Source organism: Pseudomonas monteilii (genome assembly GCA_001534745.1).
GTDB classification, from domain to species: Bacteria; Pseudomonadota; Gammaproteobacteria; order Pseudomonadales; family Pseudomonadaceae; genus Aquipseudomonas; species Aquipseudomonas alabamensis.
On sequence record CP013997.1, the window covers coordinates 4,031,143 to 4,088,813 of the forward strand.

Annotated in this window: 41 protein-coding genes, 2 tRNA genes, 3 rRNA genes and 4 pseudogenes (2 of these 50 only partly in view); 26 read left to right on the plus strand and 24 right to left on the minus strand. The window is 64.8% G+C overall.

What is annotated here, in order from left to right; genetic code table 11:
• From APT63_17255 to APT63_17265, 3 genes are all read right to left on the minus strand, one after another.
• On the minus strand, positions 1–874 hold the beginning of the coding sequence (locus tag APT63_17255; protein ID AMA47226.1) for an isoleucine--tRNA ligase. The gene continues 1,958 nt to the left of window position 1, outside the view; the window shows 874 of its 2,832 coding nt (coding positions 1–874); it begins with the start codon at positions 872–874; its stop codon lies beyond the left edge, outside the window.
• On the minus strand, positions 871–1,821 hold the full coding sequence (locus tag APT63_17260) for a bifunctional riboflavin kinase/FMN adenylyltransferase (GenBank protein ID AMA47227.1): 951 nt from the start codon (positions 1,819–1,821) through the stop codon (positions 871–873). Before APT63_17260 ends, APT63_17255 begins: the two co-directional genes overlap by 4 nt.
• 117 nt (positions 1,822–1,938) lie before the next feature.
• Entirely contained in the window at positions 1,939–3,477 is a 1,539-nt protein-coding gene (locus tag APT63_17265; GenBank protein AMA47228.1) for a murein biosynthesis protein MurJ, read from the minus strand.
• A gap of 251 nt (positions 3,478–3,728) precedes the next feature.
• On the opposite strand from APT63_17265, the gene APT63_17270 reads away from it, so the two are divergent.
• Positions 3,729–4,001 (plus strand): 30S ribosomal protein S20, encoded by a 273-nt coding sequence (locus tag APT63_17270; GenBank protein AMA47229.1) that lies wholly within the window; start codon positions 3,729–3,731, stop codon positions 3,999–4,001.
• 165 nt (positions 4,002–4,166) lie between these two features.
• Here the strand turns inward: APT63_17270 and APT63_17275 are convergent, their stop codons facing one another.
• The 8 genes from APT63_17275 to APT63_17310 all read right to left on the minus strand — a co-directional run bounded on the left by APT63_17275 (position 4,167) and on the right by APT63_17310 (position 13,025).
• Complete coding sequence (locus APT63_17275; GenBank protein ID AMA47230.1) at positions 4,167–6,467, minus strand: mammalian cell entry protein; 2,301 nt, start codon at positions 6,465–6,467, stop codon at positions 4,167–4,169.
• Positions 6,460–7,083, minus strand: coding sequence for a paraquat-inducible protein A (locus APT63_17280; GenBank protein ID AMA47231.1), 624 nt, complete (start codon positions 7,081–7,083; stop codon positions 6,460–6,462). Before APT63_17280 ends, APT63_17275 begins: the two co-directional genes overlap by 8 nt.
• Positions 7,070–7,729, minus strand: a complete 660-nt coding sequence (locus APT63_17285; GenBank protein AMA47232.1) for a paraquat-inducible protein A — start codon at positions 7,727–7,729, stop codon at positions 7,070–7,072. Before APT63_17285 ends, APT63_17280 begins: the two co-directional genes overlap by 14 nt.
• Positions 7,730–7,832: 103 nt before the next feature.
• Positions 7,833–7,948 (minus strand): 5S ribosomal RNA (gene rrf, locus APT63_17290).
• Between the two features lie 115 nt (positions 7,949–8,063).
• Positions 8,064–10,976 (minus strand): 23S ribosomal RNA (locus APT63_17295).
• A gap of 242 nt (positions 10,977–11,218) precedes the next feature.
• Positions 11,219–11,294, minus strand: a tRNA-Ala gene (locus tag APT63_17300).
• Positions 11,295–11,325: 31 nt separating this feature from the next.
• A tRNA-Ile gene (locus APT63_17305) sits at positions 11,326–11,402 on the minus strand.
• Between the two features lie 76 nt (positions 11,403–11,478).
• Positions 11,479–13,025 (minus strand): 16S ribosomal RNA (locus APT63_17310).
• The 16S, 23S and 5S rRNA genes sit together here with 2 tRNA genes alongside, the layout of an rRNA operon.
• Before the next feature lie 83 nt (positions 13,026–13,108).
• Between APT63_17310 and APT63_17315 the strand changes: the two are divergent.
• A pseudogene (locus APT63_17315) lies at positions 13,109–13,537 on the plus strand (hypothetical protein).
• Positions 13,538–13,579: 42 nt separating this feature from the next.
• Here the strand turns inward: APT63_17315 and APT63_17320 are convergent.
• Both APT63_17320 and APT63_17325 read right to left on the minus strand, forming a co-directional pair.
• A complete protein-coding gene (locus APT63_17320) occupies positions 13,580–15,073 on the minus strand; it encodes a methylmalonate-semialdehyde dehydrogenase (protein ID AMA47233.1) in 1,494 nt (497 codons plus the stop codon).
• A gap of 66 nt (positions 15,074–15,139) precedes the next feature.
• Entirely contained in the window at positions 15,140–16,486 is a 1,347-nt protein-coding gene (locus APT63_17325; GenBank protein ID AMA47234.1) for an omega amino acid--pyruvate aminotransferase, read from the minus strand.
• Between the two features lie 115 nt (positions 16,487–16,601).
• Here APT63_17325 and APT63_17330 point away from each other — a divergent pair, with 115 nt between their 5' ends.
• From APT63_17330 to APT63_17350, 5 genes are all read left to right on the plus strand, one after another.
• Entirely contained in the window at positions 16,602–17,519 is a 918-nt protein-coding gene (locus APT63_17330; GenBank protein AMA47235.1) for a LysR family transcriptional regulator, read from the plus strand.
• A 70-nt stretch (positions 17,520–17,589) separates the two neighbouring features.
• Entirely contained in the window at positions 17,590–18,252 is a 663-nt protein-coding gene (locus tag APT63_17335) for a TetR family transcriptional regulator (protein ID AMA47236.1), read from the plus strand.
• Positions 18,253–18,261: 9 nt separating this feature from the next.
• The gene (locus APT63_17340) at positions 18,262–18,849 is read left to right on the plus strand and encodes a thymidylate synthase (GenBank protein AMA47237.1); all 588 of its coding nucleotides are present in this window, start codon (positions 18,262–18,264) and stop codon (positions 18,847–18,849) included.
• A 357-nt stretch (positions 18,850–19,206) separates the two neighbouring features.
• Positions 19,207–19,893: a short-chain dehydrogenase gene (locus tag APT63_17345; GenBank protein AMA47238.1), complete on the plus strand. Its 687-nt coding sequence runs from the start codon at positions 19,207–19,209 to the stop codon at positions 19,891–19,893.
• A gap of 121 nt (positions 19,894–20,014) precedes the next feature.
• Positions 20,015–20,965, plus strand: coding sequence for an adenosine deaminase (locus APT63_17350; GenBank protein AMA47936.1), 951 nt, complete (start codon positions 20,015–20,017; stop codon positions 20,963–20,965).
• Positions 20,966–21,049: 84 nt separating this feature from the next.
• On the opposite strand, the gene APT63_17355 is transcribed toward APT63_17350, so the two are convergent.
• From APT63_17355 to APT63_17365, 3 genes are all read right to left on the minus strand, one after another.
• Positions 21,050–21,763, minus strand: coding sequence for an ArsR family transcriptional regulator (locus tag APT63_17355; GenBank protein ID AMA47239.1), 714 nt, complete (start codon positions 21,761–21,763; stop codon positions 21,050–21,052).
• 497 nt (positions 21,764–22,260) lie between these two features.
• Entirely contained in the window at positions 22,261–23,436 is a 1,176-nt protein-coding gene (locus tag APT63_17360) for an MFS transporter (GenBank protein AMA47240.1), read from the minus strand.
• Between the two features lie 98 nt (positions 23,437–23,534).
• Positions 23,535–23,732 carry a copper resistance protein CopZ gene (locus APT63_17365; GenBank protein AMA47241.1) on the minus strand — a complete coding sequence of 66 codons (198 nt, stop codon included), beginning with the start codon at positions 23,730–23,732 and terminating at the stop codon, positions 23,535–23,537.
• A 142-nt stretch (positions 23,733–23,874) separates the two neighbouring features.
• Between APT63_17365 and APT63_17370 the strand changes: the two are divergent.
• The 4 genes and pseudogenes from APT63_17370 (at position 23,875) to APT63_17385 (ending at position 29,209) form a co-directional block, all read left to right on the plus strand.
• Positions 23,875–24,257 (plus strand): annotated as a pseudogene (locus APT63_17370) (hypothetical protein).
• Between the two features lie 54 nt (positions 24,258–24,311).
• On the plus strand, positions 24,312–26,708 hold the full coding sequence (locus APT63_17375) for a copper-transporting ATPase (GenBank protein ID AMA47242.1): 2,397 nt from the start codon (positions 24,312–24,314) through the stop codon (positions 26,706–26,708).
• Positions 26,705–27,091, plus strand: a pseudogene (locus APT63_17380) (Cu(I)-responsive transcriptional regulator). The gene APT63_17375 and the pseudogene APT63_17380 overlap by 4 nt, the downstream one beginning before the upstream one ends.
• Positions 27,092–27,265: 174 nt before the next feature.
• Positions 27,266–29,209, plus strand: coding sequence for a chemotaxis protein (locus tag APT63_17385; protein ID AMA47243.1), 1,944 nt, complete (start codon positions 27,266–27,268; stop codon positions 29,207–29,209).
• A gap of 3 nt (positions 29,210–29,212) precedes the next feature.
• Here the strand turns inward: APT63_17385 and APT63_17390 are convergent, their stop codons facing one another.
• Both APT63_17390 and APT63_17395 read right to left on the minus strand, forming a co-directional pair.
• Complete coding sequence (locus APT63_17390) at positions 29,213–30,001, minus strand: AraC family transcriptional regulator (protein ID AMA47244.1); 789 nt, start codon at positions 29,999–30,001, stop codon at positions 29,213–29,215.
• Between the two features lie 397 nt (positions 30,002–30,398).
• Complete coding sequence (locus APT63_17395) at positions 30,399–31,676, minus strand: acetyl-CoA acetyltransferase (protein ID AMA47937.1); 1,278 nt, start codon at positions 31,674–31,676, stop codon at positions 30,399–30,401.
• 116 nt (positions 31,677–31,792) lie between these two features.
• Here APT63_17395 and fabG point away from each other — a divergent pair, with 116 nt between their 5' ends.
• From fabG to APT63_17435, 8 genes are all read left to right on the plus strand, one after another.
• Entirely contained in the window at positions 31,793–33,145 is a 1,353-nt protein-coding gene (gene fabG, locus APT63_17400; GenBank protein AMA47245.1) for a 3-ketoacyl-ACP reductase, read from the plus strand.
• Between the two features lie 2 nt (positions 33,146–33,147).
• A complete protein-coding gene (locus APT63_17405) occupies positions 33,148–34,011 on the plus strand; it encodes an acyl dehydratase (protein ID AMA47246.1) in 864 nt (287 codons plus the stop codon).
• A 111-nt stretch (positions 34,012–34,122) separates the two neighbouring features.
• Complete coding sequence (locus APT63_17410) at positions 34,123–34,428, plus strand: pyrophosphatase (protein ID AMA47247.1); 306 nt, start codon at positions 34,123–34,125, stop codon at positions 34,426–34,428.
• Positions 34,425–35,174, plus strand: a complete 750-nt coding sequence (locus APT63_17415; protein ID AMA47248.1) for an SAM-dependent methyltransferase — start codon at positions 34,425–34,427, stop codon at positions 35,172–35,174. Before APT63_17410 ends, APT63_17415 begins: the two co-directional genes overlap by 4 nt.
• Before the next feature lie 23 nt (positions 35,175–35,197).
• Positions 35,198–35,827: a hypothetical protein gene (locus tag APT63_17420; GenBank protein ID AMA47249.1), complete on the plus strand. Its 630-nt coding sequence runs from the start codon at positions 35,198–35,200 to the stop codon at positions 35,825–35,827.
• Positions 35,828–35,849: 22 nt separating this feature from the next.
• Positions 35,850–36,410: a hypothetical protein gene (locus APT63_17425; GenBank protein ID AMA47250.1), complete on the plus strand. Its 561-nt coding sequence runs from the start codon at positions 35,850–35,852 to the stop codon at positions 36,408–36,410.
• Between the two features lie 140 nt (positions 36,411–36,550).
• Positions 36,551–37,021 carry a peptidase A24 gene (locus tag APT63_17430; GenBank protein AMA47938.1) on the plus strand — a complete coding sequence of 157 codons (471 nt, stop codon included), beginning with the start codon at positions 36,551–36,553 and terminating at the stop codon, positions 37,019–37,021.
• Between the two features lie 82 nt (positions 37,022–37,103).
• Entirely contained in the window at positions 37,104–37,892 is a 789-nt protein-coding gene (locus APT63_17435) for a LuxR family transcriptional regulator (protein AMA47939.1), read from the plus strand.
• A 471-nt stretch (positions 37,893–38,363) separates the two neighbouring features.
• Here the strand turns inward: APT63_17435 and APT63_17440 are convergent, their stop codons facing one another.
• Positions 38,364–40,706 carry a penicillin-binding protein 1C gene (locus APT63_17440; protein ID AMA47251.1) on the minus strand — a complete coding sequence of 781 codons (2,343 nt, stop codon included), beginning with the start codon at positions 40,704–40,706 and terminating at the stop codon, positions 38,364–38,366.
• 92 nt (positions 40,707–40,798) lie between these two features.
• On the opposite strand from APT63_17440, the gene APT63_17445 reads away from it, so the two are divergent.
• Entirely contained in the window at positions 40,799–41,092 is a 294-nt protein-coding gene (locus tag APT63_17445) for an MFS transporter (protein AMA47252.1), read from the plus strand.
• Positions 41,093–41,147: 55 nt separating this feature from the next.
• Here the strand turns inward: APT63_17445 and APT63_17450 are convergent, their stop codons facing one another.
• On the minus strand, positions 41,148–46,049 hold the full coding sequence (locus tag APT63_17450) for a hypothetical protein (GenBank protein ID AMA47253.1): 4,902 nt from the start codon (positions 46,047–46,049) through the stop codon (positions 41,148–41,150).
• A 156-nt stretch (positions 46,050–46,205) separates the two neighbouring features.
• On the opposite strand from APT63_17450, the gene APT63_17455 reads away from it, so the two are divergent.
• A complete protein-coding gene (locus APT63_17455; protein AMA47254.1) occupies positions 46,206–47,543 on the plus strand; it encodes an MATE family efflux transporter in 1,338 nt (445 codons plus the stop codon).
• A gap of 211 nt (positions 47,544–47,754) precedes the next feature.
• On the opposite strand, the gene APT63_17460 is transcribed toward APT63_17455, so the two are convergent.
• From APT63_17460 to APT63_17475, 4 genes are all read right to left on the minus strand, one after another.
• Positions 47,755–49,668, minus strand: a complete 1,914-nt coding sequence (locus APT63_17460) for an arginine decarboxylase (protein AMA47255.1) — start codon at positions 49,666–49,668, stop codon at positions 47,755–47,757.
• Positions 49,669–49,819: 151 nt separating this feature from the next.
• The gene (locus APT63_17465) at positions 49,820–50,191 is read right to left on the minus strand and encodes a translation initiation factor Sui1 (GenBank protein ID AMA47256.1); all 372 of its coding nucleotides are present in this window, start codon (positions 50,189–50,191) and stop codon (positions 49,820–49,822) included.
• A gap of 189 nt (positions 50,192–50,380) precedes the next feature.
• A complete protein-coding gene (locus APT63_17470) occupies positions 50,381–50,917 on the minus strand; it encodes an NUDIX hydrolase (GenBank protein AMA47257.1) in 537 nt (178 codons plus the stop codon).
• A complete protein-coding gene (locus tag APT63_17475) occupies positions 50,917–51,984 on the minus strand; it encodes a hypothetical protein (GenBank protein ID AMA47258.1) in 1,068 nt (355 codons plus the stop codon). Before APT63_17475 ends, APT63_17470 begins: the two co-directional genes overlap by 1 nt.
• A 314-nt stretch (positions 51,985–52,298) precedes the next feature.
• On the opposite strand from APT63_17475, the pseudogene APT63_17480 reads away from it, so the two are divergent.
• From APT63_17480 to APT63_17500, 5 genes and pseudogenes are all read left to right on the plus strand, one after another.
• A pseudogene (locus tag APT63_17480) lies at positions 52,299–54,256 on the plus strand (chemotaxis protein).
• 174 nt (positions 54,257–54,430) lie between these two features.
• Positions 54,431–56,215, plus strand: coding sequence for a protein-disulfide reductase DsbD (locus APT63_17485; protein AMA47259.1), 1,785 nt, complete (start codon positions 54,431–54,433; stop codon positions 56,213–56,215).
• A gap of 176 nt (positions 56,216–56,391) precedes the next feature.
• The gene (locus APT63_17490) at positions 56,392–56,844 is read left to right on the plus strand and encodes a 3-dehydroquinate dehydratase (GenBank protein ID AMA47260.1); all 453 of its coding nucleotides are present in this window, start codon (positions 56,392–56,394) and stop codon (positions 56,842–56,844) included.
• 96 nt (positions 56,845–56,940) lie between these two features.
• Complete coding sequence (locus APT63_17495) at positions 56,941–57,402, plus strand: acetyl-CoA carboxylase biotin carboxyl carrier protein subunit (protein ID AMA47261.1); 462 nt, start codon at positions 56,941–56,943, stop codon at positions 57,400–57,402.
• Between the two features lie 17 nt (positions 57,403–57,419).
• On the plus strand, positions 57,420–57,671 hold the beginning of the coding sequence (locus APT63_17500) for an acetyl-CoA carboxylase biotin carboxylase subunit (protein AMA47262.1). It continues 1,095 nt past the right edge of the window; only the first 252 of its 1,347 coding nucleotides appear in the window; the start codon lies at positions 57,420–57,422; its stop codon lies beyond the right edge, outside the window.

The following is a 57,671-nucleotide window of genomic DNA, read 5'->3' on the forward strand; positions in this document are numbered from 1 at the left end:
CGGTCGCCAGCACGGTGCCTTCCAGGCCCCAGCGCTTGAGGCAGGTCTCGACCAGCTCTTCGGCCAGCACCAGCAGGCGCTCACCGGTATCGACCAGCGCGTAGCTGAATTCCGGATGCACGTTCAGCGCCTGGTTGGCCGGGATGGTCCAGGGGGTGGTGGTCCAGATCACGATGGCGGCCGGCTTGGCCAGGCTGGCCTGCCCGAACGCGGCGGCCAGCTTGTCGGCATCGGCGATCGGGAACGCCACGTCGATGGTCTGCGACTTCTTGTCGGCGTACTCGACTTCGGCCTCAGCCAGCGCCGAACCGCAGTCGAAGCACCAGTTCACCGGCTTGAGGCCCTTGAACACGAAGCCATGCCTGACCATTTCGGCCAACGCGCGGATCTCGCCGGCTTCGTTGGCGAAGTCCATGGTCTTGTAGGGGTTGTCCCAATCGCCCAGTACGCCCAGGCGAATGAACTCGGTCTTCTGCCCTTCGATCTGCTCGGCGGCGTAGGCGCGGCACAGCTCGCGGGTCTGGTCCGGGCTCAGGTGCTTGCCGTGGGTGACCTCGACCTTGTGCTCGATCGGCAGGCCGTGGCAGTCCCAGCCAGGCACGTAGGGTGCGTCGAAGCCCGACAGGGTCTTGGAGCGCACGATCATGTCCTTGAGGATCTTGTTCAGCGCATGACCGATGTGGATCTTGCCGTTGGCATAGGGCGGACCGTCGTGCAGGACGAACGTGGGACGGTCCTTGCCAATTTCGCGCAGCTTCCGGTACAGGCCAATGCTGTCCCAGCGCTGCAGGATCTGCGGTTCGCGCTGGGGCAGGCCGGCCTTCATGGGGAAGGCGGAGTCCGGAAGGTTTAGCGTGGCTTTGTAGTCGGTCATTTCAGGCTCTTGGTTAGCGGTTGAGCGTGCCAGTGGGCACGTGCGGCGGCGACATCCGCATCGATCGCCGACTTGAGCGCCTCCAGGGAGGCGAAACGCTGCTCTTCACGCAGCTTGTGGTGGAATTCCACCGTCAGGCGCCGGCCATAGAGATCGCCGGCATAGTCGAGCAAGTGAATTTCCAGGTGAGGACGACCGTCACCGGCGACGGAGGGGCGCACCCCGATGTTGGCGACCCCGGGCCAGGCCTTGCCATCGATCATCGCGCTGGTCAGGTAGACCCCGACGAGCGGGACGCGACGACGCTTGAGCTGGACGTTGGCGGTGGGCCAGCCCAGCTGGCGCGCCAGCTTCTGGCCATGCAACACGCGCCCGCTGATCTGGTAGGGGCGCCCGAGCATGCGCGCGGCCAGCTCGAAGTCCCCGGCGGCCAGCGCCTTGCGCACCTGCGTGCTGCTGACCCGCACGCCATCCTGTTCGATGGTCTCGGCGGCCTCGACGCTGAACCCGTGACGCCGCCCGGCCTCGACCAGGAAATCGAAGTCACCGGCCCGGTCGCAGCCGAAGCGGAAATCGTCCCCGACTTCCACGTGCCGTGCGCCGAGCCCGTCGACCAGAATGGCCTCGACGAACTGGCGGGCATCGAGCTGGCTGAGCCGGCGATTGAAGGGCAGGCACAGCACGCGGTCGATGCCCGCCTCGGTCAGCAGCGCGAGCTTGTCGCGCAACCGCGACAGCCGGGGCGGCGCGCTGTCCGGCGCGAAGTATTCGCGTGGCTGCGGCTCGAAGACCACCACGCACGTCGGCAGGCCCATGGCCTGGCCGCGCTCGCGCAGACGCGCCAGGATCGCCTGGTGGCCGCGGTGAACGCCATCGAAGTTGCCAATGGTGGCGACGCAGCCCCGATGCTCGGGGCGTAGGTTGTAAAGACCTCGAACCAGCTGCATAGCGCGCTTCTTGCTCATAAAGTGGTCGATTATAACCACACCCGGGCGTCGGTGACAGGCAACAGCGCAACGCCAGGGCGGGGATCGGGAAAAACCGACGTTTGACCGTCGGCGGCCTCAGTGCAAGGCCTTGCGGACGAACTGACGCGGGCGCAGACCACACAGGTAGAGGCAACCGAAATAGGTCACCATGCCCGCGAAGATCAACGCACCCAGTCGCAGCAGCCGCATGGCCATGTTGCCCTCTTCCCACGCCGGCATCCAGTGCAGGCCGGCCATCAGCACCGCGGCCATCAACCCGACGGCCAGGACCAGCTTGAGCAGGAACGTCGTCCAGCCGGGCTGCGGCTGGAACAGCTGCTGGCTGCGCAGCTTCCAGTACAGCAGACCGGCATTGAGGCAGGCGCCCAGGCTGATGGCCAGCGCCAGGCCCGCATGCTGCAACGGACCGATCAGGATCAGGTTGAACACTTGCGTGGCGACCAGCGTGAAGAGGGCGATCTTCACCGGCGTGCGAATGTTCTGCTGGGCATAGAAGCCGGGCGCCAGCACCTTGATCAGGATGATCGCCAGCAGACCGACCGAGTAGGCGATCAGTGCCTGCTGGGTCATGGCAGCGTCATGGGCGCCGAACTTGCCGTACTGGAACAGCGCCACGGTCAGGGGCTCGGCCAGCAGCGCCAGGCCCAGCGTGCAGGGCAGCACCAGCAGGAAGCACAGCCGCAGGCCCCAGTCGAGGATGCGCGAATACTCGTGACGGTCACGGTTGGCGTAGGTGCGGGCCAGAGTGGGCAGCAGGATGGTGCCCAGTGCCACGCCGAGCACCCCCGATGGCAGCTCCATCAGCCGGTCGGCGTAGTACATCCATGACACCGAACCGGCCACCAGGAACGAGGCGAAGATGGTGTTGATGATCAGCGACACCTGGCTGACCGACACCCCGAGTATCGCCGGCAGCATCTGCTTGAGCACCCGCCAGACGCCGGCGTCGCGCACGTTCAGGCGCGGCAGCACCAGCATGCCGATCTTCTTCAGGGCGGGAAGCTGGTACAGCAACTGCGCCAGACCGCCAGCCAGTACTCCCCAGGCCAGGGCCATGATGGGTGGATCGAAGTAAGGGGTGAGGAACAGGGCGAAGCCGATCATGGCGACGTTGAGCAGCGTCGGCGTGAAGGCCGGCACCGAGAAGCGGTTCCAGGTATTGAGGATGGCACCGACCAGAGAGGACAGCGAGATCAACAATATATAAGGAAAGGTCACACGCAGCAGGTCGGTAGTCAGCTGGTACTTCTCGGCATTGTCGACGAACCCGGGTGCGGTGATCCAGACCACGAACGGCGCGGCCAGGATGCCCACGGCCGTGACCAGGGCCAGCACCAGAGTGAGCAGGCCGCTGACGTAGGCCACAAAGGTCCGCGTGGCCTCCTCGCCCTGCTGGGTCTTGTACTCGGCGAGGATCGGCACGAAGGCTTGGGAGAAGGCGCCTTCGGCAAAGATCCGGCGCAGCAGGTTGGGCAGCTTGAAGGCGATGAAGAACGCATCGGTGGCCACGCCCGCACCAAAGATACGGGCCAGGATGGTGTCGCGGACGAAGCCCAGCACCCGTGAAATCATGGTGATGGAGCTGACGGCCGCCAGGGATTTGAGCAGATTCATCGAAAATATTTCACGCCAGGGGCAAGGGGCGCTGCCAGTCAACGCCTGGATGTGCGATACTCCCGCGCGCTTTTGCAGGGGAATCAAAGCCACCGAGTTTACAGATCGCGGCGTAGAAAGGAATCTTCCTCCTACATGCCGTGCCATTCGGCGGAACCCTGCAGTCGGCCTTGACATCCGTTCTACTGATCGGCATGATTCGCGGCCTTATTTGTTTGCTATTTACCTAAAGTCTTTCGAGGAGCTCGACGGTGGCCAACTCACCTTCCGCCAAGAAACGTGCAAAACAGGCTGAGAAGCGTCGCAGCCACAACGCCAGCCTGCGTTCCATGGTCCGTACCTACATCAAGAATGTAGTCAAGGCCATCGACGCCAAAGACGCTGACAAAGCGCAAGCCGCCTACACCCTGGCTGTGCCTGTAATCGACCGTATGGCCGACAAAGGCATCATCCACAAGAACAAGGCTGCTCGCCACAAAGGCCGTCTGAACGCGCACATCAAGGCGCTGAAGACCGCAGCCTAAGCGATACGCGTGTTCAAAAACCGACCTCAGGGTCGGTTTTTTATTGCCTGCACCAAACCTCGGCCAGGCTATCGGGGGAAGAGTCGGACATTCGAATCGACTACACCTGCAGCGGTCAGCACCCTGACCTGCGCCGTGATGCATTCATCACGGCGCAGGTATCGATCACTGGGCGACCCGAATCTTCGGCGCCCAGTTGAGCCATTCGTCCTGGGGCTCCTCGAACAGCGCGAAGGTCTGACGAGGGCGTGCCTGGCTGCCCATCTGCTCGCCTTCGGGCGTGGCGAACGCGACACCGCCATCGATCAGGGTCTGCAAGGACTCGGTGCGGATGGTCGCGCCCTTGATCAAGCCGAAGTCGAAGCCGAAGCCGCTGCTGTTCCAGAACCGACTGCCCGTGTGCACCAGCGAGGCGTAGCGCGGTTCGATCAGCACGTGGATCAGGACGCGATCGGCGGTCGGGCCCAGCTCGAACCCGGTGACCTTGCCCACCGGCACTTCACGGTAGGTGACCGGCACGCCCGGCTTGATCGAACCTTTGCGTGCCGCACTCAAGGTGATTGGCAGACCGGGTTCGGGTTCGCGTGATTCAGGTGCCTGGGCCAGGGCGATGAAGTCCTGCTGCGCGCCCCGGTCCTTGGTGGCCGGCAATACCTCCAGGTACTGCCCGGTGACCAGGGTCTCGAGGTTCTCGGTACGCACCAGGCCCAGGGCCGGCTTGACCACCCAGAACTGCGTCCCCGCCCGGGCGATGCGATCGGCCCCCTGGGTGATGCGCGCCTTGAGCAGCACCGCCTGCATGTCCTTGGTGAAGTCCACGCTCTCGACACTGCCGACGTCCAACCCCTTGTAGCGAATCGCGGCGCCTGGCTTGAGCCCGTCGGCCCGGTCGACCCGGATGGTGATCAGCGATCCACTGCGGTTGGCCGCCTCTTCACTCTCGAGCAGGCGGAAGCGCGGGATATGCCGCTTGAGCGGCACGTTGGCCTTTGGCGTATCGAAGGCGATGCCGCCGGCCATCAGGCTCTGCAGCGACTCGCTCTTGATCTTGATGCCCGACAGACCGCCGGTGAGCGTGATGCCGCTGGCGTTCCAGAAGCGGGTCGAGCCGTTGACTAGGTTGGCGTACTCCTTCTCGATGTGCACACCGATCAGGATGCGGTTGCTGTTCTTGGCGAACTGGTAGCTCTGCACACTGCCGACCTTGACCTGGCGATAGGTGACCGGGCTACCGACATCCAGCGAGCCCAGGGCATCGGCGAACAGCACCAGGTGCAGCCCCGGGGCGCGCAGGTCCAGGGGCGGCGCCTTGGCACGCGCCTCGAACTCGCGCATGGGCTTGGCGCCCTTCTCACCCGGTCGGAAGGAAATGTAGTTGCCTTTGACCAGGGCCTCGATGCCGGTGATGCCCGCCAGGGAGATCGACGGCTTGACCACCCAGAACTGGGTACCCTCCACCAGATAGTCCTCGGCCAGTGGGTCCAGCGTCAGGTCGGCGGTCGCGCTGGTGAGGTTGTCCTCCATGCGCAACGCCTTCAGCGAGCCGATCTGGATGCCCTTGTACATCACGGGCGTGCGGCCTGCCTGGAGGCCTTCGTAGTCGTTCAGCTTGAGCTTGATGCGAATGCCCGCCTGAGCGGCGTCGTAGTCGTCATAGAGCCGGAACGGCAGGCTGGGGTCGGTAGGCGGGCTGTCCTTGCGGTGTTCGGGCGTGGCGAAGGCGATGCCGCCGGCGACGATGCTGGCCAGCGACTCGCTGCGCACCTTGACCCCGGACAGGTTGGCATCGATGCTGATGCCGCTGGCGTTCCAGAAGCGCGTGTGCTTGCGCACCAGGTTGGCGTAAGCGGGCGCGATGAAGACCTTCACCTCGACGGTGTCCTGATCCTCGGAGAGCTTGTAGCTCTTCACGCGGCCCACCTGGATCTGCTTGTAGAACACGGGGCTGTCGCGGTTCAGCGACCCGAGTCGATCGGCCTTCAAGGTCAGGTGCAGGCCAGGCTCGTCGTCGGACAAGGGCGGCGCCTTGGCGAGTGCCGTGAAGCGCTTGGTCGGCTCCCCCTCGCCAGGGCTGATCGCGATGTAGTTGCCCGACACCAGGGTCTCGAGACCGGTGATGCCCGCCAGGCTGACGCTGGGCTTGACCAGCCAGAAGCGTGTACCGGTGGTGAGGTGCCCTTCGGCTTCCTTGTTCATCTCGATGGTCGCCACGACACCGGTGTTCTGGCCCTCGGTATCGAGCTCGAGCGAATCGACCTTGCCGACCGACATGCCTTTGTAGAACACCTCGGTCTTGTTGGCGACGATCCCCTCACCGGTCTGGAAACGCACCTGGATGCGGACACCGGCCTGGCTGTAGGCCTGCCAGGCCAGCCAGCCACCGATCGCCAGGGCGATCAGGGGCAGGATCCAGATGGCCGACCAGTTGGAAGCAGGCCGAGTCTTGGCCTTAGGCAAATCAGTCATTGTCGTCGTCCGACTCCGTGTTGTCCCAGATCAGCCGAGGATCGAAGGTCAAGGCTGCAAACATGGTCAGGATCACCACCGCGGCAAACGCGACGGCGCCCAGGTTGGGTTCGACATTGGCGATACGACCGAAATTCACCACGGCCACCAGAATGGCAATGACGAAGATGTCCAGCATCGACCAGCGTCCGATGAATTCGATGAAGCGGTACATGATGATGCGCTGCCGGGCCGACAGTGGCTGATGACGCTGGATCGAGTACAGCAGCAGAGCAATGCCCACAAGCTTGAAAGTCGGTACCAGGATACTGGCGGTGAACACCACCGCCGCGATCGGAATCATCCCGTGCTGCATGAGCGTGATGACACCGGACATGATGGTGTCCGGGCTGCCCTGCCCCAGCGTGCTCACCGTCATGATCGGCAGCACGTTCGCCGGAATGTAGAGAATCATCGCCGTGATCAGCAAGGCCCAGGTACGCACGATGCTGTTAGGTCGACGGGCATGCAGCGAGGCACCGCACCGCGAACAGAACGGTTTCGGGTCATCGTCATCACGAGGATTGAGTTCGTGGCATTCATTGCAGACCAGGATGCCTGCATCAATCGCCCGCATGTTCATCTTCTCCCGACAGGGCCGTCCAGATCTGGTGGGGCGACATCACCACCTCCAGCCACACTTGAACCAACAACAGGCCAATGAAACAGAACAGGCCGAAGCCGACGGTGACTTCGGCCATGTCGACCAGCTTCACCACCGCCACCAGCACGCCCATGAAATAGACCTCCAGCATGCCCCAGTCGCGCAGGTGATGGTAGAGGCGATAGAAGAGCAGGCCGTGACCGCGTGCGACGTTCAGCCGGATGCTCAACAGCACGGCCAGCTGACACAGCAGCTTCGCCAAGGGAATGGCCATGCTGCATAGGAAGACCACGATCGAGATCCCGATCATGTCGGCGCCATACAGACCGAGCACGCCGTTCCAGACGGTGTCGGCCGAGCTTTGCCCCAGCACGTGGAGCTTCATGATGGGCAGGAAATTGGCCGGTATGTAGAGCAGGAGCGCCGTGAGCACCAGGGCCAGGCTGCGGTTGACCACATTGGGACGGTGGGCATAGAGCTCGTAGCCGCACCGTGGACAATGGGCCTTCTCGCCAGGCGCCAGGACAGGCTTCTCCATCAACAGGTCACACTCATGGCAGGCGACCAGCCCTTGCAGGGGGCGTTGTGCCAGCGATTCGGAGGTGGCGGGTCTGGGCATGGAGTAAGGTCTGGGTGGTGGGATCGGCTCTATTCTAGAGGTCTGACCACGGAAAAGACAAAACCCCTACCTGCATGCGCAGATAGGGGTTTTGCGAAATGAATCTTGGCGATGACCTACTCTCACATGGGGAAACCCCACACTACCATCGGCGATGCATCGTTTCACTACTGAGTTCGGGAAGGGATCAGGTGGTTCCAATGCTCTATGGTCGCCAAGAAATTCGGTAGCCGGACCGTCGTATCGACAGGCCAGCAAATTCGGATATGTGATCTTTGTGTGTTCGCGAACTTTCGGTTCGTGTGTCTTCGCACCCAACCTGCGCTCGGCAGATTGCTTGGGTGTTATATGGTCAAGCCTCACGGGCAATTAGTATTGGTTAGCTCAACGCCTCACAGCGCTTACACACCCAACCTATCAACGTCGTAGTCTTCGACGGCCCTTTAGGGGATTCAAGATCCCAGTGAGATCTCATCTTGAGGCAAGTTTCCCGCTTAGATGCTTTCAGCGGTTATCTCTTCCGAACATAGCTACCCGGCAATGCCACTGGCGTGACAACCGGAACACCAGAGGTTCGTCCACTCCGGTCCTCTCGTACTAGGAGCAGCCCCTCTCAAATCTCAAACGTCCACGGCAGATAGGGACCGAACTGTCTCACGACGTTCTAAACCCAGCTCGCGTACCACTTTAAATGGCGAACAGCCATACCCTTGGGACCGGCTTCAGCCCCAGGATGTGATGAGCCGACATCGAGGTGCCAAACACCGCCGTCGATATGAACTCTTGGGCGGTATCAGCCTGTTATCCCCGGAGTACCTTTTATCCGTTGAGCGATGGCCCTTCCATACAGAACCACCGGATCACTAAGACCTACTTTCGTACCTGCTCGACGTGTGGGTCTCGCAGTCAAGCGCGCTTTTGCCTTTATACTCTACGACCGATTTCCGACCGGTCTGAGCGCACCTTCGTACTCCTCCGTTACTCTTTGGGAGGAGACCGCCCCAGTCAAACTACCCACCATACACTGTCCTCGATCCGGATGACGGACCTGAGTTAGAACCTCAAAGTTGCCAGGGTGGTATTTCAAGGATGGCTCCACGCAGACTGGCGTCCACGCTTCAAAGCCTCCCACCTATCCTACACAAGCAAATTCAAAGTCCAGTGCAAAGCTATAGTAAAGGTTCACGGGGTCTTTCCGTCTAGCCGCGGATACACTGCATCTTCACAGCGATTTCAATTTCACTGAGTCTCGGGTGGAGACAGCGCCGCCATCGTTACGCCATTCGTGCAGGTCGGAACTTACCCGACAAGGAATTTCGCTACCTTAGGACCGTTATAGTTACGGCCGCCGTTTACCGGGGCTTCGATCAAGAGCTTCGCTTGCGCTAACCCCATCAATTAACCTTCCGGCACCGGGCAGGCGTCACACCCTATACGTCCACTTTCGTGTTTGCAGAGTGCTGTGTTTTTAATAAACAGTCGCAGCGGCCTGGTATCTTCGACCGGCATGGGCTTACGGAGCAAGTCCTTGACCCTCGCCGGCGCACCTTCTCCCGAAGTTACGGTGCCATTTTGCCTAGTTCCTTCACCCGAGTTCTCTCAAGCGCCTTGGTATTCTCTACCTAACCACCTGTGTCGGTTTGGGGTACGGTTCCCGATTATCTGAAGCTTAGGAGCTTTTCTTGGAAGCATGGCATCAACCACTTCGTCGCCTAAAGGCAACTCGTCATCAGCTCTCGGCCTTGAGATCCCGGATTTGCCTAAGATCTCAGCCTACCACCTTAAACTTGGACAACCAACGCCAAGCTGGCCTAGCCTTCTCCGTCCCTCCATCGCAATAACCGGAAGTACAGGAATATTAACCTGTTTTCCATCGACTACGCTTTTCAGCCTCGCCTTAGGGACCGACTAACCCTGCGTCGATTAACGTTGCGCAGGAAACCTTGGTCTTTCGGCGTGGGAGTTTTTCACTCCCATTGTCGTTACTCATGTCAGCATTCGCACTTCTGATACCTCCAGCCAGCTTCTCAACTGACCTTCACAGGCTTACAGAACGCTCCTCTACCGCATCACCTAGTGGTGATACCCGTAGCTTCGGTGCATGGTTTGAGCCCCGTTACATCTTCCGCGCAGGCCGACTCGACTAGTGAGCTATTACGCTTTCTTTAAAGGGTGGCTGCTTCTAAGCCAACCTCCTAGCTGTCTAAGCCTTCCCACATCGTTTCCCACTTAACCATGACTTTGGGACCTTAGCTGACGGTCTGGGTTGTTTCCCTTTTCACGACGGACGTTAGCACCCGCCGTGTGTCTCCCATGCTCGGCACTTGCTGGTATTCGGAGTTTGCATCGGTTTGGTAAGTCGGGATGACCCCCTAGCCGAAACAGTGCTCTACCCCCAGCAGTGATACATGAGGCGCTACCTAAATAGCTTTCGAGGAGAACCAGCTATCTCCGAGCTTGATTAGCCTTTCACTCCGATCCACAGGTCATCCGCTAACTTTTCAACGGTAGTCGGTTCGGTCCTCCAGTCAGTGTTACCTAACCTTCAACCTGCCCATGGATAGATCGCCCGGTTTCGGGTCTATACCCAGCGACTGTTCGCCCTATTAAGACTCGCTTTCGCTACGCCTCCCCTATTCGGTTAAGCTCGCCACTGAATATAAGTCGCTGACCCATTATACAAAAGGTACGCAGTCACCTAACAAGTAGGCTCCCACTGCTTGTACGCATACGGTTTCAGGTTCTATTTCACTCCCCTCTCCGGGGTTCTTTTCGCCTTTCCCTCACGGTACTGGTTCACTATCGGTCAGTCAGTAGTATTTAGCCTTGGAGGATGGTCCCCCCATATTCAGACAAAGTTTCTCGTGCTCCGTCCTACTCGATTTCATTGGAAGAAGATTTTCGTGTACGGGGCTATCACCCACTATGGCCGCACTTTCCAGAGCGTTCCACTAATCTTCAACCAACTTAAGGGCTGGTCCCCGTTCGCTCGCCACTACTAAGGGAATCTCGGTTGATTTCTATTCCTCAGGGTACTTAGATGTTTCAGTTCCCCTGGTTCGCCTCATGCACCTATGTATTCAGTGCAGGATACTCAGCTTGTGCTGAGTGGGTTCCCCCATTCAGAGATCTCTGGATCACAGTCTGTTTGCCGACTCCCCAAAGCTTATCGCAGGCTACCACGTCTTTCATCGCCTCTGACTGCCAAGGCATCCACCGTATGCGCTTCTTCACTTGACCATATAACCCCAAGCAATCTGGTTATACTGTGAAGACGACATTCGCCGAAAATTCGCATGTTGCGCTCTCGCGCAGAACTCACAAATTTTACCTTAGCCTGATCACCACCAGTGAAAGTGGCCATCAGTCTATTTCTATCACATATCCGAATTTTTAAAGAACGATCTGACAAAAGTCAGAAATCAACATTTCACAGCCTCAAGCTGCAAATGTTCATTTCTAAGTTCTGAACAGCGGCGACGATGGAAGTGGTGGAGCCAAGCGGGATCGAACCGCTGACCTCCTGCGTGCAAGGCAGGCGCTCTCCCAGCTGAGCTATGGCCCCGTGTGTCGTAGCATCAAGCCGCACCATGAAATGGTAGGTCTGGGCAGATTTGAACTGCCGACCTCACCCTTATCAGGGGTGCGCTCTAACCAACTGAGCTACAGACCTATAACAGGGTCGCGTTACAGCATCGTCTTCGTACAAAGAATCAAGCAATTCGTGTGGGGGCTCATCAGCTGGCTGATGTCGTCGATTAAGGAGGTGATCCAGCCGCAGGTTCCCCTACGGCTACCTTGTTACGACTTCACCCCAGTCATGAATCACACCGTGGTAACCGTCCTCCCGAAGGTTAGACTAGCTACTTCTGGTGCAACCCACTCCCATGGTGTGACGGGCGGTGTGTACAAGGCCCGGGAACGTATTCACCGCGACATTCTGATTCGCGATTACTAGCGATTCCGACTTCACGCAGTCGAGTTGCAGACTGCGATCCGGACTACGATCGGTTTTGTGAGATTAGCTCCACCTCGCGGCTTGGCAACCCTCTGTACCGACCATTGTAGCACGTGTGTAGCCCAGGCCGTAAGGGCCATGATGACTTGACGTCATCCCCACCTTCCTCCGGTTTGTCACCGGCAGTCTCCTTAGAGTGCCCACCATAACGTGCTGGTAACTAAGGACAAGGGTTGCGCTCGTTACGGGACTTAACCCAACATCTCACGACACGAGCTGACGACAGCCATGCAGCACCTGTGTCAGAGTTCCCGAAGGCACCCATCCATCTCTGGAAAGTTCTCTGCATGTCAAGGCCTGGTAAGGTTCTTCGCGTTGCTTCGAATTAAACCACATGCTCCACCGCTTGTGCGGGCCCCCGTCAATTCATTTGAGTTTTAACCTTGCGGCCGTACTCCCCAGGCGGTCAACTTAATGCGTTAGCTGCGCCACTAAAATCTCAAGGATTCCAACGGCTAGTTGACATCGTTTACGGCGTGGACTACCAGGGTATCTAATCCTGTTTGCTCCCCACGCTTTCGCACCTCAGTGTCAGTATCAGTCCAGGTGGTCGCCTTCGCCACTGGTGTTCCTTCCTATATCTACGCATTTCACCGCTACACAGGAAATTCCACCACCCTCTACCGTACTCTAGCCTGCCAGTTTTGGATGCAGTTCCCAGGTTGAGCCCGGGGCTTTCACATCCAACTTAACAAACCACCTACGCGCGCTTTACGCCCAGTAATTCCGATTAACGCTTGCACCCTCTGTATTACCGCGGCTGCTGGCACAGAGTTAGCCGGTGCTTATTCTGTCGGTAACGTCAAAATTGCAGAGTATTAATCTACAACCCTTCCTCCCAACTTAAAGTGCTTTACAATCCGAAGACCTTCTTCACACACGCGGCATGGCTGGATCAGGCTTTCGCCCATTGTCCAATATTCCCCACTGCTGCCTCCCGTAGGAGTCTGGACCGTGTCTCAGTTCCAGTGTGACTGATCATCCTCTCAGACCAGTTACGGATCGTCGCCTTGGTGAGCCATTACCTCACCAACTAGCTAATCCGACCTAGGCTCATCTGATAGCGCAAGGCCCGAAGGTCCCCTGCTTTCTCCCGTAGGACGTATGCGGTATTAGCGTTCCTTTCGAAACGTTGTCCCCCACTACCAGGCAGATTCCTAGGCATTACTCACCCGTCCGCCGCTGAATTCAGGAGCAAGCTCCCGTCATCCGCTCGACTTGCATGTGTTAGGCCTGCCGCCAGCGTTCAATCTGAGCCATGATCAAACTCTTCAGTTCAATACTGCTTGGGTTTTTAAGAAACCCTAAACTTGGCTCAGCAATCTCAAATGACTACTATGATTACTCATGTGTCACTTGTGATGCTGATAATCTATGTGACTATCAGTCCAAACTCACAAGCACCCACACGAATTGCTTGATTCAATTTGTTAAAGAGCGTTTGGCTGAGAAGCTTTCGTCTCAACCGAGGCGCGCATTCTACGCTGTCCTCGTTGTGTGTCAAGCGTTTATTTTGAAGTTTTTTTCGGGAAACCCTAACAACTTCAACCACTTGACTCGCTGCGATCTCTCGAAGCGGGAGGCGAATCATACAGCGTTACAACCTGCTGTCAACTGCCTTTTTTCACCGCTTCCGGTCAGGACCGAAGCCCTTCCAGTTTCGTTTCGATTCACGCAACCTGTTGATTAACAAGGCGTTTATCGTTCCGACTGCGTTGGAAGTGGTGCGCATTATAAGGGGATCTGAAACCCCGTCAACCGTTAATTTCAAAAAACCTTCATTTCTTTGAAAGACGCAGGAAAGCGCTCATGACGCTTTCCTGCGCAACGCCTCACAGACTCGGGAAGGCGAACTGCGACGCTTCGTGGGTCTTGCGCTGCGGCCAGCGCTGAGTGATCGCCTTGCGCCGGGTATAGAAGCGCACGCCATCGGGACCATAGGCATGCAGGTCGCCGAACAGCGAGCGCTTCCAGCCACCGAAGCTGTGGTAGGACACCGGCACCGGCAGCGGTACGTTCACCCCGACCATGCCCACCTCGACCTCATCGCAGAACAACCGCGCCGCTTCACCGTCACGGGTGAAGATACAGGTGCCGTTGCCGTACTCATGGGCATTGATCAGCTGCAGCGCCTCTTCCAGGCTGCCTACGCGCACCACGCACAGCACCGGTCCGAAGATCTCTTCTTTATAGATACGCATCTTGGGGGTCACCCCGTCGAACAGCGTCCCGCCGACGAAGTACCCCTCTTCGTGCCCCGCCACACGATAGCCACGCCCGTCCACCACCAGTTGCGCCCCGGCGGCCACCCCCTCATCGATGTAGCCGACGACCTTGTCGCGCGCCGCAGCGGTCACCAGCGGCCCCATGTCCAGGCCACAGGCGGTTCCGGCCCCGATCTTCAGCGCCTTGATCTGCGGTTCGAGCTTGGCGATCAGCGCATCGGCGATCGCATCCCCGACACAAACCGCCACCGAGATGGCCATGCAGCGCTCGCCACAGGACCCGTAGGCCGCCCCCATCAAGGCACTGACGGCGTTGTCCAGTTCGGCGTCGGGCATCAGCACTGCATGGTTCTTCGCCCCGCCCAGTGCCTGTACCCGTTTGCCGCGACGCGTGCCCTCGGCATAGATGTACTCGGCGATGGGCGTCGAACCGACGAAGCTCAAGGCTTTCACCTCGGGCGCCTCGATCAGCGCATCGACCGCGTCCTTGTCGCCATGGACCACGCTGAGGATGCCCTTGGGCAGCCCGGCCTCCTCCAACAGACGTGCGATATACAGCGTCGAGCTGGGATCGCGCTCCGACGGCTTGAGGATGAAGGCATTGCCACACACGATGGCCAAGGGGTACATCCACAGCGGCACCATCGCCGGGAAGTTGAACGGCGTGATCCCGGCGACGATGCCCAGTGGCTGGAAGTCGGACCAGGCATCGATGTTCGGCCCCACGTTGCGGCTGTACTCGCCCTTGAGGATCTCCGGTGCTGCGCAGGCGAACTCCACGTTCTCGATACCGCGCTTGAGCTCGCCGGCGGCATCTTCGAGGGTCTTGCCATGTTCGGTGCTGATCAACTGCGCGATGGCCGCCTCGTGCTGCTCGAGCAATTGCTTGAAGCGGAACATCACCTGCGCGCGCTTGGCGGCAGGTGTATTGCGCCAGGCCGGGAAGGCGGCCTTGGCGGCGTCGATCGCCTGCTGCACGGTCGCGCGATCGGCCAGTTCGACCTGGCCGATGACCTGGCCGGTGGACGGATTGAAAAGATCGGCGGTGCGCCCGCCGTGGGAAACCAGCTCACCGTTGATCAGGTGCTGAACAGTGCTCATGCAAGACTCCAGTCAGAAAAGGGACGGCGGGCGTCGCGACGACGCCCGCGCGTGGCATTCAGGCGGTCAGTCGACCTGGGCGAGGGCCTCGCCCACCGCATCGAACAGACGGTCGAGTTCGTGCGGCTGCGTGTTGAAGGTCGGGCCGAACTGCAGGGTGTCGCCGCCATAGCGCACGTAGAAGCCAGCCTGCCAGAGCTTCATGGCAGTCTCGAACGGCCGCACGATGGCATCGCCGTCACGCGGGGCGATCTGGATCGCGCCGGCCAACCCGTAGTTGCGAATGTCGACCACGTGACGGGTGCCCTTGATGCCGTGCAGCGTGCGCTCGAAGTGCGGGGCCAGCTCGGCGGCCGCCTGCACCAGGTTCTCGCGCTCCAGCAGGTCCAGCGTCGCCAGCCCGGCGGCGCAGGCCAGCGGATGCGCCGAGTAGGTGTAGCCGTGGGGGAACTCCACAGCGTATTCCGGCGTGGGCTGGCTCATGAAGGTCTGGTAGATCTCCTGCCGCGCGACCACCGCACCCATCGGCACCGCGCCATTGGTGACCTGCTTGGCGATGCACATCAGGTCGGGCGTCACGTCGAACGCCTCGGCGCCGGTCATGGCCCCCATGCGCCCGAAGCCGGTGATCACCTCGTCGAAGATCAGCAGGATGTTGTGCTGGGTGCAGATCTCGCGCAGCCGCTTGAGGTAGCCCTTGGGCGGCGGCAGAACGCCTGCCGATCCGGCCAGCGGCTCGACGATCACCGCGGCGATGTTCGACGCATCGTGCAGCTCGATCAGCTTGAGCATCTCGTCGGCCAGGGCGATGCCACCCTGCTCGGGCAGCCCCTGGCTGAAGACGTTGGCCGGCAAGACCGTGTGTGGCAGGTGATCGACGTCCAGCAATTGGCCGAACATCTTGCGGTTGCCATTGACCCCGCCCAGGCTCGTGCCGGCGATGTTCACCCCATGGTAGCCACGGGCGCGCCCGATGATCTTGGTCTTGCTGGCCTGCCCTTTCAGGCGCCAGTAGGCACGCACCATCTTCAACGCCGTGTCGGCGCACTCGGACCCCGAGTTGGTATAGAAGACGTGATCCAGGTCGCCCGGGGTCAGCTCGGCGATCTTCTCGGCCAGCTGGAACGACAGCGGATGACCGAACTGGAAGGCCGGCGAGTAGTCCAGCACACCGGCCTGCCGGGCGATGGCTTCGGTGATGGTCTGGCGAGTGTGCCCGGCGCCGCAGGTCCAGAGACCGGACAGGGCATCGAAGATCTGCCGGCCCTTGTCATCGGTCAGGTAGTTGCCCTGGGCGGCCACGATCAGCCGCGGATCGCGCTGGAAGTTGCGGTTGGCGGTGTACGGCATCCAGTGCGCATCCAGCTTGAGCTGGCTGGCGACGCCTGTCGGCGCAGTCTCGAACATGTTCATCAGGGGGCCTCGCGGATTCGTTCAGCGATGGGGTGTTGTTGCAGCCACGGTGGCACGCGGATAAAGTTCGGAAAACCCCTCGCTTCTAACCTTCAGTCAGGCGTTCACTAAACAGATGAGCCGTCGCCCCGACGTGCTGGCCCAGGTCAGCGACTTCGATATCCGTCTGCTGAAGATCTACCGCAGCGTGGTCGAATGTGGCGGGTTCTCCGCCGCCGAGAACGTGCTGGGCATCGGCCGTTCAGCCATCAGCCAGCACATGAACGACCTGGAACAGCGCCTGGGCCTGCGTCTGTGCCAACGAGGCCGGGCCGGATTCTCCCTGACCGAGGAAGGTCGCGAGGTCTATCAGTCGTCCCTGCAACTGCTGGCGGCCCTGGAAACCTTCCGCACCGAGGTCAACGGCCTGCACCAGCATTTGCGCGGCGAACTGAACATTGGCCTCACCGACAACCTGGTCACGCTGCCGCACATGCGCATCACCCATGCCCTGGCCGAACTCAAGGACCGCGGCCCGGACGTGCACATACAGATCCGCATGATCCCGCCCAGCGAAGTCGAACAAGGGGTGCTCGCCGGCAGTCTGCACGTAGGCGTGGTGCCCCAGACCCATCCGCTCGCCGGGCTGGACTACCAGCCGTTGTACAGCGAGCGCTCATTGCTGTACTGCGCCGTGGGCCACCCGCTGTTCTATGCCGACGATGCCCAGATCGACGATGCCCGACTCGAGGCCCAGGATGCCGTGGCGCCGACCTTCCGGCTGCCGGCGGAGATCCAGGCGTGCTACCAGGCCTTGCGCTGCACGGCCAGTGCCTCGGATCGCGAGGGCATGGCCTTCCTGATTCTCACGGGGCGGTACATCGGCTACCTGCCCGAACATTACGCCGACACCTGGGTCAGGGAAGGACGCCTGCGCGCGCTCAAGTCAGCCTCGCGTTTCCATGACCTGAACCTGTGCTGGGTCACCCGCAAGGGACGGCGCCCGAACCTGGTCGTGGAAAGCTTCCTCGAACGTCTGGCGGCGACACGCTAAAACTTGTCACATCGCCTCAGGCAGGTACTCTGTCCCCTCGTCATCCGCACCTTTCGTAGGGAAGCGCTCAATGAGTCTAGAAGTGCCCGCGCACCGCGCCTCTCCTTCCGGCAAACCGGCCGGACGCATCCGCCAGAAGAACGAGCAGGCCATCCTCCAGGCCGCCGAGGACGAGTTCGCGCGCCATGGGTTCAAGGGCACCAGCATGAACACCATCGCGACCAAGGCCGGCCTGCCCAAGGCCAACCTGCACTACTACTTCACCAACAAGCTGGGCCTGTACGTCGCCGTGCTGAGCAACATCCTCGACCTGTGGGACAGCACCTTCAACACCCTGACCGTCGATGACGACCCAGGCGAGGCCCTGACGCGCTACATCCGCGCCAAGATGGACTTCTCCCGACGCAACCCCAAGGCTTCGCGGATCTTCGCCATGGAAGTGATCAGCGGCGGGCAACGGCTGGGCGACTATTTCAGCGCCGACTACCGCCAGTGGTTCCAGGGGCGCGCCCGGGTTTTCCAGGCCTGGATCGAGGCCGGCAAGATGGACCCGGTCGACCCGGTCCAACTGATCTTCCTGATCTGGAGCAGCACCCAGCACTATGCGGACTTCGCCACCCAGATCTGCCAGGTCACCGAGCGCAAGCGCCTGACCAAGCAGGACATGCAGCTGGCCAGCGACAACCTGGTCCATATCATCCTCAAAGGGTGTGGAATCACCCCGCCCGTGTGACGTGAGCCTATGCCTTCTACCCTGCTCGACCTCTGCGAGTTTCGCGAGGAAATCCGCAAGAGTCGCTTCATCACCCTGGCCGCGCCGATCACCTCGGTGGAGGACGCCGTGCGCTTCTTCGACCGTCACGCCGACCCTGCCGCCACGCACAATTGCTGGGCCTGGAAGCTGGGCGACCAATACCGCAGCAACGACGACGGTGAGCCAGGAGGCACCGCCGGGCGGCCCATCCTGGCGGCGATCGAGGCCCAGGACTGCGACCAGGTCGCGGTGCTGGTGATCCGCTGGTACGGCGGCATCCAACTGGGCACGGGCGGACTGGCACGAGCCTATGGAGGTGGCGCCAACAAATGCCTGCAACAGGCACCCAAACGGGTGTTGGTGCAACGCGACACGTTCACCTGCACCTGCGCGTTCGGTGAGCTGGCCCTGCTCAAGCTGCGCCTGGCTGACGTCGATGGGCTGGTGGTCGATGAGCAGTTCACCGCCAACGGCGTCGATCTGCACCTGGCCCTCAGTGCGGACCGGGCCAAGCATCTGCAACGACAGCTGGCAGACCTGAGTCGCGGTCGCATTCAACTCATGCCGCTGGAATAAGTTGCTCACATCCGCTGTGGGCCGCCTTGTGGATAAGCTTGGGGCATACCCCTACACCCCAGGAACGGCGAGGCCTGCAGAGGATTGATCAATTTTTGATCGGACGCCTTTTGCTGGCTGTGGAAACGGTGTCGACGGTTTTCATCCACAGCCTGATGCCCGTTCACGCGCCAGCAGACCCCGAATTTCACACAATTACTGTGGACCAGCCTGTGGATAACCCGTGCGTGCCTGCGCAAGCGCGTGGTGGGGCAAGGCGCGCAGACGATAGATCATTTTTCGTACAGCACCCTGACTGACCGGGCGTTGCGACCTGGCGTATGCTGAGGGCTTTCCCTTCATCGACTAGGAGTTCTCATGAGCGCATCCAAAACCGCGCTGGTCATCGGCGCCTCCCGTGGCCTGGGCTTGGGCCTGGTCCAGCGGCTACACGAGCAGGGCTGGAACGTCATCGCCACCGTGCGTGATCCGGCCAAGGCCACGGCGCTGCACGCGCTGGCGGGCGTACGGGTCGAAGCCCTGGAGATGAACGATGCGTCACAGCTCGATGCGCTCGGACAACGCCTCGAGGGCGAGGTGCTCGACCTGCTGTTCGTCAACGCCGGTGTCATGGGCCCCCTGCCCCAGTCTGCCGACACCATTCACCTCGAGCAGGTCGGCGAGCTGTTCATGACCAATGCGGTCTCGCCCATTCGCGTCGCCCGCCGCCTGGTCGATCAGGTGCGCCCCGGTACGGGGGTGGTGGCCTTCATGAGTTCGGGCCTGGGCAGCGTGGCCAGCCCGGATGCGGGTGAGATCTGCTTGTACAAAGCCAGCAAGGCTGCGCTCAACTCGATGATCAACAGCTTCGTGGTGGCGTTGCAACGCCCGGACCTCTGCGTGCTGGCCATGCACCCTGGCTGGGTCCGTACCGAAATGGGCGGGGAAAACGCCGAGATCGACGTGCTGACCAGTACCCAGGGGATCCTCGCGCAGGTCGAGGCCCAGGCCGGTCACGGTGGGCTTCGCTTCCTGGACTACGCCGGCAGGACCCTGCCCTGGTAACCGTCCCGCCTCGCGCGCGGCGGGCCTGAGGCACGGCCTTGGCGTCACTCGGTCGACTCGCCCCCCGCGCCAGGGCTGGACCTGTACAATGCTCGATTGTTAGTTGATCGAGATTCGCACCATGTATGACTGGCTCAATGCCTTGCCCAAGGCCGAACTGCACCTGCACCTTGAAGGTTCGCTCGAGCCCGAGCTGTTGTTCGCCTTGGCCGAACGCAACAAGATCGCCCTGCCCTGGCAGGACGTGGACGCACTGCGCAGCGCCTATGCCTTCGGCAACCTGCAGGAATTCCTCGACCTCTACTACCAGGGCGCGAACGTCCTGCGTACCGAGCAGGATTTCTACGACCTGACCTGGGCCTACCTGCAACGCTGCAAGGCGCAGAACGTCATCCACACCGAGCCGTTCTACGATCCGCAGACCCACACCGACCGTGGCATTCCCTTCGAGGTGGTGCTCGACGGCATCACCCGTGCGCTCAAGGACGGCCGTGAGCAACTGGGCATCACCAGCGGGCTGATCCTGAGCTTCCTGCGCCACCTGAGCGAAGAACAGGCCGAACGCACGCTGGACCAGGCCCTGCCGTTCCGCGATGCCTTCGTCGCCGTAGGCCTGGACAGCTCCGAGATGGGCCATCCGCCCAGCAAGTTCAAGCGGGTGTTCGACCGTGCCCGTGGCGAAGGCTTCCTGACCGTGGCCCACGCCGGCGAGGAAGGTCCGCCCGAGTACATCTGGGAAGCCCTGGACCTGCTGAAGATCGAGCGTATCGACCATGGCGTACGCGCCATCGAGGACGAACGCCTGATGCAGCGGATCATCGATGAGCAGATCCCGCTGACCGTCTGCCCCCTGTCCAACACCAAGCTGTGCGTGTTCGAGCACATGGGCCAGCACAACATTCTCGACATGCTCGAGCGTGGCGTGAAGGTCACGGTCAACTCCGATGACCCCGCCTACTTCGGTGGATACGTGACCGAGAACTTCATGGCGCTGCATGAGCACCTGGGCATGACCCAGGCGCAAGCCACCCGGCTGGCGCAGAACAGCCTGGATGCACGTTTGGTCAAGTAAGACGTCGGTCTCTTCAGGTCGACGCGAAGCGTACCGGTTGCGTACGCTTCGCGCCGATCGGGGGTCGAGGCGGTGCTGACTCAGCTAACCGACCTGCCAGGTCGGCAGGCACGCGATCTGATTGATCTGTTGCAAGCCAAAGGCCGAGATACGCAGCGCCCGCGACTGCTCATGTTCACGGATCCAGCCCGATTGCATGAACAGCTTGAAGAACGCCTGCCCCAGGCTACCCCCGAGGTGCGGTCGCTGATCGCTCCACTCGCAGCAATGACAGATCACGCAGTCACGCTGCGCCCCCGGTGCCAGGGCATCGATGAACACGCCGATCGCAGCCATCTGCTGGCGCCCTTCCAGGCTGACACGCTGCTGTGGCTCCTGACCCTCCAGCCAGTTCGCCAGTACCAGACGGTCATACAGGTCGGCAGCCAGCTTCCCCCCAAGGTGCTCGCCGCACCGCCGCGCCTGACGCATCGACACAGGAATGTCCAATGGCAGACGCTGGACGGGTTTGCCTGGGGCATCACCGATGCGAACACTGGCCATGGCTTCCACCGCCATGCCAACCTCGGGCGTGGCCAGGCGGAAATAACGTTTGCGGCCACGGGTTTCCGGCCGCACCAACCCTCCCGTGGACAGCAGCGACAGGTGGGCGCAGACCGACGATGCGGTCAAACCGGTCATTGCGGCCAATTCCTCGGCCGGTCGCGCGACACCGTCGATCAGCGCCCACAACATGGCGCTACGCTTGGGATCGGCCATCAAACTGGCGATCTGGCTGATACTGCTGACAGCTTTCATCTTTCGGGTACTCCCTGCGTCATCTGTCTGATAGCGGAACATCAGCCAGGCTTGGCGGGCGCCTCGGACAATCACCAGGTCGCGCAAGGTACGAACACGTCAGAACGGCATGACCCGTGCCAGGCTGCCCCACGTTGCCGCGCACTGCGCCCTGGCAGGGAAGCGTCTCTCGCTGGCACTGGCTGCCGGGAGCAGTATAAGCGGCGACTTCACGGGCGCCGCTGATCTGAAACGGGTCGAGCACACGGCAGAGGGCCAGGGTCGCCCAGGTTGCTGGATCCCATCGCAAGCGCGTGACCAATTAGTCAGACCATGCGCGTGATGCCGCGCCCAGTCCTTGCCAGTTCGCGCACGCTGGCGGCAGTCGCCGAGGCAGCACCAGCAAGCAGATGCCCACGTCGAGCTTCCCCAGGTATGGCAGAAGAATAGGAAATTTCCCTATCCAGCAAGTTGTGTCAAAGGCTCACATCCTTACGGACCGAAGAGGCATCCGTCGCTCACACAGCACGCGCGGCGCGGCGCGCCAATGCCGCCATGATGACCACCGCGACACCACACAGGCTGATGACCAGGGCCATGGGCACCGCGCTGCCATCGTGCAGCACGCCCACCAACGCCGCCGCACCGGACGCCACGCTGAACTGCATGCAGCCCATCAAGGCCGACGCGCTGCCGGCACGTGCGCCTTGCCCGGCCATCGCGCAGGCCGACGCGTTAGGTGCGATGCACCCCAGGCTGGCGATGCAGACGAACAGGGGCACGAGCAGAGGCCACAGCGCTGCAGGTCGCAACGTGGCCACCAGCAGCAAGGTGAGCGCCGCAGCCACATACACCCAGACGGCACGCCCCAGCAGGACGGCCGGGCCACGCCGCGCCAAAAGACGTGCGTTGACCTGAGCGACGAGGATGAAGCCTGCGGCGTTGATCCCGAACAGCCAGCCATAATGCTCGGCCGGCACGCCATAGAGCTTGATGAACACGAACGGCGAGCCGGCGATGTAGGCGAACATGCCGGCGATGGCGATCCCCCCGGTCAACGCATGGCCCACGAAGGCACGATCACGCAACAGCCGCCCATACTGGCGCAGCGCGCCCGACAAGGGCTGGCGCGGCAGATGCGCCGGCATGCTCTCGCCCAGGCCCAGGTAGACCGCCACCAGGCACAGTGCGCTGAACAGGCTCAGCACCAGGAAGATCGACTGCCACCCGGACACGCTGACCAGCAACCCACCCAGCATGGGTGCCAGGATCGGCGCCAGCCCCATCACCAGCATCAGTTGCGAGAACACCTTGGCCGCATCGATCGGCTCACAACGGTCACTGACGATCGCCCGCGACAGCACCATCCCCGCGCATCCCCCCAGCGCCTGGACGAAGCGTGCAGCGATCAGGGCATCCAGCGTCGGCGCAAAGGCGCACACCAGCGAAGCGATGACGAACAGCCCCACCCCGAACAGCAAGGGCAGCCGTCGCCCGAAACGGTCGGCGATCGGCCCGTAGGCCAGCTGCCCGATCGACAGGCCGAGGAAATAGGCCGCCAGCGTGGTCTGCACATGCTTTTCATCGGTGGCGAAGGCCTGGGCCATGGCCGGGAAAGCCGGCAGGTAAAAGTCGATCGCCAGGGGCCCGAACGCGCTCAGGGCCCCCAGGATCAAGATCATTCGAAGGTTCATCCCATATCCTTAGCAGGCTAAGCAATAGCGCAGTTTACCTGGCCTGCCTGCACTCGGCATGAAAACCTTGCCGAGTGGTCGGATACTTCGACACCCCGCTAGAGCGCCTTGACGTCATAGCCCTCTTCGGCGATGGCAGCGACGATCTGCTCGGTCGACAACTGACTGGTCACGTTCACCCGTGCGCTCGCCAGGTCCACCTCCACCACCGCCCCGGTGTCGTGCGCCTGCAGCGCGCGGGTCACGGCCTTGACGCAGTGGCCGCAGCTCATGCCGTGTACTTCGAACGTTTGCATGGTCTTCCCTCCTGTCGAAATGAACCCCAGTCTCGTGCTTGCCCCCATGGCAAGGTCAAGCCCGTGCAGCGCCTGGCGCTGGAAATCTTGCCCCAGGTCGGCCAAGCTGCGCCTTTGCCAGGCGGTCGACAGGAGAGCCGTGATGATCAAGACAACGATCGGCGTGATGGGGCTGCTGGGCGCCCTGGCGCTGCCCCTGCCCATGCCGAAGGCAACCATGACTACAGCGTGCTGATCATTTCCCGCGAGCGCCTGGAAGTGGCGACCAGCTGCGAGATCGGCATCTACCTCAACGATCAGTTGGTGGCGCGGCTGTTCCAGGAGCAGTCCACCTCGTTCAACCTGCCTGCCGGGCAGGTGGACGTGCGCCTGCGGCGCCTGCCCGGTCAGGCACCGGGCTGCAGCAACGGCCTAGAAAACCAGCGCAGCGTGCGCCTCACGCTGCCCGCCGGGCAGATCGTCAAATACCGCATCGCCATGGAAGGCCCTGGCTTCACGCTGAGGCCGACCAGCCTGGGCTATTGACCTTGACCACGTGGCAAGGTCGATGCTGAGGGTGTGAAACCCAGGAGCCAGACCATGCCAGCAGCCATCACCTACCACCTGCCGATCGACGGCATGACCTGCGCCAGTTGCGCAGGTCGGGTCGAACGGGCCCTGCGCAAGGTCGCCGGGGCCGATCAGGTCAGCGTCAACCTGGCGACCGAACAGGCACGGGTCGAGGCCCCACCACAGAGCCTGCCGACCTTGATCGAGGCCGTTTCCCAGGCAGGCTACCAGGTGCCGTTGCAGGCGCTGGACCTGCGCCTCGAGGGCATGACCTGCGCCAGTTGCGCAGGCCGGGTCGAGCGCGCCTTGCTCAAGGTCCCTGGCGTGTTGCAGGCGAGCGTCAACCTGGCCAGCGAACGCGCCCAGGTCCAGGTGCTCGGCTCGGTCGCCATCGACGCCTTGCTGGCGGCCGTGCGCGACGCCGGCTATAGCGCCGAGCGCCTGGAAGAGACGCAGCAGTCCCACGACGCAGGTCGCCAGACCCTGTTCAGCGAGCGCACGGCCTTGACCCTTGCCCTGCTGCTGGCCGCGCCGCTGGTCCTGCCCATGGCCCTGCAACCGTTCGGCGTGCACGTCATGCTGCCGATCTGGGCGCAGTGGCTGCTCGCCACGCCGGTGCAGTTCATGCTCGGCGCCCGTTTCTACGTCGCCGCCTGGAAGGGCCTGCGCGCCCGGGCCGGCAACATGGACCAGCTGGTGGCGCTCGGGACCAGCGCTGGCTACGGACTGAGCCTGTACCAATGGGCGGTGGCCGACCCAGGTGCGCCCCCACATGTGTATTTCGAAGCCTCGGCGGTGGTCATCGCCCTGGTCTTGCTGGGCAAGTACCTGGAGCGCCGCGCCAAGCGCCAGACCGCCAGCGCCTTGCGCGCCCTCGAGGCCTTGCGCCCGGACCGGGCGATCCGGGTGATCGACGGCCGGGAAGAGGACGTCCCGATCAGCCAGCTGCGCGTGGGCGACGAGGTACGGGTCAAGCCGGGCGAGCGTTTCCCGGTCGATGGCGAGGTCCTCGACGGCAACAGCCTGGTCGATGAGTCGTTGATCAGCGGCGAAAGCCGGCCCGTGCCCAAGCGACCCGGCGATTCTGTGACAGGCGGCGCCATCAACATCGACGGCGCCTTGCGGGTCCGTACCGTGGCGGTCGGCACCGAGACCGTGCTGGCCCGCATCATTCGCCTGGTCGAGCAGGCTCAGGCGGCTAAGGCGCCGATCCAGAAACTGGTGGACCGGGTCAGCCAGGTGTTCGTCCCGGTCATCCTGCTGGTGGCCCTGTGCACCTTGCTGGGCTGGCTGTGGGCAGGCGCCGAGGCCCAGGTGGCGGTGATCAACGCGGTCGCCGTGCTGGTGATTGCCTGCCCCTGTGCACTGGGGCTGGCCACCCCCGCAGCGATCATGGCCGGCACAGGCGTGGCCGCCCGTCACGGTATCCTGATCAAGGACGCCGAGACCCTGGAGCGCGCCCATGCCGTGGACCAGGTGGTCTTCGACAAGACCGGCACGCTGACCTCGGGCAGCCCACGGCTGGTACACTGGCAGGCCGGTGACGACGATGCCAGCGACGTGCTGACCCTGGCAGGCAGCCTGCAGCGTGGCAGCGAGCACCCGCTGGCCCATGCCGTGCTCGAGGCCTGCCAGGTGCAGGGCGTGAGGGTGCAACCGCCCGAGCAGACCCGCGTGGTCAGCGGTCAAGGCATCGTCGGCCAGGTCCAGGGGCGGACCCTGGCACTGGGCAACGCTCACCTGCTCCCCCAGCACGAACCGCTCCCCAGCCCCCTGGCTGCTCAGGCACAGGCCTGGGAACAGCAAGGCCATACCTTGTCCTGGCTGGTCGAGCAGGCCCCGACACCGCGTGTACTGGGCCTGTTCGCCTTCGGCGACACGCTCAAGCCCGGTGCCCGCGCGGCCGTGCAGGCCCTGCAGGCGCAGGGCATCGCCTGCCACCTGTTGACCGGCGACAACCGCGGCAGCGCCCAGGCAGTGGCTGAAGGCACCGGCATCACCCAGGTCCAGGCCCAGGTACTGCCGGCCGACAAGGCCGCGCGGGTGCACGCGCTGCGCCAGCAGGGTGTGGTGGCCATGGTCGGTGACGGCATCAACGACGCGCCGGCATTGGCAGCCGCCGACATCGGCATCGCCATGGGCGGCGGCACCGACGTGGCCATGCAGGCCGCCGGCATCACCCTCATGCGTGGGGATCCACGGCAGGTGCCCGCCGCCCTCGAGATCAGCCGCAAGACCTACGCCAAGATCCGCCAGAACCTGTTCTGGGCCTTCATCTACAACCTGATCGGCATCCCGTTGGCGGCCTTCGGCCTGCTCGACCCGGTGCTGGCCGGGGCGGCGATGGCACTGTCCAGCGTCAGCGTGGTCAGCAATGCATTATGGTTGAAGACTTGGACACCCTCCCCCCTCAGCGAGGCCCCATGAACATCGGACAAGCCGCCCGGCGCAGCGGGCTCAGCGCCAAGATGATCCGCTACTACGAAACGATCGGCCTGTTGCGCCCGGCCACCCGCAGCGACAGCGGTTACCGCGTGTACCGGGAACAGGACCTCGACAGCCTGGGGTTCATCAAGCGCTCGCGCGACCTGGGGTTTTCCCTGGACGAAGTCGGCCAGCTGCTGCGTCTGTGGCAGGACGGTGACCGGGCCAGCGCCGACGTCAAGCGCCTGGCCACCCAGCACATCGACGACCTGAACAGGCGTATCGAGGAGTTGGTCGGTCTGCGTGACACCCTCGATCGCCTGGTTACCTCCTGTCAGGGCGACGCGCGACCCGACTGCCCGATCCTCGAGGGCCTGGCGAGCGGCCGTTGCGAGGCCTCGAAGCACGCCGACGAGACCCCGTGCATACCGAATCCGACAGGACGATGTTCCGATCACGACATCCCCGGCTGAATCCGGACACGAGGCCTCAAGAGATCCACCCGCGCTGCCGATGGCTTGTGTATCTGCCAAGCTTTATAAAAAAAATCGGGAGCGTGGATGAACATCAAACAGAAACTGACGTGGGCGTTCGCCGTCATTGCCGGCCTGCCCATCGTGCTGGTGGCCACCCTCGTGGTGCTGAACTTGCGCAGCGAGTCGCGCGAGGGCTTTCTCGACAGCAGCACGCGCGAGGTCCGGCAGGTCAGCAATGCCATGCAGCTGTTCTTCAAGGCCATCGACGAGAACGTGGAAATGCTCGCCAACCACCCGGCGATCACGGCCGGCAATGGCGAGCTGAACAAGTACATGAGCGCAGCGCCCTCCCGTGTGCTGGGCGAAGGCGACCAGCGCGTCCTCGACATCTTCAATGCCCTGGGCAACAGCCATGCCAGCTATGCCTACCTGTCGTACGGCGTGAGCGACGGTGGGTACGTGTCCTACCCGGCCGGCCAGAACTTCAACAACTACGACCCTCGCCAGCGTCCCTGGTACCAGGCGGCCATGGCCCAACCGGGCAAGACCGTGCGCACCAGCGCGTATTACTGGCCAGCGGACAATGCCGTGCTCATCGGCAACGTGCGTACGGTCGCCAACCAGTTGGGCAACCCTGGGGGCGTCGTGGGGGTCGACGTGTCCATTGGCGGTCTCACCGAGATCGTGCGCAAGATCAAGCTCGGTGACAGCGGCTACCTGATGCTGGTGGAAAACAATGGCAACGTGCTGGTCGACCCGCGCGACGCCGAACACAACTTCAAGCCGCTGGCCAGCTTCGGCGACGGCTATGCCGAGCTGGCCCGCGCCGGCAAGGGCCTGGTCGAGGTCACCATCGACGGTGAGCGTTACATGGCCAACGTCTACCCCGACGAAGCACTGGGCTGGACCTTCATCGGCCTGATCCAGGAGCGCGAAGTGATGCAGTCCGCCACCCGGCTGTCGTGGCTGATCGGCGGGATCGCCCTGGTGCTGGCGATCATCTTCGCCATCGTCGGCGCCGCCTTTGCCCGGCTGATCGTGCGTCCGATCAACAGCGTCACCAGCGGCCTAGAAGACATCGCCCAGGGCGAAGGCGACCTGACCCGCAACCTGGACGTGCGGGGGCGTGACGAAACCGCGCAACTGGCCAGCTGGTTCAACCAGTTCCTGGGGGCCATTCGCAGCCTGATCCAGCACATCGGCAGCGCAGCCGGCAAGATTCTCAGCACCTCTGCCAGCTCCACCCAGGTCTCCGGCAACATGGCCGACGCCGCCGGGCGTCAGCGGGAGGCGGTGGACATGGTCTCCACGGCCTTCCACGAGATGGTCGCCACGGCCAACGAGGTGGCCCGCTCCTGCAGCCAGGCCGCCGAGTCCGCCGACAGCGGCCAGCGTCAGGCGCACGAGGGGCAACAGCAGATCGACGCCGCCGTGCAGAGCGTGCACCGCCTGAGCCAGGAGATCGAACAGTCTGCACAGTCGATCCAGCAACTGGAGCGTGACAGCAACGCGATCCAGTCGATTCTCGGCACCATCCGTTCCATCGCCGAGCAGACCAACCTGCTGGCGCTCAACGCGGCCATCGAAGCGGCGCGTGCCGGCGAGCAGGGCCGTGGGTTCGCCGTGGTGGCCGACGAGGTCCGCGCCCTGGCCAAGCGCACCGCCGACTCCACCGCCGAGATCGACGGTTTGCTCGGCAACCTGGCCTCACGCACCGCCGAGGTCGCCGGGCAGATGCATGCCAGCCTGGACGTGTCGCAGGACTCGGTCACCCGCATCAGCCAGGCCCGTGACAGCTTCGGGCAGATCCGCGAGTCGGTGGACATCATCCGCGACATGAACACCCAGATCGCCACGGCGGCCGAAGAGCAGCATCAGGTGGCCGAAGACATCAACCGGCACATCAGCCAGATCCATGGCGACGCGCAGCTGGTGGCCGAACTGGCCCAGGCCGCCCGTCACGACTCGGAAAGCCTGGCCGGCCTGTCCAACGAGCTGGATGCGCTGGTGCGGCGCTTCCGCACCTGACCCTCAACGCCGCAGTTCGCCAGGCGTGAAACCGAAACGCTGGCGAAAGGCGGCGATGAAGGCCGAGGTCGACTCGTAACCGCAGCCCAGCGCGGCGTCCGTCACGCTGTCACCGTTCTCCAGCAATGCCAGCGACGACAGCAGACGCATGCGCTGGCGCCAATGCCGGAAGCTCAGGCCGGTCTCCCGTTGGAACAGCCGCGTCAGGGTCTTCTCCGAGCAGGTCAGACGCTCGGCCCATGCGCCCAGGGTGTGGGTCTGGTCAGGCTCGGCGAGCATGGCGTTGCACAGCGTCAGCAAGCCGATATGACGCGGCAGCGGCAACGAGAACCCGACTTCCGGCAGACCTTTCAGTTGGTCCAGCAGCACCGCGACCAGACGTGCTTCGGGGCTGTCCGGTTGCGGATAGCAGGGGTCGAACAGGCAGAACTGCTTGATCAGTTCCCGGGTCAGGGGCGTCACTTCCAGCACCCGGCAACGGGGCGCTGCCCACGTGCAGGCATCGCGCCGCACATAGAGGCTGCGCATGTCCGCCTGGGTCGAGGTGACCACCTCGTGGGGCACGTCCGCCGGGATCCAGATACCCCACTGCGGCGGCGCGAAATAGCTGCCGTTTTCGGTGTAGACGCCCAGCACCCCCTTGATCGCATAGGAAAACTGCACCCAGTCATGGCAATGCCGCGTGGTCCACGAGCCGGCCCCAAGGCTTTCGGCACGGGCGTACAGTGGCCTGGGCAAGGCCTCGAGCGTCGGGATGGGTCTTGGGCTGGCGAGGCGGTTGGGGAGCGGCATGGCGTCATCTGGGGCAAAAGCCAGAGCATGCCAGCAAAGTCCATGCTGCGTCCTCTGGCGTTCGTGGATGCTAGCTTGTGGGCCCTGGCGGGCCCAATCGCGGCACAGGGGCCGCTCCTACATCCGTAGTGACACCGCGGGGTTGCAGGTCATCGCGGTCCCTGTGGGAGTCCGCCCGCCGTCTTGGCGCCGCGCTGTCGCGCAGAGAACATGACGATAGCTGGCATGGCTTAGAGGCTTTATCTCTGATCGATTTCTGGGGCCGCTCCACCCGTAGCCCCACCGCGGCGTTGCAGGCTATCACTGCCCTCTGTGGGAGCGGCCCCTGTGCCGCGATTGGGCCCGCAGGGCCCACAAAACCAGTCCCCCTGGCCTGTGCATAACGACCCTTCACTGCCTAGCGCTCGATGATCGCCGTCACGCCCTGGCCACCCGCTGCACAGATGGAAATCAGGCCACGCCCCTTCCCGGCATGCGCCAGCAACTTGGCCAGGTGCGCCAGGATGCGCCCTCCCGTTGCAGCGAACGGGTGACCGCCCGCCAACGAGCTGCCCTTGACGTTCAACCGGCTGCGATCGATCGCCCCCAGGGCACCGGGCAACCCCAGCGTCTCGCGGCAGTACGCTTCGCTTTCCCAGGCCTTGAGCGTGCACAGCACCTGCGCCGCGAAGGCCTCGTGAATCTCGTAGTAGTCGAAATCCTGCAAACTCAAGCCATTGCGGGCCAGCAACCGGGGCACCGCATGCACGGGCGCCATCAACAAACCTTCCTGACCGTTGACGAAATCCACCGCCGCCGTCTCGCCATCGACCCACCAGGCCTGCACCGGCAGCCCCTGGGCGTCGGCCCAGGCCTCGCTGCCGAGCAGCACCAGGGAAGCCCCATCGGTGAGCGGCGTCGAGTTGCCCGCCGTCAGCGTCCCCTGACCGCCGCGCTCGAACACGGGCTTGAGAGCAGCCAGTTGCGCGTGCGTCAGGTCGGGCCGCAGGTTGTTGTCGCGCGTCAGTCCCAGGTACGGCGTGAGCAGGTCGTCATGCCAGCCTTCGGCATAGGCGGCGGCCAAGCGCTGGTGGCTGAGCAGCGCCAGCGCATCCTGCTCGTCCCGCGGGATCTGCCAATGTTGGGCCATGCGCTCGCAGTGCTGGCCCATGGACAACCCGGTGCGGGGCTCGCCATTGCGCGGCAACTCAGGCTTGAGATAACCAGGACGCACCTTGAGAAAGGGCTTGAGCCGCTGCTTGAGGCCCTTACCCCGGTTGGCCTGCAACAGCACCTGGCGCAGGCCTTCGTTGACCGCGATCGGTGCATCCGACGTGCTGTCCACACCGCCGGCGATGCCACAGTCGATCTGCCCCAGGGCGATCTTGTTCGCCACCAGCAGGGCCGCTTCCAACCCCGTGCCGCAGGCCTGCTGCACGTCGTAGGCAGGCGTCTGCGGTGACAAGCGCGACCCCAGCACGCATTCGCGGGTCAGGTTGAGGTCGCGCGAATGCTTGAGCACCGCCCCGGCCACCACCTCTCCCAGGCGCTGGCCATGCAGACGGTAGCGCTCCACCAGCCCCTCCAGGGTGGCGGTCAGCATCGCCTGGTTGCTGGCCTGGGCGTAGGCGCCGTTGGAACGGGCGAACGGAATTCGGTTGCCGCCTATGATCGCGACCCGGCGTGCTTCACGCATGCGCATACTCCTTCCTGACACATTTTGATCCGTAGAGCCTAGGTGTTTTTGCCCGCTTCGAACGACCCTGCCGTGTGAATGGTCCACACTGCATGCTTGCCTCAAGGAGACCTGACATGAGTGATCGCTACCTCGGCTTCGCCAATTCCTCCCTGGGTCGGCGCCTGGTCGACGCCCTGGGGCTGCCTCGCCCGGCCCCGCTGGAGCGCTGGCAGTCCGGCCGTCTGCGCCCGGTCGAAGGGGCCCTGGTCATCGGTGGCGGGCCGTTGGCGAACGCCGTGGAAGCGTTTGCCGCACGCCTGACCGACACCTGCTACAGCTACGCCGGCCAAGGCTTGCAGACACCTCCGTGGGTAGCCGGGCTGGGGCCGAAACTCAAGGCGCTGGTCTTCGACGCCAGTCACCTGTCCGACAGCGGCCAGCTCAAGCAGTTGCGCGAATTCTTCCAGCCCCTGCTGCGCAGCCTCGACCGCAGCGCCCATGTGGTCATCCTCGGCAGGCCTCCGGAAGCCGTCCAGGACCCGGCCGCCAGCGTCGCCCAGCGCGCCTTGGAAGGGTTCAGCCGCTCCCTGGCCAAGGAGCTGCGCAACGGCGCCACGGCCCAGCTGCTGTACGTGGGCGAAGATGCCCATGATCAACTCGAAGGCGCCCTGCGTTTCTTCCTCTCGCCCAAGAGCGCCTTCGTCTCGGGCCAGGTCCTGCGTCTGCAAGGGTGCGAGCGCCAGGTCCAGGACTGGACCCGTCCCCTGGGCGGCTGTCGAGCCCTGGTGACCGGCGCGGCCCGCGGCATCGGTGCTTCGATCGCCGAAACCTTGGTCCGCGATGGCGCCGAGGTGGTGCTGCTGGACGTGCCCCAGGCGCGCAAGGACCTGGAAGCCCTGGCGGCCCGTCTCGGTGGCCAGGCCTTGGCCCTCGACATCTGCGCCGTCGATGCCGCTGAGCAGCTGCAGACGAGTCTGGGCGAAGGCGTGGACCTGGTCGTGCACAACGCGGGCATCACCCGCGACAAGACCCTGGCCAACATGACCCCCGAGTACTGGGATTCGGTCATGGCGGTCAACCTCGACGCCCCTCAGGTCCTGACCCAGGCCCTGTTCGACACCGGCACCCTGCGCAGTGGTGGTCGCGTGGTACTGCTGGCCTCGGTCAGCGGGATCGCCGGCAACCGTGGCCAGACCAACTACGCCGCGAGCAAGGCCGGGCTGATCGGTCTGGCGCAGGCCCTTGCCCCTCGCCTTGCCGAGCGCGGTGTCACCATCAACGCCGTGGCCCCAGGCTTTATCGAGACCCACATGACCGCCGCCATGCCCGTGGGCCTGCGTGAAGCCGGCCGACGCCTGGCCTCCCTGGGCCAGGGCGGACGTCCGCAGGATGTGGCCGAAGCCGTGGCCTGGCTCGGGCAGCCCGGCTCCGGGGCGGTCACCGGCCAGGTGCTGCGTGTCTGCGGCCAGGCGTTGATGGGGGCATGAGCATGGCTATCGAGTGGCATGACCTGCATACCCCCGACTCGAGCGCGAGCCTGTACCTGCAGGCGCTGCGCACGCGCACGATCCGTGGCAAGACGCTGCCGGCCACCGGCCTGCGCTGCACCCTGCGCGTCGATCGCGACCACCTGGCCGCCTACCGAGGCCTGTGCCGCTTTCCCGACGACGGCCATCTGCCGGCGACCTACCCCCATGTCATGGCGTTCGGTCTGCACCTGCAACTGATGACTGCGCCGGCCTTTCCTTTCCCCTTGCTGGGCATGATTCACCTGGGCAACCGCATCGAGGTGCTGCGCCCATTGGGCGCCTTGGACAGTCTGCGCTTCGCGGTGCATGCCGAGCATCTGCGCCCGCATGCCAAGGGTGGCACTTTCGACCTGGTCACCGAGGCCGAGGACGGCCTGGGCGTGATCTGGCGCGAGACCAGCCGCATGCTGGTCCGTGGCCTGCGCCTCGATGCCTCGGCGGACGACGCCGGCTCAATGCACGAGGCGCCCTCTGAACTGAGGCCCTTGACCCGCTGGTACGCCGACAGCGACATCGGCCGTCGCTATGCCAAGGTCAGCGGGGACTACAACCCGATCCACCTGAGCGCCCTCAGCGCCCGACTGTTCGGCTTCCCCACGGCCATCGCCCACGGCATGTACAGCCTGGCCAGGACCTTGGCAGCCGTGCAGGACCACCTGCCCACGAGTGGTTATGGCGTCGACGTCGCCTTCCACAAGCCGGTTCGCCTGCCGACCGAGGTGATCCTTTCCACCAGCGAGCTGCAGCCTCCTGCCGGTCAGCTACGCCTGGAGGGACACAATGGCCCCGTGCACCTGGAGGGCCGCTGGTTCGGGCTGACCTGAAGGGCCCGAAGCCAGGCGTGCACAACACGCCTGACTGCGTCTTGCCCCTTGCGTTGCCGCAACGCGGGCCCGAAGCTATGCGCCTGGGTCCGCATTGATGAAACGAGTCCGATGAACCTGTCCGAACTGACCGCACGCCTGCACGCCATCCGCGACGCCAACGACTGGCAACGCTTCCACAGCCCGAAGAACCTGGCCATGGCCGCCAGTGTGGAGATGGCCGAATTGGTCGAGATCTTCCAATGGCTGAGCGAAGATCAGTCGCGCCACCTGCCCGCCGACCAACTGGCCCATGCCGGCCAGGAAATCGGCGACGTGGTGTTGTACCTGTTGCTGCTGTGCAGCGAACTGGGGCTGGACATGGACACCGTCGTGCGCGACAAGCTGGCCGACAGCGAACGGCGCTTCGCCCGATGAACGACCGTCACTTCGACGCCCTGGCCGCGCGCTTCGCGGAAAAGATCTACGGCGGTGCCAAGGGCGCCATCCGCCTTGCGGTGCTGCAGGCGGACCTGGCGCAGACCCTGCCCGACCGCCCCTTGCGCGTGCTCGACGTCGGTGCCGGGCTGGGCCACATGGCGCTGTGGCTGGCCGAGCGCGGTCATCAGGTCACGCTCGCCGAGCCTGCTGCCCCCATGCTCGAGGGCGCCCGCGAACGATTCGCCGAAGCCGGGCGACAGGCCACGTTCCTCCAGGCCGACTGGCAGTCCTTGCCAGCGCGGCTCGACACGCCTTTCGACCTGGTGATCTGCCATGCCGTGCTGGAGTGGCTGGCCGAGCCGCCGGCCATCCTGCCGGTCCTGCACCAGTTGACCCGACGCGACGGCTGGTTGTCCCTGGCGTTCTACAACCGCGATGCCCTGGTCTATCGCAACCTGCTCAAGGGTCACTGGCGCAAGCTGCGCAGTGATGAGCTGGCCGGCGAAAAGCAGAGCCTGACCCCACAGACGCCTCTCGACCCCCGTGAACTGCGCACGCAACTCGAACCCCTCTGGCAGGTCGAAAGCGAAAGCGGCGTACGCGTGTTCCACGACTACATGCCCAGGGACTTCCAGACCAAGGCGGCCTTGGCCGACCTGCTGGAGATGGAACTGGCCCACCGTCGCCACCCCAGCTTCGCCGGCCTGGGCCGCTACCTGCACTGGATCTGCAGGCCGCGCTGACCGCCATCCGGCAGGAGGTAACCATGTTGCATCGACGCCTGTGCCTGGCCGTGCTGCCCTTCGTGCTGAGCGCCTGCCAGAGCCCCAACCCGTACGTCGCCAGTTCCCTGCCCTTGCCGCCCGCCCCGGCACAGGCCAGCCGGACCTTCGACGCCAGTGCCTACCCGGCACCGGCCCGCGACTATGGCCGCTACCGGAGCTGGAGCTGGCGCGACGGTCGGCTGCCGAGCGGTGGTGCCAACACCGAGCCTGCGCAACTGACCGATGCCATCGGCAGCGCGCTCGACCAGCAAGGCCTGCGCCCGGCGCGGGGCCGTGTGGGCGACCTGCTGGTCAGCGCGAACGTGCGCCTCGAGCGGCGCGTACGTCAGGTGCGTGATTACGACGATTACCCCTACGGCGGCACGCCCTATGGCGGTGTCGGCTACGGTGGCTATCGCAACGGTTACGGCGGTTATGCCAGCGTCCCGGTGGTGCGCACTTATGAAGTCGACGTGATGGTGGTGACCATCGAGCTGTTCGATGCACGGGATGGTCAGCCCGTGTGGAGCGGCAGCGCCGAAACCGGCAGTGACAGGTCATCGCCCCGGGCACGCGAAGAGGCGGTGCGCGAGGCAGTCAAGAAAGCGCTGAGCGGCTTCCCGCCCAGCTGAATCCAGGTAACGGAGAAAGGCCATGGTCGCTCGTGTCGTGCTGCTGTCGTTCATGCTGTTGCTGGGCGCCTGCGCCACCAGCAACGTCTCCCAGGATTTCGATGCCGGGCGCGATTTCGCCGCCTACCGCAGCTGGGCCTGGCAACGCCCGGCCCTGGAATACCGCCCGGACGACCCGCGGATCAAAAGCGACCTGACCGAGCAGCGCATCCGCGAGGCCATTGCCAGCCAGCTCGACCAGCGTGGTCTGCGCCCGGCCCAGGCAGGCACGTCGGCAGACGTGACGGTACGCGCCTACTTGGTGGTCGAGGATCGCCAGCAGCAGGTCACCAACACCTACGGCGGCGGTTGGGGCGGCGCCTGGGGTGGGTACTGGGGCGGCCCGATGTACAACGAGACCCGCAGCATCGACTACAAGGTCGCCACGCTTCAGGTCGACCTGTTCGATGGCCGCGACGGCAAGCTGGTCTGGCGCGGCAGCGCGGAGCACGTGGTCGACACGTCGGCGTCCGACCCGCAGGCGCGCAGCCAGGCCATCCAGAAGGAAGTGGGGCAGATCATGGCCCATTATCCACCGCGCTGAGCCACCCAGGGCTGCGCCTGGTCACCGTCTCAGCTTTTTTACATCCCTTTACAGGCTTGCCTCGCCGAAGCGGTCTACCCTGAGAACAAGGCTGTCATCAGCCCGAACCGATGACCAACCTCAAGCGTGGTACTGGATCGATGCAGAGCATTGTTCTCTTGATGTGGCTGGCCATGTGTACCGAACAGGACATCCGTGGGCGTCAGGTCGCCGACACGTTGACGCTCGGCGTCGCGATCGGTGCGTTGATCTGGCTGTTCGCCACGGGGCATACCTGGATTGGCGCGTCGGCCAGCGATGCGGGGTGGGGCCTGGCGATCGTCATGGCGATGACGCTGCCAGGGTACTGGCTGGGGCATTTCGCCGCCGGCGATGTGAAATTGCTGGGCGCCCTGGCCCTGGCGACCAGTCATGACTATGTGCTGGGCACCTTCATCGGCGCAGGCGTGGCGTTTCTGGTCTGGGTACTGGGCCGCCGTCGCCTGTGGACAGTACTCAACGCCCGGCTCAAGAAGCATCTGCGCCAGGTGATCGAAGGCCTGGGTGACAAGCAGCCCTTGGCGCCCTATGTGATGGTAGGGTTCGTCTGGACAGTGGTGTGGTTGTCGTGAAGCATGTTCGTGCTGCAAACCTTTGCAGTCACGAATCGCCCGCTGAGGGCACAGGAGCGTTGCCGTTTACAGGGAGTTGAACGTGAGTCAGTGTAATCATGCAGTGAAAGTCTTGATCATCCACGAGCGAGCCTGCGTCCCCGAGGCCATGTGTACCTTGCTCGTGCGCGAGGGGTACGCCCACGCCGTCGCCGAGAGCCCGGCGCAGGCCTTGGCGCTCTACGCCGCCGAACCCGACATCGGTCTGATCATCTGCGCCGTACAGACGCCTGGCACCGAGCATTGGGCCTTGGTCCGCTCCCTGGAGCGCGCCGGTGGTGCACAACGCGCCTTCAGGGCCATGCTGGTCAGCCAGGACAGCGACGCGTCTGCGGTGCTGAGGGCCATGCGCGCAGGGTTTGCCGACTACCATGCACGTCCGCTCGACCTGGACGAATGGCTGACTCAGGTGCAGCGTCTGGAAGGCGAAGTCCTTCAGCGGCGCCAAGCCCAGCAGGAAGTCGAGCACCTCAGCCAGCGCCTGCAAGACCTGGGCGACTTCATCGACCACCTGCATCAGGACCTGGAACGCGCACGGGGCGGCAACTTGGCTCGCCGCTCGACCGACCTCGACGTCGAGGTAGAGACCGACCTCGAGCTGTTGCCGGCCGTGTTCGGCGCCCTTTCACCCCGACAACTGGAAGTCGCCCGCCTGGTGGGCCGCGGCCAGACCAACCACCAGATCGCCTGCGCGCTCGGCATCACCGAGAACACGGTCAAACTCTACGTCTCCCAAGTGCTGCGCCTGACGCGCATGCACAATCGAACCCAGCTGGCCCTGGCCCTGACGCCCAGCTCGTCGCCGGTACGGCAGCGATTGACCAACCATTAAGCGCGCAGGCGGCCAGTGATGTGGCCTGCGGGGCAGGTGGTGACGAGTCGGACGCCATCGCGGGCAAGCCCGCTCCCACAGGTGGCTGCTCCCACAGGTTGCTTCAGGCAGGCAGCACAGCCAGCTGCTTCAGATGGGCAGCGCAATGACTCACATCGGTGCCTGTTTCCAGCAAGCATCAGCATGCTGGCTCCTACAGGTTGCTGCTTCAGACAGGCAATACACTACCCCAACCGGCACCTGTTTCCATCAAGCAGAAACAGGCTGACTCAGCATCCTATGGGAGATTCTATGGTTTCTGCCAAGTGCTAATGTGGGCCCTGGCGGGCCCAATCGCGGCACAGGGGCCGCTCCTACACCCGTAGCCCTACCGCGGTGATGCAGGCCATCGCGGTTACTGCGGGCTTGCCCGCGATGGCGGTTGTGATTTCACCTGATCGGTCAAAGGCTGTCTTGCCCTTCACCGACGCCTCACTCCCGCACCTCGAATGCCACCCGGGCCGTCTGTCCGCTGTCATCCAGCACACTCAACTCGAACGACCCGACGCGTGTCAGCGCCACCATCAGTTCCTCCTGCCCTGCTGTCTCTCCGACTTGCCCGCCATTCAGGAACCACCAGCGCTGACCGTCGCCGCCAAGTGCCGACACGCGCAGACGCAAGGGCTCCCCGCTGGCAGCCGGACGGCGCAGTTGATCGGCAGGCCGAATACCGACGATCGACAGCGGCGCCGCGGGTGGAGACTGCCGTGGCGGACACGTGGGATCGACCGCCGGCAAGCGTGCGGCACGGCGCTCGGCTTTCGGCAGCCAGGGCTCCACGGGGGCCGGCCACAGCGCGAGGGTACGCGGCGTCGCTCCCGGGCAGTCCTCATTGACGCGCAGCCCCTGGGCATTGACCCACAGCGTGTCCCGCAGCCCCAGACCCAGTGGCTGATCGCTAGCCTGCAAGGTCGGCGGTACCGTGCCGTCCAGCGTCCAGGCGAAGCGCTGGCGCCGGCAATTGGGATCGGTGCGCTCCAGAGGCTGGCCCAACGGCCAGCAGATCGCCGCCACGCCGACACTCGCCGGTTTGCGCGGGGCGGGCTGATTCAGGCCGCGCTGGCGATCACGGTTGCTCAGCAAATCGTGCACCTGCAGCATCAGCGGCGCGGCCGACGCCAGACCGAACTGCCCCGGCACGGGGGTGCCGTCCGGTCGCCCGATCCATACCCCGATCAGGTAACGCGGTCCGACGCCGATCGACCACGCATCACGGAACCCATAACTGGTCCCGGTCTTCCAGGCCAGGGGAACCGGGGCACTCAGGTCGGCATGCGGATCACGGTCCGGACGTGCCAGACCCGACAGAATCCGGCGGGTGATCCAGGCCGCGCCAGGCGACATCAGCCGCCGTTCGATCAAGGGATCCTGCGGCTGCAAGCGGATCTGCGCCGCCTTGCCGTCACGCGCCAGGGCCGCATAGCCGCCGACCAGGTCCTCCAGGCGGCTGCCGACACCGCCCAGGATCAGCGCCAGGTTGGGCTCGGCCAGCGGCGGCAAGGCCAGCGGCATGCCCCCCATGCGCAGCTGCGCGGCGAAGCGCTTGGGCCCGTAGGCTTCCAGCAACTGCACCGCCGGAAGGTTCAGCGACAGCGCCAGCGCCGAACTGGCCGACACCGGCCCGCTGAAGCCACTGGAGAAGTTGCCCGGTCGATAGTCGCCATACCGCCGCGGCACGTCCTGCAACAGCGACTCGGAGTGGATCAACCCATCGTCCATCGCCATGGCGTACAGAAACGGCTTGAGCGTCGAGCCCGGCGAACGCAGCGCATGGACCATGTCGACATGACCGAAGCGTCGCGCGTCCTCTAGGTCCACCGAACCCAGGTAGGCACGCACGGCCATGGTCTGGGCATCGACCACCAGCAACGCCGCGGAGGTACGTTCCGGCAGCCGGGCACGCCACCCCAGCAGCAGGTCTTCCAGACGCCGTTGCAGGGCCGCATCGAGGGTCGTGCGAATCAGCGGCGGACTGCCCGGACGGTTCAGCCGCCGGGCCAGCAAGGGGGCCAGGGCAGGCTCCTGGCGCGGTGCCAGCAACAGCGGTTCCTCACGGGCTTCGGCGATGCGCTGGGCAGGCCAGGCGTGGTACTCGGCCAAGCGCTCCAGCACCTTGTCCCGGGCCTGCCGTGCGCGCAGCGGATGGCGGTCCGGGCGCAGTCGGCTGGGGGCCTGGGGCAGCACGGCCAGCAGCGCGGCTTCGGCCGGCGTCAGGTGCTGGGGCGACTTGCCCAGGTACGCCCAACTGGCGGCCGCCACGCCTTGCAAGGTGCCACCGAACGGTGCGCGGTCCAGGTACAGCTGCAGAATCTCGCGCTTGGACAAGTGCCATTCCAGCTGCAGGGTGCGCGCCATCTGCCGCAGCTTGCCGCGCACGGTGCGCGGATGAGGTTCGAGCAGCCGCGCCACCTGCATCGACAGCGTGCTGCCGCCCGACACCACCCGTCCGCCGTGCAGGTTCAGCCAGGCCGCGCGCGCCAGCGCCAGAGGGTTGATGCCCAGGTGGTGGTAGAACCAGCGGTCCTCGTAGGTCAGCAAGGCCTCCAGGTACAACGGCGACACCTGCTCGGCACTGACAGGGTAGCGCCACACGCCCTCGGCATCGGCGAACCGCCACAGTGGCGTGCCATCCTCGGCGACCACCACCCGCGCCAGGTCGTCGCCGGGCAAGGGCAAGGGCCACAGTCGGTCGGCGAGCCATAGCAGGCCCAACAGCACCAGTGACGTGCCCACCAGCGCGCGCAGCCAGTACGGTATACGCTTCAGGTGACGCATCGGCGCCCCCGGGTCAGGGAACCGAACCGGGCGGTCGGCAGCCAAAGTGTGGGCAACGGCAGCGACGCCGGCACTTTCATCAGGAAACGACTATGCATGTAGAAGGCTTTTTCGAATGGCTGGGCCAGGCGCTGGGCGCGTTGATCCGGGTCGTCGTGGACGCGCTCAGCGGCGTGTTCAACGGGTTGGCCAATGCCGGTGGCAACTTCGTCGACGGTCTCTCGCGAACGCTGGGGATGGACACATCGCTGATCAGCATCCTGGCCCTGATCGTCGGCCTGGCGCTGCTGTACTCGGCGGTGCGTGCCTTCATGCGTGCGTCGGTGATCGCGGGCATCATCTGGGCCTTGCTGGGGTTGTGGGTGCTGAGCTGGGTCGTGCACTGAGTCACGCCCCCGCTCAGGGGCCGGGCGCTCTCGCCCTGCCCCGTTCACCCCACCGTCAACGCCCCTTGATCACCATCGGTGCCTGAGACGCGCCGACCGCTTGCAGGTTCGGCCGGTACATGGACTCGACCTGCGGCGGCGGCACCTGGTAGCTGCCCGGCGTGACCGCACGTGCCAGGTACAGCAGGTGCGTGGTCTGCTGACCTTCAAGCTTGAGCGCCGCCACGTAGCGGTCATCGCGGAACTCCTGGTGCACCAGATTGGCGTTCTGCATCGCATCGCGCCACTCACGGACCGTGCCGCTGGCGTTGTCCAGGCTGGCCGAACTCTGCGCCAGGTTCTGGTTCTCCAGCTCCAAACCCGCGGGCAGCAGATCGACCACCAGGGCATCCGGCACCTGCGTGGCGGCCTTCACCGCCAGGTGAACCAGAACCAGATCGCCACTGCGCAGGTTGCGCGGGTCCAGCGGCTGGCCGTTCAGGCCCAGGTAGTCGCGCTGGATCTGCAGGCCATGGCTGCTGGCCGCTGGCGCCTGGCGCGGGTAGCCCGACAGGGTCAGTTGCTGGTAGAGCGTCTGGTCGCTGTCATTGTGCAGGCTCAACGGTGCGGCCAGCTGCGCGCCTTCCAGGGTCAACCCAGAGGCCGCAGGGGTCAGCTCGCGGACGTCGTCGCCGGTTTCCAGGCGCGCCTGCCAGTCGCTTTCCGGCTTGCCGAGCAATTGACGACCGGCCAGGAACAGCGCGTTGCGCTCCTGGGTCGACAGCCAGGCATTGCCCGCCAGCGCGTCGGACAACGCGAACAGCCGTTGCTCGACCTGATCGGTGGCCAGCTTGTCTTCCTGCAACAGCGCCAGGATCAACGCCTGGTCACGCACTTCGCTGCCGTAGTCGGCCATCCAGTCCTGACCGCGCTTGACGTTCAGGCCGGCATGCAGGGCTTCCTGGGCACGCGGTTTGTCGCCCATGGCGTCCAGCGCGACCGCCAGTTGCACCAGCGGCAACCCGGAACGGGCATCGGCACGGCGCTCGAACAGGCTGCGCAGGGCACCCAGCGGTGCCTGTTGGCTGCGCGCCAGCACCAGCCCGGCATACGCCTGCACGGCGAAGCGGGTGTGATCGATGTTCTCGCTGTAGTCGGCCTCGATCAGGTTGCGTTCCTGCACGTAGCGCAGCAGACGCTCGCTGGCTTTCTTCAAGGCTTCGGCTGGAACGCCATAGCCCTGGTCACGCGCGCGCAGCAGGAAGTCGGTCACATAGGCCGTCAGCCAGTATTCCTCATCGCCATCGGCGCTCCACAGGCCGAAGCTGCCGTTGTAGCGCTGCATCCCCAGCAGGTGCTCGATGCCCATCTCGATCTTGCGCTTGCGCGCCTCGGCCGGTTCGCCCTTGATGCCCAGGCGCTGCAGGCTTTGAGGATCGGCGTAGAGCGAAGGGTACAGGCCGCTGACGGTCTGCTCCAGGCAGCCATAGGGGTAGGCTTCGAGCGCACGGATCTGCTCGGCCAGGTTCAAAGGGGGACGGCTGGACAGGGCCAGGCTGGCCTGCAGACCCGCCGGTTCGAAGGCTTCCAGCTCGCCAGGCGGCAAGGTCCAGGACTGGTCCTTGAGGGCCACTCGGTAGTGCTTGAGGGTGGCGGGGTACGCCGGGCGCACGCCCAGCGTCCAGTGCCGCTCGAAGGTGCCGAACGACTCGCCCGGCAGCGTCAGCCCGTCGACCCGCACGCGTACCGTGCCCTGGCCCAGCCCACCTTGGGCGTGCACCGGGATCATCAGCGTGGTGCGCTGGCCTTTTTCCAGGGTCAGCGAGCGTTGCGCGGCGCCGTCCAGCGCCAGCTGGCCTTCGGCGTCGAGCTGCACGCTGAGCTGCTGGGCCTGGCCGGACTGGTTGGCCAGGTCCAGGGCCAGTTGGGTCTGATCACCGCTGGCCATGAAGCGAGGCGCCGACAGCTCGGCGATCAGCGGCGCGGCGACCACGGTGGTGGCCTCGGCCACACCGAACTGCTCGTCGCTCCAGGCCTGGGCCATCAGCCGCAGCTCACCGTTGAAGTCCGGGATATCCAGCGAGACCTGACCTTCACCCTGCTCGTTCAAGGTGACGGGCAGGCTTTGCAGGGCGACGATATTGACGGTGGTATTGGGGCGTTTGCCGCCCTTGGCCATGGCCGCGTCGCCACCGAACGCCAGGCTGGCCAGGCGACCCTGACCGGCCTCGATCAGTTGGCCATAGATGTCCAGCTGATCGGCACCGTAGGCCTTGCGCCCGAACAGGCCGGTGAACGGATCCGGCGTCTTGAACTCGGTGATGTTGAGGATACCGACATCCACGGCCGCCAGCAGCACGTGCACCTGCTTGGGCAGCGTGCCTTCGGCCGTGCTGGCCTTGAGCTTGACGGTCAGCGGCTGCTTGGGACGCATCTGCTGCGGTGCCTGCAGGGCCAGGTCGAGCTTGCGCTGCGCCCGCGCCAACGGCAGGTGCAGGATGCCCACCGCACGCTTGGGCGTGGCGTTGGCCTTGCGCTCACCGGGCCGGATGACCAGCGCGCTGACGTACAGGTCGTGCCGGGCCCAGCTTGGGTCCAGGCGCACCTCGAAGGTCTTGCCTTCGGCCGGTACCTCGATCTCTTCCCACCACAGCGGGCCGTCACTGGATTCGACCATCAGGTAGCCACTGCCCGCCGCCGGTGGCGTGACGGTGACCTTGGCGGTCGCGCCATCGGCGTACGCCGGCTGGTCCAGCGCCAGCTTGACCTGGTCGGGCCGCACGGCGCCGCCTTCGGCGTTGTCCTGGGCACGGTAGCCCGCCCAGAACCGCTCGCTGGTCACCAGCCCGGTTTCCGGGTCCTCGACCTCGACGCGGTAAGGGCCCCACTCGACTTGGAAGTCGACCTTGGCGGTGGCACCGGCGGCCAGGTTGAGGGTCTGCTCGCCTTCGTCGAGGAATTTCTCGTTGTAGGCGTAGCTCCAGCCGTCGCTCTGGGAGTAGTTCCAGTAGTAGTCACGACGCTCACGGATCAGCCGGACCTTCAGCCCGTCCGCCGCCAGCTTGTGCCCGTCGCGGTCCGCCACCAGCACCTCGAAGCTGACCGGCGCGTCGCTGTCGGTTTCCTCACCGTCGAACAGACCGCGTACTCCCGGCAACCGCTCGGCGGGCCAGATCGGCTGTTCCAGACGGCGGGTGATGGGACGGCCGCCGGATTCCTGCAGGCTCGCCTGCACGGTCAGCTGCAACGGCGAACGTGCTTCGGCCCAGCGGCTCTCGATGGCCAGGGTCGTCTTACCGGCCTGGTCGAGGGTGACTTCGTCGAGTTCCAGGTCCTGGCTCAGTTCACTCTCGGTGACCGACCCGAACTGGTAGCCCGGCAGCGCCTTGACCGCTTCGCGCAGGGGTCGCAGGTAGGCCTGGCCACTGAGCCGGTTGCCGGCGGCCGGTGCGCCGTAGAGGTAGCGCCCTTCGACGCGGACCTTGGCGGTCTGCTCCGGGCTGATCGGCTGCTCGCTGCCCTTGAGGTTCAGCGCCAGGCGCTCGGGCAGGAAGTCTTCGACCAGGAATTCGTGCACCTGCTTGCGCCCGCCGCCCAGGTCGAACAGCAGTTGCCAGCGTCCGGTCGGCGCCTCGTCGGCCAGTTGCAGCTGGTACTGGTACAAGCCGCTGTCGCCGGCCTCCCAGACGAACTTGCGGCTGACCTGCTCGTCGGGGCGACGCACTTCGACGCTGACCGGCTGGGCCTTGACCGGCTTGCCGTCCTGGTCGCGCAGCAGGCCGTTGAGCAGCACGGTCTCGCCGGGGCGATACAGGTCGCGCGGGCCGAACACGAAGAACTGCAGCGGGTTGGACGGTGGCCCGGCGATGTCGAATTCGGCCAGGTCCAGGGCGGCGCTGTCCAGGCGCAACAGCGTGGTCTCGCTGCCCTGGGTGGCGATTAAAGTGTTGGCCTTGGCCGTGATCGGCAATTGCGCATGGCCGTCACCGTCGGTCTTGGCCTGGGCCAGCATCTTGCCCTTGTCATCACGCACCTCGAGGTCGACGCCGCTCAGCGCCTTGCCGCCCTCCAGCGCCTGGGCGAACACGTCCAGGCGGTCGCGGTAGCGGTGCGCCGACAGGCCGATGTCGCTGAGGGTGAACAGCGTCGCCGGTTGCGAGTAGTCGTAGGTGCCGGCTGCGCGCATCACCGCCAGGTAGACGCCCGGGGCCTGCAGCGGCTTGATCCCGGCGATGGGCAGCAGCACGGTGTCGCGGGTGTTGCGCGGCGAGTCGAGGTCGAAGCGGCCGCTGTAGACCAGGTCGGCCAGGTCCAGCAGCTCCTTGGACTGGTAGTACTCCAGGCTGCTGTTGCGCCCCCAGTTGACCAGGAAGGTCGAGAGCGTCTCGGGTTTGACGCGGAAGAACTCGACGTCCACCTTGTTCACGTTCAGGGCAATCACCGGCAGCCCTTCGGCCAACCGCGTCGGCAGCAGCGAGCCGCGGCTGGCGAAGCCGACGGTCGGCTGCATGTCGCGGGTCTCCAGGCGCGTCACCGATTCCTCGGCCAGGCGCTTGCCGGTCACCGCCAGCAGGCCCGGCTCGACGGTCAGCACCAGCTTGCGCTGAGGCTCCAGGTGCCGCAGGCGCAGCTCCATCTGGTTGTCGGACAGTTCCCAGGCACCGTCGACCTTGCCCTTGACCGTGTCGACCAGGTGAACCTTGGCGGCGAAGTCCTGATTGGCATCCAGCGGGGCCGTGAAGCTGATCGACAGGGCGGCCGCGCCGTCGAGCTGGATTTCCGAGGCATCCGCCACGGTCAATTCGCGATCGGCATAACGCTTGGCCAGCACCGCCGGGTCCTGGCGCACGGGCGCCTTGGCCTGGGCAGGCGCGGGGGTCTGCGCGGTCGGCGGCGCCACGGGTGCGCTCGATGAACCACTGTCACACGCGGTCAGCAACGCCAGCGCACAGGCCAGCAACAATCCTTTGTCCAACATGGAGGGCAACTCTTCGGCAGGGAGGTCGTGAGGGCTGCAATCATAGCGCACCTGTTGCCCTACGTAGCGCTCGACTTTCGCCCTAGAGGCAGACGGCAGGCCGCATGCCTCAAGGGCTGGCGGCCGGTATACTGGCGCCTTGTCACAGGAGCCTGCATGTCCGTTCTATCCCACGACTGGCGCCATCGGCCCACCCATCGCCGGGTCTGGGCCCTGGCCGCGCCCATGGTCCTCTCCAACGTCTCCGTGCCCCTGGTGGCGCTGGTCGACAGCACGGTGGTCGGGCATCTGCCCCACGCCCATCAGCTGGGCGCCGTGGCCGTCGGCGCGACCCTGTTCACTTTCATGATCGGCCTGATGACGTTCCTGCGCATGGGCGCCACCGGGTTCGCCGCCCAGGCGGCCGGGCGTGCCGATGGCGACGGTCTGCGCCAGGTGCTGGCCCAGGGCCTGCTGCTGGCGCTCGTGTTCGCCGTGCTGCTGGGCGTGCTGGCCATGCCCTTCAGCCGTCTGGCCTTGCAGGTGATGCAACCGAGCGCGGCCTTGGGCGAGGCCACCGAGGCGTTCTTTCACACCCGCCTGCTGGGCCTGCCGGCCGCCCTCGCTACCTATGCCTTGGTGGGCTGGTTTCTCGGCACGCAGAACGCACGTGCACCGCTGGCCATCCTGCTGACCACCAATGGCCTGAACATCGTGCTCAACCTGTGGTTCGTCCTGGGCCTGGACTGGGGCGTGCTGGGGTCGGCCCGTGCCTCGGTGCTCGCCGAATGGAGCGCGGCGTTGCTGGGACTGGCCCTGACGCGGCCGGCCCTTCGGGCCTACCCGGGGCGTCTGGTCTGGGCCGGACTAAAGCGCTGGTCGGCCTGGCGCCCGCTGCTCAGCGTGAACCGCGACATCTTCGTGCGCAGCCTGGCCCTGCAGGGCGTGTTCCTGTTGATCGCCTTGCAGGGCGCACGCCTGGGCGAGGCGACGGTGGCGGCCAATGCCCTGCTGCTCAACGGCCTGCTGCTCACCGCCTATGCCCTCGACGGGTTGGCCCACGCGGTCGAAGCCCTGTGCGGCCATGCCATCGGCGCACGCGATCGCACCGCATTGCGCCGCGCTCTGACGGTCGCCTGTGGCTGGTCGTTGATCGTCAGCCTGGGGTTTGCGACGGTCTTTCTGCTGGCGGGTTCCGTGTTCATCGACCTGCAGACCGATATCGCCGCGGTACGCAGCGCTGCCTATCCCTTCCTGCCTTACCTGGCCGTACTGCCCGTGGTGGCGGTGTGGAGCTACCTGCTCGACGGGCTGTTCATCGGCGCGACTCGCGCGCGGGAAATGCGCAACGCCATGGTGTTCAGCGTGCTGCTGATGGGACCGGTGGCATGGGGTTTGAGCGGGCTGGGCAACCATGGATTGTGGTTGGCGTTCCTGGGGTTCATGGCCGTGCGGGCACTGAGCCTGGGGTGGCTGGGCTGGCGGCTGGCACGGCGTGGGGCATGGGTGGGGTAAGGCAAGGTCCGCAGCTGATCGGCGGACTTCAGGCCCAGTCACCGCTACGTCGCGGGCAAGCCCCGCACAGCGAAGAGGGCAGCCTGTCAGATCAGCGCTGCAAGTCCGAGTAGCACCCCCTAGCTGCCGCCCATGAAAAACCGCAGCTCAAGGCTGCGGTCCAAAGGCATCGCGGATGGGGCGGACCGGACAAACGGCCCGCCCTGCCCTGTCAGGAAGACAGGTAGGAGGACCGCGTCAGGCCCAGCCGCAAGGCGTCCAGGTACTGCGTCCGCTCGCGCGCGGTGATGCGGGCGCTGGCGACCTTGTCGCGGTAGTGGGTCATCAGCTCTTCCGGCGACAGGTGCACGTAGCGCAGCATGTCCTCGATGGTGTCGTGGGTCTCGATCCCCGCGTGGTAGACGCTGCCGTCGGCACGCTGGTAGATGTTCACCGAATCGGTGTCACCGAACAGGTTGTGCATGTCGCCGAGGATTTCCTGGTAGGCGCCCACCAGGAAGATGCCCAGCAGGTAGTCCTCGCCTTCGCGCACGGCATGCACCGGCAGGCTGGTCTCGATGCTCTGCTCGTCGACGTACTGGTTGATCTTGCCGTCGGAGTCGCAGGTCAGGTCCTGCAGCACCGCGCGCCGCAGCGGCTCTTCGTCCAGGCGGTGCAGCGGCAGGATCGGCAGTACCTGGCCGATCGCCCAGGTGTCGGGCAGGCTCTGGAACACCGAGAAGTTGCAGATGTACTTGTCGGCCAGCTTGTCGTTGAGTTCGTCGAGCACCTGGCGGTGGGAGCGCTGGCGGGCCTTCAACGAGTTGTACAAGCGTCGGCAGACCGCGTAGTAACACTGTTCGGCCAGGGCCTTCTCGGCCAGCGTGACCTTGCCATCGGCATACTGCGCGGCCACGTCGCCGATATAGTGCGTCGCGCGCCAGTAGGTCTCGGTGACCATCTCGATGTCGGTCGGCCCGAGCAGGTCGACCAGCCACTGCACGGTTTCCGGCAGGCTGTCGCGGTTCTCGATCAACGGCATCTCGTCGTTGTGACGCTCGACGTCGGTGACCTGCACCACCAGCATGGCGTGGTGCGCGGTGAGCGCGCGACCGCTTTCGGAGAAGATGTGCGGGTGCGGCAGGCCCTGCGCGTCGCAGAATTCCTTGAGCATGCCCACGACCACGGCCGCGTATTCGTCAATGTCATAGTTGATCGAACTGGCGTTGCGCGAATGGGTGCCGTCGTAGTCCACGCCCAGGCCGCCGCCCACGTCGATGTGGTCCACTGGCAGGCCCAGGGCGCGCAGCTCGCCGTAATAGCGGATGGCTTCCTTGAAGCCGTGCTGGTAGTCGGCCAGGTTGGCGATCTGCGAGCCCATGTGGAAGTGCAGCAGGCGCACGCCCTGGTCCAGCCCGGCGTCGCGGAAGCGTTGCACCACCGACAGCAGTTGCGCCGCCGACAAACCGAACTTGGACTTCTCACCGCCGGTGTCGGCCCACTTGCTCGAGGCCAGCGACGACAGACGCACGCGCAGGCCGACCTGTGGCTTGACCTTGAGGTCGTTGGCCTCGTCGATCACCAGGGCGACTTCCGATTCCTTCTCGATGACGATGAACACGTTGTGACCGAGCTTCTGGCCCATCAGCGCCAGGCGGATGAACTCACGGTCCTTGTAGCCGTTGCAGACGATGGTGCCGCCCTTCGGCGCCAATGCCAGCACCGCCAGCAGCTCCGGCTTGGAACCGGCTTCCAGGCCGATGGAGACGTTCTCGGTGGCGATGATGTTCTCGACCACGGCCTCCTGCTGGTTGACCTTGATCGGGTACAGGGCCGTGTACTGGCTCTGGTACTCGAGCCGCGCGATGTTGGCGTCGAACGCACCGGTCAGCTGACGCACCCGGTCCTGCAGGATGTCGGGGAAGCGCACCAGCAGCGGCAACGACAGGCCGCTCGAGCGCAGCTGCTCGACCTGCTCGTACAGGTCGATCGGCGAACTGTCCGGGCCATTGGGACGCACTTCGACACGCCCGGCCTCGTTGATCGCGAAATAACCGGCGCCCCAGTGGCGGATACCGTAGACACTGCGGCTGTCGCCCACGGTCCATTGGCTGCCATCGTCTTTGCGTGTGCGTCGTACGGACATTCAAGTCCCCTATAAGAAAGTCGAGGACACGGCGGGCGAAACCCTCGGCCCACCGTGCAGAAACTGGAAAATGACGAGTTCCCGTGTCAGGGATAGACCCTGCTCACCGGAGCGAGTTTAGAACCGGCCTGGCAAAAACCTGTGACAGCGCTCAACCGCCGGACTTCTTGGCCTTGAATCCCTGGCGGATCAGTTCGGCCAGCAGCAGCTCGACATGATCGCCCTGGATCTCGATCACACCGTCTTTCAGTGCGCCACCGGTCCCGCAGCGACGCTTGAGCGCAGTGGCCAGGTCCTTGAGCTGGTCGGGGGGCAGCGGGACGCCGCTGACCGAGGTGACGGTCTTGCCGCCACGCCCTTTGGTTTCACGGCGGACCCGGGCGATACCGTCGCCTTCAGGGATCACCGCCTGACCGCAGATGCAGGCATCGAGGGGTTTGGCGCAGGCAGGGCAATGCCGCCCGGCGTCGGTGGAATACACCAGACCGCCCAGGGCGGCGAAGGATGAGGCTTTCTTGGCCACTTTTGTGCCTCTTGCTGAGGACAAAAAATGATCGACCCTTGGCACCAGGATCGACCGCGATGCCCCACTCTGGCAGGGGCGGCGCTACCGTCGCATGCAGTGCGTCGGCCCGAAAAGGTCGCGCAGTGTACCCAGATTGCGCGCGCTTGCTAAGCCGGGAATGCGCCATTTCCTGAAGCTGTCGCGACGTCAGCCACGCCGGTCCAGCACGTGCTGCAACGCGACCAGCGAATCCGGGCAGTAAGGCTGCCAGCGGCAGTCGGTGGCGACCTGCGCCAGGCTGAGAAAGCGTGCCTCGCTGACCTCCTCCGGCTGCAGCCGCAGCGGGCCATCCCAAGTCGCCGAATAGACCGCGCACCAGACCCGGTTGCCCGGCTGGTCGAAGAAGAACGTGTCGTGAAAGTGCAGCGCGACGCCGCTTACGCCCAGCTCCTCGCGCAGCTCGCGCGCGGCCGAATCGTCATAGCTTTCCCCCGCCCCGACCATGCCGCCTGCCGCCACGTCCCAGTAGCCTGGGTAGATCGCCTTGCTCAAGGTCCGCCGGTGCACGCACAGCTCACCGGCGCGGTTGAACAGCAGGATGAAGGTGCAGCGGCCGATCAGCCTGCGCGCGCGCAACTCGGCGCGGGGCAGGCTGCCGAGCACCTGGTCCTGCTCGTCGACCCAGGTGATCGGCTCGGCGTCGGAAGCCGCTCGGTGGGCGGCCTCGCGGGCGGAGGGTGTCATCAGCCCTGGGACAGCAGCTGACGCAGGTCGATGACTGCGGCGTTGGCGCGCGAGATGTAGTTGGCCATGACCAGCGAGTGGTTGGCCCACATGCCGAAGCCGCTGCCGTTCAGCACCATCGGGCTCCACAGCTGTTCTTGGGAGGCTTCCAGCTCACGGATGATCTGGCGCACGCTGACGGTGGCGTTCTTCTTGGCCAGCACGTCGGCGAAGTCGACTTCGATGGCACGCAGCAGGTGCGACAGCGCCCAGGCCTGACCACGGGCTTCGTAGAAGACGTTGTCGATCTGCAGCCATGGCGTCTCGACCACTTCCTCGTCGACCTGTGGCGCCTGGCCGGCGACCACGGCTTCGGTCTTCAGGTTGCTGTTGAGCTTGACCCGGCCGACGCTCGCCGACAGACGCTGGGACAGCGACCCCAGACGGGTGGCGACATCGCCCAGCCAGTTGTTCAGGTTGTCGGCGCGGGTGTAGAAGATCGCGCCCTTGTCGCCCGACGCCAGACGCGCCTGGTAGCGGCTCAGGGACTGGATGCCTTCACGGTACTCGGACTCGCTCGACGGCAGGATCCAGCTCTTCTGGTCGAAGTTGAAGCGCGGCTCGGCACGGGCCAGGTCGGCATCTTCGGTGGACTGCGACTGCGAACGGGCGAAGTCCTTGCGCAGGGCACGGGACAGGTCGCGGACCTGGACCAGCACGCCGTATTCCCAGCTCGGCATGTTGTCCATCCACAGCCCTGGCGGGAAGCGGTCGTTGCTGATGTAGCCGCCTGGCTTGGTCAGGAGGGTGTCGGCCACGGTCTTGAGGGTTTCGATGGTGGTGTAGCCCACGACCATCTGCTGGTTGTTGCGCTGCGCTGCCGACTGGGCGTTCTGCTGCACCGGGAACAGCTCCGGCTCCTGGCTCCAGTACCAGCTGAGGCCAATGCACACCAGCAGGTAGAGACCGATCAGGATGGCCAGCGCCTTGCTCCACAAGCCGCCGAGGTAGGTACGGGTGGCGGTGCCTCGGGCATCCACGCGCTCGCGCGGCTCGGCTTGGCCCTTTCGGTTTTTCCAGTCCAGCATGGCAGTGTCCTTTTTGATCACGACGATTCAGGGGCTTGGACCACGCGCACCGGCCAGGGTGCCACGGCAAGCATGGCCGAACTATAAAGCAAGCGCGCTCAGGAAGATAAGCGGCAAAGGCCCACTCGGCCAACGGGTCGCTGTCGCATCGGACGGCGTCGTTTCCACGAATCGCCCGGTCACCGGCACCTGGCATCGCCCCTGGCGGCCAATGGCCACTTTTTTGCCTTGCACCCCACGTTTCCGTCATCACAACGTCACAGAAACCCCCTAGGTTCAGCGGCCTATCATTGACTCCCAAGGCAGAGACGGCAATGCGTCTGAAATGGCTGACCAACCTCAATACCGCGCTGCTGGTCACCGTCTGTCTGGCCTTGGCGGCTACCTTGTGGTGGTCGCAGCGCGCCCTGGAGCAACCTTACCAATGGATGGAGCGCTACCTGGCGCTCTCTCAGCAGTTCCAGAACCAGGTCGTGCGTGGCATCGACGCCTACCAGCGCACGGGCGATGCAGTGCGCCACGCGACAGCCATGGAAGCGATCCAGCAGGCGAACGCCAGCCTGGACGACTGGCCGACCCCGTTGGCTGACCCGTTGCGGCCAAGCCTCGAAGCGCTGCACACGTTCATGGGCGGCGAGTTGCTGGCAGCCGGCAAGCTGGCGGGCGATCCGCAAGCCTTGTTGCTCCAGGCCGAGCGCGAGCTGGGCGCGACCCTCGAACAGCTGCTGACCTACTCACGCGAGGGCGGCACTCCCGGGGAGGCCTACCGTGCGCCCTTGCTCGAGGCGACCTTGCACCTGGGCCGCCTGTCGCTGGCGCGGGACAAGCTGGTCAGCAGCGGCCGCGCCGAGCTGGCCGACGACGTCCTGCGCGAAGTGGCCCTGGTCCAGGCCCAGGCCAACGCGTTCGACGGGCTGCCGCTGCTGGGCGTGACCCGCGCCAGCGAGTCCGGTGCCGAGGACTTTGCGGCGCTGATGGGGTTGCAGAGCCAGGCGAGCGCCGAACAGGAGGACGCGGCCATTCCCCTGAAGCGTGAGCTGTTGAGTCTGGTCAACCGTTACCCGGCCGAGCTGCAACGCACCCGCCAACAGATCGAGCAGCGCACGGCACTGGCGGCACGCGCCGCGCAGCTCACGGACAGCGTGCGCCTGGCGCTGGCGGCCCTGGAGCCGAAGATCCGCGCCCAGCACGCGCACATCCAGGGCGAAGTGCGGTTGCTCCAGGGCCTGATGATCGGCCTGATCCTGGGCATCGCCTTGCTGGTGGACACGCTTCAACGGCGCCTGCCCGCGTCCTGACCCGCCTGGCGCCTGCCCTGTCACGCTGGGCGGAAGGCGATTTCAGCCAGCCGATCAGCCTGGGCAAGAGTCACCGCGAGCTGCACGACATCCAGGGCTCGCTCAATCGTTTGCGCGACTACCTGCTCGACCTGGTCGGCACCTTGCGCCACCAGGCCGAGCAGGTGGCCGACAGCAGCCATGCCCTGGCCGGGGTGAGCGGCGCGCTGCACGCTGGCGCCGAGCGCCAGGCAGGCGACACCGGGCAGATCCGCGATGCGCTGGGCGCCCTGGAGGCAACCATCCAGCAGGTCGCCGGTGACGCCAGTGCCGCCGCCCTGGCCAGTGCCGATGCCGGGCAGGCCGTCGAGCAGGGCCAGGTGGTGATCGGCCAGAGCCTCGAAGGCCTGCGCTCGCTGGTCGATGAAGTGCAAGGCAATGCCCAGGCCATCGAGCGACTGGCCGAAGAGTCGGCGACCATCGGCAGCGTGCTCACGGTGATTCGCGCCATTGCCGAACAGACCAACCTGCTGGCGCTCAACGCTGCCATCGAGGCAGCCCGCGCGGGGGACATGGGGCGCGGTTTTGCCGTGGTGGCCGACGAAGTCCGCTCGCTGGCCCAGCGCACCACCGGGGCGACGGGCGAGATCCAGGCGCTGATCGACCGCCTGCAAGGGGCAGCGCAGCGCTCCGTGCACGGCATGCGCGCCCAGCTCGCCCACGCCGAGACCACGGCCGGGCAGGCCCAGGCGGCCGACCAGGCCTTGGCGCGGATCGTTGGGGCGATCGGCACCATCGCCGCCACGGCGGTACGCATCGCCGAAGTGACCGGGCAGCAGACCGGCGCGGTGAGCGAGATTCGGGGCCACAGCGAACGTATTCATCGCCTGGGGGAAGACAACCTGCAGCGGATCGGTGAAGGCCGTGAGCAGGGCGAGCATTTGCTCAGGTTGGGTGGGGCGCTGAATTCGGCGGTGTTGGCGTTCAAGGTCTGAGGCCGGCGTTGCGCCTGGGTGGCTCAGGTGGACACCGCCCTCCTGTGGGAGCCGGCTTGCCGGCGATGGCGTCGGCGAGGTTGATGCCGGTCGTGAAGCCCGCCCGGCTGCGATGACCCCCGCGACCGCCAGACTTCGTTATCATGCGCCCACGTTCCACCGTGCGAGACCACCATGCGCCGCCTGTTCTTCCTGCTGCTCCTGTCGCTGGCCCTGCCTGTCTGTGCCGCCGGCCTGCTCGACAACCGCCCCAGCGCCACCTTGGGTGCCGCCTCCCAGAGCGGCGCGGACTTCCTCCCGGTGCGTGAGGCATTCGCCCTCAGCCGGGTCGACAGCGACGATCCGCAGACCCTCAAACTACGCTTCGTCGCCACCGAAGGGTATTACCTCTACCGTCACCGCCTGCAATTCAAGACCGAACCGGCGGACATCGCCCTGGGCACCCCTCGCCTGCCGGCAGGCGAAGCCAAGCATGACGAGTTCTTCGGCGACGTCGAGGTCTACCATGGCGTGCTGGACGTGGAGATCCCGCGCCCAGCAGACGAGACGCGTCCCTTCACCCTGCTGGTGACCTACCAGGGATGCGCCGACAAGGGGCTGTGCTACCCACCGGAAACCGAACGCCTGGCGATCGCCGGCAGCGCAGGCGCCACGGCCACGCCGCCTGGTCTACCGACCGAAGGCTGGAGCTGGCGCTCGCTGGCCCTGTTCTTCCTGGCGGGGCTCGGCCTGACCTTCACGCCCTGTGTCCTGCCGATGCTGCCGATCCTGTCGGGGGTGGTGCTGCGTGGTCAGAACGGCGGCGTGCGCGGCCTGAGCCTGTCGCTGGCGTTCGTGCTGCCGATGGCCGCCTGCTTCGCGCTGCTCGGCGCCCTGATGGGCGTGTTCGGCGCCGGTCTCAACCTGCAGGCGCGCTTGCAGTCGGCCTGGGTTCTGGTGCCCTTCTCGCTGTTCTTCGTGGTGTTCGCCCTGGCCATGTTCGGGGTCTTCGAACTGCGTCTGCCACGGCGCCTGAGCGACCGTCTGGACCAGATCGCCCACCGTACCCAAGGGGGATCGCTGCTCGGCGCGGCGGTGCTGGGGGTGCTCTCCAGCCTACTGGTGTCGCCTTGCGTCTCGGCGCCGCTGGCCGGTGCGCTGCTGTACATCAGCGCCAGTGGCGATGCCATCGGCGGTGCGCTCAAGCTCTTCGCCCTGGGCCTGGGCATGGGCGCTCCCCTGGTGATGATCGCCGCAGGTGGCGCGGCCTGGTTGCCGCGCAGCGGCCCGTGGCTGGGCGCGGTGAAGAACGCCATCGGTGTGCTGCTGCTGGGCTTGGCCATCGGCCTGCTCAGCCGCGTGCTGCCCGGCCCGCTGACCTTGCTCGCCATTGGCCTGCTGTCAGCCGGCGTGGCGCTGTTCCTCGGCACGCTGGAGTTCGGCAGCAAGACGCCTGTACAGCGTCTGGCGCAGCTGGCCGGCCTCGGCCTGCTCTTTTATGCGCTGGCCTGCTGGTACGGCGCCTTGAGCGGCCAGAGCGATCCACTGCGGCCTCTGCCCACGGCTACTTCGGCAGCCAGCCCTGCTCAAGCGCAGGCCGCCGCCGAGGCCTGGCAGACGGTCGAGACCCCCGAGGCCCTGGCGGCCGCACTCGCCAAGGCCCAGGCCCAGGGGCAACCGGTGGTGCTCGACTGGTACGCCGACTGGTGCATCAGCTGCAAGGTGATCGAACGCGACGTGCTGACCGACGCTGCCGTCAAACGTGGCTTGCAGGGCTTCAGCCTGGTGCGCCTGGACATGACCCAGAGCACCGCAGCGCAGCGGGCGTTGCTCGACCGCTATCGTCTGTTCGGCCCGCCTGCCTTGTTGTTCTTTGCAGCGAACGGCAGCGAACTGACCACCGATCGGGTCATTGGCGAGATCAACGCCGCCGAATTTGCTGCCCACGTGCAAACGGTACGTGCAGCGTTCGGCCTGTAAGCACCCGTTCCAGGGGGATTTTCCACCCCGAATGACCAAAGCCGCGATTCTGGTCACATACTTTCCACGATTCTCGGGTAACGTGCCGGCTATTGCCGGGAACTGGACAGTGGGTGCCGCTTGCGGCATAGTCGCCGCGCTACGTCGACTTGCCCTACACGATCAAGGAACTGCGGATGGCGACCTTCCTGGTGCTGCATGGCCCCAACCTGAATTTGCTCGGGACCCGTGAACCCACGGTCTACGGTGCCACTACCCTGGCGCAGATCGACCAGGGTCTCGTGCAACAGGCGCATGCCGCCGGCCATCATCTGCTGCACCTGCAGAGCAATGCCGAGTACGAACTCATCGAGCGCATCCATGCCGCGCGCGACGAGGGCGTCGACTTCATCCTGATCAATCCGGCTGCCTTCACCCACACCAGCGTCGCATTACGTGACGCGTTGCTGGCGGTGAGCATCCCATTCATCGAGGTGCACCTGTCGAACGTGCACAAACGCGAACCGTTCCGTCACCACTCCTACTTCTCCGACGTGGCAGTGGGCGTGATCTGCGGCCTCGGCGCCACCGGCTACCGCCTGGCGCTGGAGTCGGCGATGGAACACCTGGCTGCGCGCGTACAGCCCTGATGCCCTACGACCCGGCCTTGAAGGGCCTGGGTCTCGAGAAACGTCTTTGCTACGTTTTCAATTCAATCCCTGACCAAACTTGGGAGCTGCTGCTCAATGGATATCCGTAAAGTCAAGAAACTGATCGAGCTGCTGGAAGAGTCTGGCATCGACGAGCTGGAGATCAAGGAAGGCGAAGAGTCCGTCCGTATCAGCCGTCACAGCAAGACCCCAGCCGGTCAGCAGTACTTTGCCGCCCCTGTCGCCGCACCGGCACCTGCCGCTGCGCCAGCCCCTGTCGCTGCCGCCGCCCCTGCTGCCGAAGCTGCAGCACCTGCCCTCAAAGGCACCGTGATCCGCTCGCCGATGGTCGGCACCTTCTACCGCAAGCCTTCGCCGACCTCGCCGAACTTCGCCGAAGTGGGCCAGACCCTGAAGAAGGGCGACACCCTGTGCATCGTCGAAGCCATGAAGATGATGAACCACATCGAAGCCGACATCGGCGGCGTCATCGACGCCATCCTGGTAGAAGACGGCCAGCCGGTTGAGTTCGACCAGCCGCTGTTCACCATCGTTTGAACCGCGGAGAGCCTCCGATGTTGGAAAAAGTTCTGATCGCCAACCGCGGCGAAATCGCCCTGCGGATCCTGCGTGCGTGCAAGGAGCTGGGCATCAAGACCGTCGCCGTCCACTCCACGGCCGACCGCGAGCTGATGCACCTGGGCCTGGCTGACGAGTCCGTGTGCATCGGCCCGGCGCCGTCCAAGGATTCCTACCTGCACATCCCGGCGATCATCGCCGCGGCCGAAGTGACCGGCGCCACTGCCATCCACCCAGGCTATGGCTTC

Excerpts from the sequence above, each read along its gene's own strand:
- APT63_17260 (AMA47227.1), bottom strand. The coding sequence starts at position 1,821 with ATGCAGCTGGTTCGAGGTCTTTACAACCTACGCCCCGAGCATCGGGGC.
- APT63_17265 (AMA47228.1), bottom strand. The coding sequence starts at position 3,477 with ATGAATCTGCTCAAATCCCTGGCGGCCGTCAGCTCCATCACCATGATT.
- APT63_17275 (AMA47230.1), bottom strand. The coding sequence starts at position 6,467 with ATGACTGATTTGCCTAAGGCCAAGACTCGGCCTGCTTCCAACTGGTCG.
- APT63_17280 (AMA47231.1), bottom strand. The coding sequence starts at position 7,083 with ATGCGGGCGATTGATGCAGGCATCCTGGTCTGCAATGAATGCCACGAA.
- APT63_17285 (AMA47232.1), bottom strand. The coding sequence starts at position 7,729 with ATGCCCAGACCCGCCACCTCCGAATCGCTGGCACAACGCCCCCTGCAA.
- APT63_17320 (AMA47233.1), bottom strand. The coding sequence starts at position 15,073 with ATGAGCACTGTTCAGCACCTGATCAACGGTGAGCTGGTTTCCCACGGC.
- APT63_17325 (AMA47234.1), bottom strand. The coding sequence starts at position 16,486 with ATGAACATGTTCGAGACTGCGCCGACAGGCGTCGCCAGCCAGCTCAAG.
- APT63_17330 (AMA47235.1), top strand. The coding sequence starts at position 16,602 with ATGAGCCGTCGCCCCGACGTGCTGGCCCAGGTCAGCGACTTCGATATC.
- APT63_17335 (AMA47236.1), top strand. The coding sequence starts at position 17,590 with ATGAGTCTAGAAGTGCCCGCGCACCGCGCCTCTCCTTCCGGCAAACCG.
- APT63_17340 (AMA47237.1), top strand. The coding sequence starts at position 18,262 with ATGCCTTCTACCCTGCTCGACCTCTGCGAGTTTCGCGAGGAAATCCGC.
- APT63_17345 (AMA47238.1), top strand. The coding sequence starts at position 19,207 with ATGAGCGCATCCAAAACCGCGCTGGTCATCGGCGCCTCCCGTGGCCTG.
- APT63_17350 (AMA47936.1), top strand. The coding sequence starts at position 20,015 with ATGTATGACTGGCTCAATGCCTTGCCCAAGGCCGAACTGCACCTGCAC.
- APT63_17355 (AMA47239.1), bottom strand. The coding sequence starts at position 21,763 with ATGAAAGCTGTCAGCAGTATCAGCCAGATCGCCAGTTTGATGGCCGAT.
- APT63_17360 (AMA47240.1), bottom strand. The coding sequence starts at position 23,436 with ATGAACCTTCGAATGATCTTGATCCTGGGGGCCCTGAGCGCGTTCGGG.
- APT63_17365 (AMA47241.1), bottom strand. The coding sequence starts at position 23,732 with ATGCAAACGTTCGAAGTACACGGCATGAGCTGCGGCCACTGCGTCAAG.
- APT63_17375 (AMA47242.1), top strand. The coding sequence starts at position 24,312 with ATGCCAGCAGCCATCACCTACCACCTGCCGATCGACGGCATGACCTGC.
- APT63_17385 (AMA47243.1), top strand. The coding sequence starts at position 27,266 with ATGAACATCAAACAGAAACTGACGTGGGCGTTCGCCGTCATTGCCGGC.
- APT63_17390 (AMA47244.1), bottom strand. The coding sequence starts at position 30,001 with ATGCCGCTCCCCAACCGCCTCGCCAGCCCAAGACCCATCCCGACGCTC.
- APT63_17395 (AMA47937.1), bottom strand. The coding sequence starts at position 31,676 with ATGCGTGAAGCACGCCGGGTCGCGATCATAGGCGGCAACCGAATTCCG.
- fabG (AMA47245.1), top strand. The coding sequence starts at position 31,793 with ATGAGTGATCGCTACCTCGGCTTCGCCAATTCCTCCCTGGGTCGGCGC.
- APT63_17405 (AMA47246.1), top strand. The coding sequence starts at position 33,148 with ATGGCTATCGAGTGGCATGACCTGCATACCCCCGACTCGAGCGCGAGC.
- APT63_17410 (AMA47247.1), top strand. The coding sequence starts at position 34,123 with ATGAACCTGTCCGAACTGACCGCACGCCTGCACGCCATCCGCGACGCC.
- APT63_17415 (AMA47248.1), top strand. The coding sequence starts at position 34,425 with ATGAACGACCGTCACTTCGACGCCCTGGCCGCGCGCTTCGCGGAAAAG.
- APT63_17420 (AMA47249.1), top strand. The coding sequence starts at position 35,198 with ATGTTGCATCGACGCCTGTGCCTGGCCGTGCTGCCCTTCGTGCTGAGC.
- APT63_17425 (AMA47250.1), top strand. The coding sequence starts at position 35,850 with ATGGTCGCTCGTGTCGTGCTGCTGTCGTTCATGCTGTTGCTGGGCGCC.
- APT63_17430 (AMA47938.1), top strand. The coding sequence starts at position 36,551 with ATGCAGAGCATTGTTCTCTTGATGTGGCTGGCCATGTGTACCGAACAG.
- APT63_17440 (AMA47251.1), bottom strand. The coding sequence starts at position 40,706 with ATGCGTCACCTGAAGCGTATACCGTACTGGCTGCGCGCGCTGGTGGGC.
- APT63_17445 (AMA47252.1), top strand. The coding sequence starts at position 40,799 with ATGCATGTAGAAGGCTTTTTCGAATGGCTGGGCCAGGCGCTGGGCGCG.
- APT63_17450 (AMA47253.1), bottom strand. The coding sequence starts at position 46,049 with ATGTTGGACAAAGGATTGTTGCTGGCCTGTGCGCTGGCGTTGCTGACC.
- APT63_17455 (AMA47254.1), top strand. The coding sequence starts at position 46,206 with ATGTCCGTTCTATCCCACGACTGGCGCCATCGGCCCACCCATCGCCGG.
- APT63_17460 (AMA47255.1), bottom strand. The coding sequence starts at position 49,668 with ATGTCCGTACGACGCACACGCAAAGACGATGGCAGCCAATGGACCGTG.
- APT63_17470 (AMA47257.1), bottom strand. The coding sequence starts at position 50,917 with ATGACACCCTCCGCCCGCGAGGCCGCCCACCGAGCGGCTTCCGACGCC.
- APT63_17475 (AMA47258.1), bottom strand. The coding sequence starts at position 51,984 with ATGCTGGACTGGAAAAACCGAAAGGGCCAAGCCGAGCCGCGCGAGCGC.
- APT63_17485 (AMA47259.1), top strand. The coding sequence starts at position 54,431 with ATGCGCCGCCTGTTCTTCCTGCTGCTCCTGTCGCTGGCCCTGCCTGTC.
- APT63_17490 (AMA47260.1), top strand. The coding sequence starts at position 56,392 with ATGGCGACCTTCCTGGTGCTGCATGGCCCCAACCTGAATTTGCTCGGG.
- APT63_17495 (AMA47261.1), top strand. The coding sequence starts at position 56,941 with ATGGATATCCGTAAAGTCAAGAAACTGATCGAGCTGCTGGAAGAGTCT.